Source organism: Stakelama flava, assembly GCF_019351405.1.
Classification (GTDB): Bacteria; Pseudomonadota; Alphaproteobacteria; order Sphingomonadales; family Sphingomonadaceae; genus Sphingomonas; species Sphingomonas flava_A.
The window spans coordinates 114,749-158,326 of sequence record NZ_JAHWZX010000009.1 but is presented as its reverse complement, the minus strand read 5'-3'; the positions used below and the strand labels follow the sequence as shown (position 1 = coordinate 158,326).

The 43,578-nt window shown below is 60.9% G+C and carries 29 protein-coding genes, 5 tRNA genes and 3 rRNA genes (1 of these 37 running past the window's edge); 9 read left to right on the top strand and 28 right to left on the bottom strand.

Going from position 1 to position 43,578, the window contains the following annotated elements:
- Window positions 1-205: 205 nt before the first annotated feature.
- The 6 genes from KY084_RS11050 to KY084_RS11025 all read right to left on the bottom strand — a co-directional run bounded on the left by KY084_RS11050 (window position 206) and on the right by KY084_RS11025 (window position 5,710).
- Window positions 206-282: transfer RNA gene (locus KY084_RS11050), tRNA-Met, on the bottom strand.
- 70 nt (window positions 283-352) lie between these two features.
- Window positions 353-467: ribosomal RNA gene (rrf, locus tag KY084_RS11045) — 5S ribosomal RNA — on the bottom strand.
- A gap of 135 nt (window positions 468-602) precedes the next feature.
- Window positions 603-3,426, bottom strand: a 23S ribosomal RNA gene (locus KY084_RS11040).
- A gap of 431 nt (window positions 3,427-3,857) precedes the next feature.
- Window positions 3,858-3,933: transfer RNA gene (locus KY084_RS11035), tRNA-Ala, on the bottom strand.
- A gap of 39 nt (window positions 3,934-3,972) precedes the next feature.
- A tRNA-Ile gene (locus tag KY084_RS11030) sits at window positions 3,973-4,049 on the bottom strand.
- 172 nt (window positions 4,050-4,221) lie between these two features.
- Window positions 4,222-5,710: ribosomal RNA gene (locus tag KY084_RS11025) — 16S ribosomal RNA — on the bottom strand.
- The 16S, 23S and 5S rRNA genes sit together here with 3 tRNA genes alongside, the layout of an rRNA operon.
- A 502-nt stretch (window positions 5,711-6,212) precedes the next feature.
- Between KY084_RS11025 and KY084_RS11020 the strand changes: the two genes are divergently transcribed.
- Window positions 6,213-7,682 (top strand): lipopolysaccharide biosynthesis protein, encoded by a 1,470-nt coding sequence (locus KY084_RS11020; protein WP_219238510.1) that lies wholly within the window; start codon window positions 6,213-6,215, stop codon window positions 7,680-7,682.
- Window positions 7,683-7,689: 7 nt separating this feature from the next.
- On the opposite strand, the gene KY084_RS11015 is transcribed toward KY084_RS11020, so the two are convergent.
- Window positions 7,690-8,118: a CBS domain-containing protein gene (locus tag KY084_RS11015; protein WP_219238509.1), complete on the bottom strand. Its 429-nt coding sequence runs from the start codon at window positions 8,116-8,118 to the stop codon at window positions 7,690-7,692.
- A gap of 65 nt (window positions 8,119-8,183) precedes the next feature.
- On the opposite strand from KY084_RS11015, the gene KY084_RS11010 reads away from it, so the two are divergent.
- Window positions 8,184-8,510 carry a hypothetical protein gene (locus KY084_RS11010; protein ID WP_219238508.1) on the top strand — a complete coding sequence of 109 codons (327 nt, stop codon included), beginning with the start codon at window positions 8,184-8,186 and terminating at the stop codon, window positions 8,508-8,510.
- 58 nt (window positions 8,511-8,568) lie between these two features.
- Here KY084_RS11010 and KY084_RS11005 read toward each other — a convergent pair whose 3' ends face one another.
- The 4 genes from KY084_RS11005 to hisS form a co-directional block, all read right to left on the bottom strand.
- A complete protein-coding gene (locus KY084_RS11005; protein WP_343228001.1) occupies window positions 8,569-9,264 on the bottom strand; it encodes a DUF4167 domain-containing protein in 696 nt (231 codons plus the stop codon).
- Window positions 9,265-9,528: 264 nt separating this feature from the next.
- The gene (gene prmC, locus KY084_RS11000; RefSeq protein ID WP_343228000.1) at window positions 9,529-10,335 is read right to left on the bottom strand and encodes a peptide chain release factor N(5)-glutamine methyltransferase; all 807 of its coding nucleotides are present in this window, start codon (window positions 10,333-10,335) and stop codon (window positions 9,529-9,531) included.
- Window positions 10,336-10,428: 93 nt separating this feature from the next.
- Entirely contained in the window at window positions 10,429-11,508 is a 1,080-nt protein-coding gene (gene prfA / locus KY084_RS10995) for a peptide chain release factor 1 (RefSeq protein ID WP_219238505.1), read from the bottom strand.
- Between the two features lie 130 nt (window positions 11,509-11,638).
- Complete coding sequence (hisS, locus tag KY084_RS10990; protein WP_219238504.1) at window positions 11,639-12,865, bottom strand: histidine--tRNA ligase; 1,227 nt, start codon at window positions 12,863-12,865, stop codon at window positions 11,639-11,641.
- Between the two features lie 119 nt (window positions 12,866-12,984).
- Here hisS and KY084_RS10985 point away from each other — a divergent pair.
- A tRNA-Gly gene (locus KY084_RS10985) sits at window positions 12,985-13,058 on the top strand.
- A gap of 193 nt (window positions 13,059-13,251) precedes the next feature.
- Here KY084_RS10985 and KY084_RS10980 read toward each other — a convergent pair.
- Window positions 13,252-14,040, bottom strand: a complete 789-nt coding sequence (locus KY084_RS10980; RefSeq protein ID WP_219238503.1) for a hypothetical protein — start codon at window positions 14,038-14,040, stop codon at window positions 13,252-13,254.
- Between KY084_RS10980 and KY084_RS10975 the strand changes: the two genes are divergently transcribed.
- Complete coding sequence (locus tag KY084_RS10975; RefSeq protein WP_219238502.1) at window positions 14,026-15,270, top strand: site-specific integrase; 1,245 nt, start codon at window positions 14,026-14,028, stop codon at window positions 15,268-15,270. The genes KY084_RS10980 and KY084_RS10975 overlap by 15 nt on opposite strands.
- 13 nt (window positions 15,271-15,283) lie before the next feature.
- Here the strand turns inward: KY084_RS10975 and KY084_RS10970 are convergent, their stop codons facing one another.
- The gene (locus KY084_RS10970; protein ID WP_219238501.1) at window positions 15,284-18,703 is read right to left on the bottom strand and encodes a MobA/MobL family protein; all 3,420 of its coding nucleotides are present in this window, start codon (window positions 18,701-18,703) and stop codon (window positions 15,284-15,286) included.
- Window positions 18,704-19,140: 437 nt separating this feature from the next.
- Between KY084_RS10970 and KY084_RS10965 the strand changes: the two genes are divergently transcribed.
- Window positions 19,141-20,127 carry a hypothetical protein gene (locus KY084_RS10965; RefSeq protein ID WP_219238500.1) on the top strand — a complete coding sequence of 329 codons (987 nt, stop codon included), beginning with the start codon at window positions 19,141-19,143 and terminating at the stop codon, window positions 20,125-20,127.
- Here KY084_RS10965 and KY084_RS10960 read toward each other — a convergent pair.
- From KY084_RS10960 to KY084_RS16365, 12 genes are all read right to left on the bottom strand, one after another.
- Window positions 20,124-21,341 carry a GIY-YIG nuclease family protein gene (locus KY084_RS10960; protein WP_219238499.1) on the bottom strand — a complete coding sequence of 406 codons (1,218 nt, stop codon included), beginning with the start codon at window positions 21,339-21,341 and terminating at the stop codon, window positions 20,124-20,126. The genes KY084_RS10965 and KY084_RS10960 overlap by 4 nt on opposite strands.
- A complete protein-coding gene (locus KY084_RS10955) occupies window positions 21,334-23,406 on the bottom strand; it encodes a DEAD/DEAH box helicase (protein WP_219238498.1) in 2,073 nt (690 codons plus the stop codon). Before KY084_RS10955 ends, KY084_RS10960 begins: the two co-directional genes overlap by 8 nt.
- Window positions 23,403-24,572 carry a hypothetical protein gene (locus tag KY084_RS10950; RefSeq protein ID WP_219238497.1) on the bottom strand — a complete coding sequence of 390 codons (1,170 nt, stop codon included), beginning with the start codon at window positions 24,570-24,572 and terminating at the stop codon, window positions 23,403-23,405. The genes KY084_RS10955 and KY084_RS10950 overlap by 4 nt, the downstream gene beginning before the upstream one ends.
- The gene (locus KY084_RS10945; protein ID WP_219238496.1) at window positions 24,569-27,406 is read right to left on the bottom strand and encodes a class I SAM-dependent DNA methyltransferase; all 2,838 of its coding nucleotides are present in this window, start codon (window positions 27,404-27,406) and stop codon (window positions 24,569-24,571) included. The genes KY084_RS10950 and KY084_RS10945 overlap by 4 nt, the downstream gene beginning before the upstream one ends.
- 84 nt (window positions 27,407-27,490) lie before the next feature.
- Window positions 27,491-27,952: a hypothetical protein gene (locus KY084_RS10940; protein WP_219238494.1), complete on the bottom strand. Its 462-nt coding sequence runs from the start codon at window positions 27,950-27,952 to the stop codon at window positions 27,491-27,493.
- 19 nt (window positions 27,953-27,971) lie between these two features.
- Window positions 27,972-28,529 (bottom strand): hypothetical protein, encoded by a 558-nt coding sequence (locus KY084_RS10935; protein ID WP_219238493.1) that lies wholly within the window; start codon window positions 28,527-28,529, stop codon window positions 27,972-27,974.
- 190 nt (window positions 28,530-28,719) lie between these two features.
- The gene (locus tag KY084_RS10930; protein WP_219238492.1) at window positions 28,720-29,598 is read right to left on the bottom strand and encodes a 3'-5' exonuclease family protein; all 879 of its coding nucleotides are present in this window, start codon (window positions 29,596-29,598) and stop codon (window positions 28,720-28,722) included.
- A 50-nt stretch (window positions 29,599-29,648) separates the two neighbouring features.
- Window positions 29,649-30,194 carry a hypothetical protein gene (locus tag KY084_RS10925; protein WP_219238491.1) on the bottom strand — a complete coding sequence of 182 codons (546 nt, stop codon included), beginning with the start codon at window positions 30,192-30,194 and terminating at the stop codon, window positions 29,649-29,651.
- Window positions 30,195-30,306: 112 nt separating this feature from the next.
- Window positions 30,307-31,191, bottom strand: coding sequence for a 3'-5' exonuclease (locus tag KY084_RS10920; protein WP_219238490.1), 885 nt, complete (start codon window positions 31,189-31,191; stop codon window positions 30,307-30,309).
- A 122-nt stretch (window positions 31,192-31,313) separates the two neighbouring features.
- Window positions 31,314-31,934 (bottom strand): SOS response-associated peptidase family protein, encoded by a 621-nt coding sequence (locus KY084_RS10915; protein ID WP_219238531.1) that lies wholly within the window; start codon window positions 31,932-31,934, stop codon window positions 31,314-31,316.
- A gap of 82 nt (window positions 31,935-32,016) precedes the next feature.
- Complete coding sequence (locus tag KY084_RS10910; protein WP_343228002.1) at window positions 32,017-32,295, bottom strand: DUF6961 family protein; 279 nt, start codon at window positions 32,293-32,295, stop codon at window positions 32,017-32,019.
- A complete protein-coding gene (locus KY084_RS16365) occupies window positions 32,199-32,612 on the bottom strand; it encodes a hypothetical protein (RefSeq protein ID WP_246587060.1) in 414 nt (137 codons plus the stop codon). The genes KY084_RS10910 and KY084_RS16365 overlap by 97 nt, the downstream gene beginning before the upstream one ends.
- 188 nt (window positions 32,613-32,800) lie before the next feature.
- On the opposite strand from KY084_RS16365, the gene KY084_RS10905 reads away from it, so the two are divergent.
- The 3 genes from KY084_RS10905 to KY084_RS10895 all read left to right on the top strand — a co-directional run bounded on the left by KY084_RS10905 (window position 32,801) and on the right by KY084_RS10895 (window position 38,195).
- Entirely contained in the window at window positions 32,801-33,004 is a 204-nt protein-coding gene (locus KY084_RS10905; protein ID WP_219238529.1) for a hypothetical protein, read from the top strand.
- A complete protein-coding gene (locus KY084_RS10900) occupies window positions 33,001-33,300 on the top strand; it encodes a helix-turn-helix domain-containing protein (RefSeq protein ID WP_219238489.1) in 300 nt (99 codons plus the stop codon). Before KY084_RS10905 ends, KY084_RS10900 begins: the two co-directional genes overlap by 4 nt.
- 356 nt (window positions 33,301-33,656) lie before the next feature.
- Window positions 33,657-38,195 (top strand): NACHT domain-containing protein, encoded by a 4,539-nt coding sequence (locus tag KY084_RS10895; protein ID WP_219238488.1) that lies wholly within the window; start codon window positions 33,657-33,659, stop codon window positions 38,193-38,195.
- A 30-nt stretch (window positions 38,196-38,225) separates the two neighbouring features.
- Here the strand turns inward: KY084_RS10895 and KY084_RS10890 are convergent, their stop codons facing one another.
- From KY084_RS10890 to KY084_RS10880, 3 genes are all read right to left on the bottom strand, one after another.
- Window positions 38,226-40,316 carry a hypothetical protein gene (locus KY084_RS10890; RefSeq protein WP_219238486.1) on the bottom strand — a complete coding sequence of 697 codons (2,091 nt, stop codon included), beginning with the start codon at window positions 40,314-40,316 and terminating at the stop codon, window positions 38,226-38,228.
- Window positions 40,317-40,848: 532 nt separating this feature from the next.
- Entirely contained in the window at window positions 40,849-42,417 is a 1,569-nt protein-coding gene (locus tag KY084_RS10885) for a BCCT family transporter (protein ID WP_219238485.1), read from the bottom strand.
- 221 nt (window positions 42,418-42,638) lie between these two features.
- Window positions 42,639-42,724, bottom strand: a tRNA-Tyr gene (locus KY084_RS10880).
- A 126-nt stretch (window positions 42,725-42,850) separates the two neighbouring features.
- Between KY084_RS10880 and KY084_RS10875 the strand changes: the two genes are divergently transcribed.
- A protein-coding gene (locus KY084_RS10875) for a TrmH family RNA methyltransferase (protein ID WP_219238484.1) crosses the window boundary here: on the top strand, window positions 42,851-43,578 show its 5' portion. 19 nt of this gene lie beyond the right edge of the window; only the first 728 of its 747 coding nucleotides appear in the window; the start codon lies at window positions 42,851-42,853; its stop codon lies off the right edge, out of view.

Here is a 43,578-nt window from a genome sequence, read left to right as displayed (position 1 = left end):
CAGGATCAATCGGCAAACCGTATTGGGGGCATACCCCCAATACGGTTGTTGCCATCACGCCCAGCGATGGGCATCAAACTGGCCCGAGGCTCTCCTCATAGGTGGTAGAAACCTTGGGCTCAGACCAGCGATTTTGCTGGGATGCTTACGCTTTCGGTGCATACGAAAAACCCCGCCGGAGGGGCGGGGTTTTCGCAAGTAAAGATGGTTGCGGGGGTTGGATTTGAACCAACGACCTTCAGGTTATGAGCCTGACGAGCTACCGGACTGCTCCACCCCGCGGCAAGTTGGCTGCCCCCGGGGAGGGGGCGACATGTGAATGGGTTTTGTTTTGAACGACACCGGCTGCAATGCCTGGCGACGACCTACTCTTCCGTTGCTTGAGCAACAGTACCATCGGCGCAGTCCGGTTTCACGTACGAGTTCGGGATGGGATCGGGTGGGTCACGGACGCTATGGCCACCAAGCAATGAAGCCGGTGTTTGTTCAAAAGGGTTCAAATCGATGCACCAAAGGGTGGGACAATCATCCATCGACATGCGCTTGGTTATATCCAGGGCTGTCATTGATGGTGGGACTCTCAGGTTCGCAAAGGAACCTGTTTCAAGCGCGAATAGGACAATTAGTATCGGTTAGCTCCACATGTTACCATGCTTCCACACCCGATCTATCAAGGTCGTGGTCTTCGACCGTCCTGAGAAATCTTATCTTGAGGGAGGCTTCCCGCTTAGATGCTTTCAGCGGTTATCCCGTCCATACATAGCTACCCTGCTGCACCGCTGGCGCGATGACAGGTACACCAGAGGTATGTTCAACCCGGTCCTCTCGTACTAGGGTCAACTCCTCTCAAATTTCGACGCCCACGGCAGATAGGGACCAAACTGTCTCGCGACGTTCTGAACCCAGCTCACGTACCACTTTAATTGGCGAACAGCCAAACCCTTGGGACCTGCTCCAGCCCCAGGATGTGATGAGCCGACATCGAGGTGCCAAACGATTCCGTCGATATGAGCTCTTGGGAATCATCAGCCTGTTATCCCCGGCGTACCTTTTATCCGTTGAGCGATGGCCCTTCCACGAGGGACCACCGGATCACTATGACCGACTTTCGTCTCTGCTCGACTTGTCAGTCTCGCAGTCAGGCTGGCTTATGCCATTGCACTCTAACGGTCGGTTTCCAACCGACCTGAGCCAACCTTCGCACGCCTCCGTTACTCTTTAGGAGGCGACCGCCCCAGTCAAACTACCCGCCACAGAGGGTCCCTGATCCGGTTTCACGGATCGAGGTTAGACATCAGAACACAACAGGGTGGTATTTCACCTATGGCTCCACACCAGCTGGCGCCGGTGCTTCAAAGCCTCCCACCTATGCTACACAGTTCTATCCTAATGCCACTCTGAAGCTGCAGTAAAGGTGCACGGGGTCTTTCCGTCTAACCGCGGGTACTCCGCATCTTCACGGAGAATTCAATTTCGCTGAGCATGTCCTGGAGACAGTGGGGAAGTCGTTACGCCATTCGTGCAGGTCGGAACTTACCCGACAAGGAATTTCGCTACCTTAGGACCGTTATAGTTACGGCCGCCGTTTACCGGGGCTTCAATTCGGAGCTTGCACCCCTCCTCTTAACCTTCCGGCACCGGGCAGGCGTCAGACCCTATACGTCGTCTTGAAGCCGACTTAGCAGAGCCCTGTGTTTTTGCTAAACAGTCGCTACCCCCTGGCCTGTGCCCCCCGCCACTGGTTGCCCAATGACGGGGCCTCCTTCTTCCGAAGGTACGGAGGCAATTTGCCGAGTTCCTTCAGGACACTTCTCTCAAGCGCCTTGGTATACTCTACCAGACCACCTGTGTCGGTTTCGGGTACGGTCTATACGGTGGGGCTATTTCCCGGGACTTCTTCGAAGCCCTCTCAATCCAGTAAGAGAGGACAACACACGAAATCCGTCACACACCACCAGGCCCACGAATATTAACGTGGTTCCCATCGACTACCCCCTTCGGGCTCGTCTTAGGGGCCGGCTCACCCTGCGCCGATTAGCGTTGCGCAGGAACCCTTGGTCTTTCGGCGAGAGGGCATCTCACCCTCTTTATCGCTACTCATGTCTGCATTCGCACTTCCGATACCTCCACGGTCGGTTACCCTTCCGCTTCGCAGGCTTACGGAACGCTCCGCTACCGCGTGCAGTAAACTGCACACCCTAAGCTTCGGTGCACGTCTTTAGCCCCGTTACATCTTCGCCGCAGGATCTCTTGTTTAGACCAGTGAGCTGTTACGCTTTCTTTAAAGGATGGCTGCTTCTAAGCCAACCTCCTGGTTGTTTTGGAAATCCCACATGCTTTCCCACTTAGACGTGACTTGGGGACCTTAGCTGTAGGTCAGGGCTGTTTCCCTTTTGACGACGGACCTTAGCACCCGCCGTCTGTCTCCTGGATAGTACTCTTGGGTATTCGGAGTTTGGTTAGAATTGGTACAACTCGCGTCGCCCGCATCCATCCAGTGCTCTACCCCCCAAGGTATTCATCCAAGGCTCTACCTCAATAGATTTCGCGGAGAACCAGCTATTTCCCGGCTTGATTGGCCTTTCACCCCTAAACACAACTCATCCAACAATTTTTCAACATTGATTGGTTCGGCCCTCCAGTGCGTGTTACCGCACCTTCAGCCTGGTCATGCCTAGATCGCCGGGTTTCGGGTCTAATGCATCAAACTAAAGTCGCCCTATTCAGACTCGCTTTCGCTGCGCCTACACCTATCGGCTTAAGCTTGCTTGATACATTAAGTCACAGACCCATTATGCAAGAGGTACGCTGTCACCATTCAAGATGGCTCCAACTGCTTGTAGGCATTCGGTTTCAGGTACTGTTTCACTCCCCTCATCGGGGTGCTTTTCACCTTTCCCTCACGGTACTTGTTCGCTATCGGTCATGTACGAGTATTTAGGCTTGGAGGGTGGTCCCCCCATGTTCAGACAGGGTTTCACGTGCCCCGCCCTACTCAAGTCCTGTTGCTTCGCTTTCGCATACGGGACTGTCACCCGCTATGGTCAAACTTTCCAGATTGTTCTGCTAACTAAACAACAGGCACTGGCCTGGTCCGCGTTCGCTCGCCACTACTAACGGAATCTCGGTTGATGTCTTTTCCTCCGGGTACTGAGATGTTTCAGTTCTCCGGGTTCGCTTCACCAAAGCTATGTATTCACTAAGGTGATACCTTTAACCAATTATCCAAAACAAGCCGATCCCCGACACGCATGAAGCGTGCCGCCGAGCGGCTCAGCTCGGATAATTGGTGAAGGTGGGTTTCCCCATTCGGAAATCGTCGGATCAAAGTATGCTCACAACTCCCCGACGCTTATCGCAGCGTGCCACGTCCTTCTTCGCCTGTACATGCCAAGGCATCCACCAAATGCCCTTACCTCACGCTTGAGAGTCCACACCACCAACGACAACACTGGATCGGCCCGAAAGCCGACACGAAACTCGGCAAGAGCAGTGTTACGCAGTATCTTGGCGTGGATGATTATCTCAGCCTTTGTTCGAGCGATCATCAAAGCGGTCACAATGATGACGCCCGTTAAGTAACGACATTCAAATCAGGCCCGCAAAGACCGTCATCAAATGTCGCCACGGCATCGATTTGAAAAACCCATTCACAATGTCAAAAAGCTTGCAGGTATGCTCCCGCAATACCGCCAAAGGCGGATCTCATTATCTTCATCCCTGGATATGTTGGCTTGGCGCGCTTTCCACCGCGCGCCGTCAGTCGCAGCAAAGCTGCGCCTTATGGCGCGCTTCGCAGCGCTGGCCGCGCTTTGCGTGATCGCGAAATAGCTTCCGCTATTTCGCTCGCAAAGCGTTGGTGGAGCCTGTCGGGATCGAACCGACGACCTCAAGCTTGCAAAGCTAGCGCTCTCCCAACTGAGCTAAGGCCCCATTGGCGTCGCAAACCCTGTCAGCCGCGCCGCCGGTCGATGGTGGGCCGAGTAGGAGTTGAACCTACGACCTCACGCTTATCAGGCGTGCGCTCTAACCACCTGAGCTACCGGCCCCAACCGTTACCCGAACCAGCCAAAAGGCCGCGGGCGGCGTGAGCCAGCTCAGGCTTCCAGCCCAAAGGGCTGGTATCCAGTGATGAAGGGACATGAGGACGGCGGCTATGTTCTTTGGAAAAGACGAAGCTCTTTCGATCATGAAGATCGACGCTTTCGGCCCTATCCTTAGAAAGGAGGTGATCCAGCCGCAGGTTCCCCTACGGCTACCTTGTTACGACTTCACCCCAGTCGCTAAACCCACCGTGGTTGGCTGCCTCCCTTACGGGTTAGCGCACCACCTTCGGGTGAATCCAACTCCCATGGTGTGACGGGCGGTGTGTACAAGGCCTGGGAACGTATTCACCGCGGCATGCTGATCCGCGATTACTAGCGATTCCGCCTTCATGCTCTCGAGTTGCAGAGAACAATCCGAACTGAGACGGTTTTTGGAGATTAGCTCACCCTCGCGGGATTGCTGCCCACTGTCACCGCCATTGTAGCACGTGTGTAGCCCAGCGCGTAAGGGCCATGAGGACTTGACGTCATCCCCACCTTCCTCCGGCTTATCACCGGCGGTTCCTTTAGAGTACCCAACCAAATGATGGTAACTAAAGGCGAGGGTTGCGCTCGTTGCGGGACTTAACCCAACATCTCACGACACGAGCTGACGACAGCCATGCAGCACCTGTGCACGGTCCAGCCGAACTGAAGGAAAGTGTCTCCACTATCCGCGACCGGCATGTCAAACGCTGGTAAGGTTCTGCGCGTTGCTTCGAATTAAACCACATGCTCCACCGCTTGTGCAGGCCCCCGTCAATTCCTTTGAGTTTTAATCTTGCGACCGTACTCCCCAGGCGGATAACTTAATGCGTTAGCTGCGCCACCCAAGTGCCATGCACCCGGACAGCTAGTTATCATCGTTTACGGTGTGGACTACCAGGGTATCTAATCCTGTTTGCTCCCCACACTTTCGCACCTCAGCGTCAATACCAGTCCAGTGAGCCGCCTTCGCCACTGGTGTTCTTCCGAATATCTACGAATTTCACCTCTACACTCGGAATTCCACTCACCTCTCCTGGATTCAAGCGATGCAGTTTTAAAGGCAGTTCCGGGGTTGAGCCCCGGGCTTTCACCTCTAACTTGCAAAGCCGCCTACGCGCGCTTTACGCCCAGTAATTCCGAACAACGCTAGCTCCCTCCGTATTACCGCGGCTGCTGGCACGGAGTTAGCCGGAGCTTATTCTCCCGGTACTGTCATTATCATCCCGGGTAAAAGAGCTTTACAACCCTAAGGCCTTCATCACTCACGCGGCATTGCTGGATCAGGGTTTCCCCCATTGTCCAATATTCCCCACTGCTGCCTCCCGTAGGAGTCTGGGCCGTGTCTCAGTCCCAGTGTGGCTGATCATCCTCTCAGACCAGCTATGGATCGTCGCCTTGGTAGGCCTTTACCCCACCAACTAGCTAATCCAACGCGGGCTCATCCTTGGGCGATAAATCTTTGGTCCGTAGACATCATACGGTATTAGCTCAAATTTCTCTGAGTTATTCCGTACCCAAGGGCAGATTCCCACGCGTTACGCACCCGTGCGCCACTAAGTCCGAAGACTTCGTTCGACTTGCATGTGTTAAGCATGCCGCCAGCGTTCGTTCTGAGCCAGGATCAAACTCTCAAGTTTGATGTTCCACTCCCTCGCCGGTGGAATAACCAACGAAAAAGCAGCTCATTTCAAGGAGCCGTTCCTGCACAAATCTTACGATACCAAGTCAGGGCAAAAACCCCGCTTGCCATCGTCACGTAATGGAAACGTGTAAGGACATGTTCAAGCTCCCGCCAAAAGCGAAAGCCCCGGAACGACTTGACTTTACCGAGTACCCGACACCTTGAATGCCGGACCCGGGGCCGCCGCCCACATGTCCCTTCATCTAAATCACTATGTCAAAGAGCGCAAAAGACCGACGCTCCGCCCTGCCCCTCTTTTCATCGGGGCGGCTAAAGCGCCTGCTTTTCGGTGACCAACAAAACGTGCCAATCGGCCCGCCGCGTCGGTGAAAGGCCTTCTATGCCCCACACCACAAACCGTCAATCAGTTTTTTGCAATTTTATGTCGTTTTAATCGCCACCTCAGGAAAACTGAGCTTTACGGCATGGTAAGCATGATGGTCGCATGACGGTTCGCGATGGAAAGTACGGCAAATCAAACCAAAAAGGGCGGCGAATCGCTCAAGAATCAGGTTCGCAGCGCCGTGATCTGGCGGTCGGGCACGCAGATTGTCGGGCAACTCATCACCTGGGCGGCCACCTTCCTGGTGATTCGAATCCTCAATCCGGCCGATTACGGCCTGTTCGCAATGACCCAGGTCGTGCTCGTGCTGCTCAACATGCTCAACGGCTATGGGCTGGCGAGCGGGCTTATCCAGCGCGAATCGATCAGTGCGCGCGAAAAGCGGCAGCTGTTCGGGATGCTGATTCTGCTCAACCTGGTGCTGGCCGCGATCCAGATTGCCGGCGCCCCGCTGGCCGCAGCCTATTTTCGTCAGCCGATGGTCGCCGATCTGCTTCGTGTGCAGGCGCTGCTGTATCTGACGACACCGTTCATCGCCTTTCCCTTCGCATTGCTGTCGCGCGAGATGGAGTTTCGCCGTCAGGCACAGGTCAATTTCGCCTCCGCCATCGCGGGCGCGGCGGCTGCGCTGGGGGGCGCTTTTTCGGGACTTGGCGTATGGACGCTTGTGCTGGCGCCGGTCGTGCTCTTTTCGGTGCGCGCGATCGGCATGATGTGGGCGGCGCGCGCCTGGATGTGGCCCAGCTTCAATTTTCGCGGCGCCGGGGGACTGGCGCGCTATGGCGGGCTGATGGCGACGGGCCAGCTTTTTTGGTTCGTGCAGAGCGAAGCCGATGTGTTCATCGGCGGCCGCTATTTCGATCCGCACCTGCTGGGCATTTATACCACCAGCCTGTTTTTGACGCAGATTTTCGTGTCCAAATTCGTCCCGCCGGTGAACGAAGTGGCGTTCTCCGCCTATTCGCGAATCCAGAACGACCGTTCGGCGGTCGGCTATGCCTTTGTAAAGTCAGTGCGGGTCATCATGGTCGCGGCGATGCCCTTCTATCTGGGGCTCGCGGTGACCGCCCAACCGCTGGTCGCGGTGGTACTGGGCGATAAATGGGTGGAGGCGGGCGATGTCGTCCGCCTGCTCGCACTCGCCATGCCGTTCATGACAGTGCAGATATTATTCGCGCCCGCCAGCGACGCGATGGGACGCCCCGGAATCAGCGCGCGCAATTCGGCTACTGGCGCGGTGGTGCTTTCGCTTGGCTTTCTGATCGGCGTGCATTGGGGGGTAAGCGGCCTCGCTTTGTCGTGGATCCTGGCCTATCCGATCTACCTGTATATCTGCGGCCGACGCACGCTGCCCGTGATCGGGACCGACTGGCGCGCCATCGGATCGGCAGCCGCACCGCCAGTGATCGCGGCGAGCGCGATGGCGGCGCTGGTGCTGCTGGTGTCGCACGCGCTTCCCCCCGGCATGGCCGCCTTGCCCGAACTGGCCATTCTCGTCGCCACGGGCGCGGCAAGCTATGCCGCGTGGATGCTGCTCTTCGCTCGCGCGACCGTGCGCGAAGTCTGGGCGCTGGTGCGCCGTTAAGCGCGACTCAGCCCTGGCGGATATAATCGCGCATCGCGTCGGCTTCCTTTTCGATCCGGTCGATCCGGTACTTCACCAGATCGCCGATCGAAACCAGCCCGGCAAGCCGACCGTTCCGGACGACCGGCAGATGCCGGATCCGCCGCATCGTCATCAGCGCGAGCGCGTCGAGCACCTTATGGTCGGGTTCGACCGTAACCGCCGGGGCCGTCATCAATTCGCGAACCGGCCGCGAAAGCGCGTCCGCCCCCTCCTTGCCGAGACAGTAGACGATGTCGCGTTCCGAAAAGATGCCGACAACCGCATCGCCGTGCATCACCGGCATCGCACCAATGCGCCGCTCAGCCAACAACGCCAGTGCATCGGTCGCGCTCGCGCCGCCATCAATGGTGATTACATCCGTGCCCTTGCCGCTCAGGATCGCCGCTATGGTCATTGCCCGAGTCTCCTCTCCTTACCGAAGCGGTTGAGGATTTCACGTTTAACGCCCAATTGAAAGCCATGGACCCGGACCAGTTCTCTCCGCTGGAAGACAGCCGCTATGCCAACCTGGCATGGGCGCGATACCGGCGCATCCTGAAATGGATGGCGCTGTTTTCTCTTGTCGTCGCTGCTGGGTCGGTGGCGGTATTGTGGTGGTGGCTGGGCGCGATGCGCCTGCATCTTGCCATCGCGACCGGGCTTGGCGTGGGATTGTCGATCATGCTGGCCGCCGCGCTGATGGGGCTGATGTTCCTCAGTTCCGGGTCGGGCCATGACGAGGTGGTTGATCGGTTCAACCGCGATGAGGATATCGAAACGCGCTGGAACCCCGGCCCGCGACGATAAAAGGGCCGCCGCCGCATCGAACGGCACCGGCCCTTTTTATCCGTGCGCAGCAATCCGATCAGGCGGCGTTGGACGCGGCCTCTTCATCGTCGGCACTTTTGCGCGTGCGGCGACGACGGGGTTTTTCCTCGTCATTCGCGTTTTCGCCGGAAAGCTTGGGGGGAAGGCGATCCGCCTCGATTCCCGCAGCGTCGCTCGATTCCTCAGCGGTTTCGCGACGCGGGCGGCCACGGCGGCGCGGCTTTGCCTCGCCCTCATCCTGTGCGCCATCGTCGCGCCTCACCTCACCCTCGACCGACTCTTCCGGCTTGCGGGTGCGCGGCCTGCCGCGGGGGCGGGGTTTCGCATCCTCCCCATCCGTATCGCGGTTTCTGTCTTCGCCGCCAGCAGGCTGCGACCGGTTTGAACGACCGTTGCGGCGATCATCGCGGCGCGAATCCTCGCGATCGTCCGTATCGTACTCCTGATCGTCATCGTCGTCGGAATTGTCGTTGCGCTGGCGCAACTTGTTTTCTTCCTGACGCTGGCGATTGTCATTGAGCACGCGGAAATAATGATCGGCGAACTGCAGATAATATTCCGTGTTCACGCGATCGCCCGACATCTGGGCATCGCGCGCCAGATTCTTGTACTTCTCCAGAAGTTGCGCTGCATTTCCGCGATTGCGGCTATCGATACGATTGCCGCTGTCGCGATTGTTCGGCGAACGCTGTCCGCCGCGGCCGCGACGGCGGCCGGCCTGACGATTGGTCATCAAGATATCAAAGTCCTGTTGTCAAAAACGATGTCCCTCGATCCATCCGCTTTTCCGGATGCGAGTCATACTCGCGAGCAGGCCGCGCTAGCGACCATGCTTCGCCTGCCATGGCTGCCGGACTGCAGCAGCACACATGACCTTGGAGTGGGGTCGGGCACGTTTGATGAACCGTTTAAGGCCCCCCGGTGCTTTTCCCTGACCCAGCCTTAGCGGGTGCACACCCATTATCCAAGGGAAAATATGTTACACCTCGCTTAACTTTCAAGACAGGATCAGTGCGCGCGGCCGCCCGCCAAGGTCATGACGGCACGCAACGGCAAAGCCCGCTTCCGCCATCAATGTGCTGACCGCTTGCTCCTGCGCTGCGCCGATCTCAATGATCGCGATCCCGCCCGGCGCAATCAGCCGGGAAAGCTGTGGTGCGAGCCGGCGATATTCGTTCAGCCCCTGCGCCCCGGCGAACAATGCCTCGGCGGGTTCGTGCCGCGCGACCTGCGGTGCGAGCGCAGCGCCGTTTTCGACATAAGGTGGATTGCACAGCACTAGATCGAACCGCCCGGCGACCCCCTGCCCCCAGTCGCCATCGCGAATTTCCGCCCGGCCCGGCGCGATGCGCGCGGCGTTGCCCACCGCATAGTCGCGCGCGGTCTGCGATCGTTCTATGCCAAGGCCCCGCGCCTGCGGCCACTGGTCAAGCGCGGCGAGGAGCAGCGTCCCCGGCCCCGTGCCGAGGTCCAGAATGCTCGCCGGCCCCACCGCCCCGAAATGGTCGATCGCCGCCTCGATCAGCGTTTCGCTGTCGGCGCGCGGGATCAGTACGCCGGGGCCGACGGCAAGTGTAATCGTCCAGAAATCGCGTGTCCCGATGATATAGGCGAGCGGTTCGTGCGCCTGCCGCCGGGCGAGCAATACCGCGAAACCGGCCGGAACGGGCGCATCCAGCCGCGACAGGATCATCGTATCGCGAGTGCAATCCAGCGCGTGCGCCATCAGCAGTTCGGCATCGAGCCGGGGCGTATCGGAAATGGGACCTAGCGTGCGGGCGGCTTCTGCCAGAGCGCGGCGCACCGCTCCCCCTTCCGCTTGCGTGAGGGGGTCGGGGGGTGGGCGCCCGATCAAAACGACACGCATCGCTGGGTAAAAGCGGGAGGGGCGAAGGGCTTAAGCAGCATCTTCAAGCGTGGCGAGGCGTTCCGCCTCATCCTCCGCAACCAGCGCGCCGATCAATTCTTCCATTTCGCCCTGTAGGATTTCGGGCAGCCGGTGAAGCGTCAGGTTGATCCGGTGATCGGTCACCCGGCCTTGCGGGAAATTATAGGTGCGAATTCGCTCGGACCGGTCGCCCGATCCGACCATCGATTTGCGCGCGCCCGCCCGGTCGCTTGCCATCCGCTCGCGCTCGGCCTCGTACAGCCGTGTGCGAAGCACCTTCATCGCCTTGGCGCGGTTCTTGTGCTGCGATTTCTCATCCTGCTGGGTGACGACGATACCGGTCGGGATATGGGTGATTCGCACCGCCGAATCGGTGGTATTCACATGCTGCCCGCCCGCGCCCGAAGAGCGGTACACATCAATGCGAAGGTCCTTGTCCTCGATATGGACATCAACCTCTTCCGCTTCGGGCAGCACGGCGACAGTCGCGGCGGAAGTGTGGATGCGCCCGCCGCTTTCAGTCACCGGCACGCGCTGCACCCGATGAACGCCGCTTTCGAACTTCATCGCGGCGAATACGCCCGTACCCGATACGCTGGCGATCACTTCCTTGTATCCGCCCGCTTCGGACGCGCTGGCCGAGATCAGCTCGACGCGCCAGCCGCGATGATCGGCATAGCGCTGATACATGCGCAGCAGGTCGCCCGCGAACAGCGCGGCTTCGTCGCCGCCGGTGCCCGCGCGGATTTCCAACATCGCGGAGCGTTCGTCGGCGGCATCGCGCGGCAGCAGCGCCAGCGCCAGCGCGCGCTCGGCTTTTTCCAGCGCTTCGCGGTTGGCCTCCAGTTCCTCGGCCGCCATTTCGCGCAGTTCGGCATCGCCTTCGCGCGTCATTTCGGCAAGGCTGACGCCCTCCGCGCGCAGGCGGCGGACCTCGGCGGCGGCATTCGCCACCGGTTCGATCTCGGCATATTCCTTCGACACCGCGACGAATTTTTCAGACGGCAGGTCACCCGTCGCCATCATCGCCTGCAATTCGTCGCGCCGCGCCTCGATCGCGGCGATGCGGTCTGCGGGAATGCGGGTCATCGAACAGCGCTTCCGATTGTCGGTACTCCCGCGAAAGCGGTAGCCCAGAGTGATTGAGCGAAGCGCCTGCCGCCCTGGGCTCCCGCCTTCGCGGGAGCACTGGAAATGATCGAATATGAGGTCATCTGATCTATAGAGGCAACAAGTCTTTGAGCCGATCCAGCGTCACTTGATCGCCACGAAGGCCGCGTTGAATCAAACCATCGCGAACACTTAAACTCAGTATCACCTTGGCGTCGACCTTAGTTGCTTTGTCGAACCGCTTTTTAGGCGAACCGGTAGCAATCATATCGGCAGAGATGCCATTTGAACGCAGCAGCTTCAAAATGTGCTGGGCTTCCCTAATCGCAAGGTCGTCTTCTACAGCAATGATGACGTCGATCGGCGACTTGGGAAGCTCATCAATCAACATTCCCAGCCGTTCGACCCCCGCCGCCCAGCCGACGCCGGGCGTGGAGTTGCCGCCCAGATTCTCGATCAGCCCGTCGTAACGACCGCCCGCGAGCACGGTCCCTTGCGCGCCCAACCGGTCGGTGACGAATTCGAACGCGGTGTGGCGATAATAATCGAGCCCGCGCACCAGCCGGCTGTTGCGCGTCCAGGCAACACCCGCCGCGTCCAGCCCGGCGGTAACCGCGTCGAAAAAGGCGCGCGCCTCATCGGTCAGATACGCATCGATATCGGGCGCGCTATCGGCGATCGGGCGATCGGCCGGGTCCTTGCTGTCGAGGATGCGCAGCGGGTTGCGTTCGAGACGCAGCTTGCTGTCCTCCGACAACGAATCCCTGTGCGCCGAAAAATGCGCGACCAGCGCCTCGCGCCACGCCTCGCGCGTTTCGGCATCGCCCAGCGTGTTGAGCTGAAGCGTCACGCCGTCGGCGATGCCCAGTTCGTTCAACAACTGGTCGGCGAGTACCAGCAGTTCGACATCCGCCGCAGGTTCGGCCGCGCCGATAATTTCGGCATCGATCTGGTGAAACTGGCGATAGCGGCCCTTTTGCGGGCGTTCGTAGCGGAAAACGGGGCCGTGCGTCGCCAGCTTCATCGGCGCGTGCTGCTGCCACCCACCAGTAATAAAGGCGCGCGCGATTCCCGCGGTGAATTCGGGACGCAGCGTGATCGAATCGCCGCCCTTGTCCTCGAAACTGTACATTTCCTTCGACACGACATCGCTGGTTTCGCCCATCGAGCGGGCAAACACGCCGGTCGCCTCGAAAATCGGAATCTCGACCCGCTGGAAACAATAAAGCGTTCGGATGCGGTCGAACGCATCGATTACGCGGGCGAAGCGCCGTTGGTCCTCGCCGACAATGTCCTGCGTGCCGCGGATGCGGTTGGGAGTATCGATTTTTGCCATTTGGGGGCGCTGTTTAAGCGAGCCTTTGCGTCAAGGCCAGTGCGAAGCGCATTTTGCGAACGCTTACCATCTTGAACCCGACCCAAGAGACGGGTAGAGGCTCCGGCTTGCACGAGCGGGCGGGTATAGCACAATGGTAGTGCAGCAGCCTTCCAAGCTGAATATACGGGTTCGATTCCCGTTACCCGCTCCATTTCAGCCCCGCAGCCGCAGAAAACCGCCACTTAGAGGCGGCCATGCGAACCAACGCTCACTCCACGGGACACAAAGCCGTTCACCGGTACGCCCGGCTCTGCCCTCCCCTCGCCAGCCGGGCCTGAGCGATGCAGCGACAGACCTATTTGCTGCGCAAGGGCGCTCGCTATCACTTCCGTCGGCGAATCTGCTTAGATGGCGGCCGTCGCCACCCTATAACTGTCCCTCTGGCAACCGCGGAGCCGGTCGAGGCACGACATCTCGTCCGCCGCCTCGCCGTCAAATGGGACGAAGTGACAATGTTGATCGCGCAGAATTTCGAGCGTGGAACGCTCACCATCGACGAACAACGCAGCCTCATGCGCCAGGCGCTCGAGGATGAACTCGCCCATGCAACGCGCCATCTTACGATCCCCGGCGCGCGCGAAGCGGACGACCCCGCCTATCGCAAGATTCTGATCGCGGCCTACACGATCGTGGCCGACGTCCCGCACGATACGGCGGCGCTGACCCGCGAGCAGATAGAACGCCATTTCGACGACAGCTGGTCCGACGCCGAGCGCCAGCTGCTCCTCAAGACGCTGACGCTCTATATCACGCCGACGATCGTCAGCCGGTCTGATGCAAAAGACGCCCTCGCGGCGCTCGAGGCACCGGTCAACGAGGGCACGCTCGCCGAAGCCCGCCGGATGCTGCTCAGCGGTCGGATCGAAGCACAGCGGCGCGCCAGTCTTGCCGATCACCCGCTGTTCGTCGATCGCGACGTGCCGGCGCACTATCTTCTCGACGATGCGCTGGTCGAACAGGCGCGGCGGGTCGAACCGATCCGCCCTAGCCTTGCGCCGGTTCCCACGCCCGTCGCCACCAGCCCCGCCGTCGCCGCGCAGCCGCACGACAGCGGAAATTGTCTGTTCGCGAAGATCAGCACCGTCCGCTTCAGCGAGCAGATCGACGAACTGCTCGAAATGGTCGTCGACCAATTCAACTATGCGCCCGACAATGGCCAGCGCCGTGCCGTGTTCGAGCGGTTCGCATGGATCACCGGCGACAAGCTGCTCCACCACTATGAGCCGGCGGACATCCAGAATTATGTGCGGAAGATGGCTGCCATTCCAGCGACCTATCGGTTCGGCCAACTTGGCAAAACGGGATTGATGGCCAAAACGTTCAACGAGGCAATGTTCGATGTGCCGACCGATGAGACACGGCGAAGCAAGCGGACGATCAACCGCGACCTCAGCATTCTCGACAAGGCCTCGCAAGTCCTCGCCAAGGATGCATGGCTACCGCGCTACGGCACCGGCATGGTGATGAATTTCCTCGCTGAATGGCGCAAAGTTCCGAATGATCCGGCCGATCCCAAGCGCATGCCCTGGACGCCGTCCCACCTGAAGGCGTTGTATTCGCTGGCGGTTTGGCAGGGTGGCGGTGGATCGACCCGCCGTCTCAAGCCCGATTCGCGACCCCGCATCTATCAGGACGCGGCTTACTGGCTCCCGCTTTTCGGCACCTATATGGGCGTATCGCGCGAAGAAGGCGCAGGGTTCGACGTCGTCGATTTCAACTTCGAGTGCGAAGTCCCCTACGTGCTGATCTGCGCTAACCTGACCCGGTCCAAGGACGGGAAAACGAAGGCAGGCCTTAAGCGGCCGTCCCGGCACCGCGTGATGCCAATCCATCCCGAGCTTCTCCGCCTCGGCGTCGAAGATTATGTCAAAGCGATCGCGGCTGAAGGCTACGACATGATTTTCCCGGAGCTTTACGTGGATGCTGCGGTTTCCCGTGAACGGGGAAAAAAGGCACCAGCGAAGGGCGGCCGCAGGTTCTACGCGATTGCCTGGTGTTATCTCATGGACGCGACCCATGGCCTGCGTCCGCTTCCGGCAACGCGTTGTGGGAAGAAGGCCGATTTTCACAGCCAGAGGACGTATAGCAATTCGGTGCTCGCCGACCCGGACGTGAGCGAGAGCATCATCGCAGACCATATGGGACACGCGCGATCGGGCACTGGCAACCGCAACTATCTCCGCCGGGCGCTTACGCTAGGCGAAGTGCAGGAGCTCAAGGAGCGCCTCGAGGTGATGGTCCGACACATGCCGATCGTGACCGCTCACGTCGAACGGACGCCGGTCAAACTCCTCCATATCAACAAGCGTTCGCGCGTGGGATCGGCGCCAGGTCGGAACGCCAAACTGAAATTCTGCCAATAAACGCCTCGGCCGGCTACATTCCGCGGCCGCGCCACGCTTCGAAGGCTGCCTTTTTGGCAGCGTCGTCCCGCTTGTCCTCGTCTGACCGCTCCGGTGAGGCCGATTTTCTCTGCTTTTCGGCCTCCGCCTTTTCCTCCGCTTCGATCTCTGACTCGAGCGCGGCCCTTCGCCGCCGGTCGGCCTCGGCCTGGATCATGGCTTGCCGGCGCATTTCGTAATCCGGAGTGAGTGCCACCAGCTTGGGCGCCGGCTTCTTGGTAGAACTGGCAGACGGACCCGGCTCGCCGGGCCGGTCGCCGATCCGCGGTTCGACCGGCTGGCGGGGACCCGGAATTTCCTGCGGAAGTCGTGCCGGCGCCGATTGCATTTTGCGCTCGGTTGGGTTCGGCTGCGAGGGCGGCAGTGTAGCGGCGCGCTTCGTCTTCTTGCGCTTGTTCAGACCGGCAAGGGCCTCGGCGAGTTTGGCGGTCACCTCAGCCGATGCGGTGCGAGCTTTCGCCGGGTCACCGCCCGATTGGGTATCGGACGCGGTCGTCGGGGCCGGCCGGTTGTTGCCGCGCTGATGCTCGCGGACAGCTGGGAGGGAATCCGGTTGAGAATCGCGACGGGCCACGTTGGCCGGAGCGGAATCCGAGCGATCGGTCAAAGACGCGGACTGCGCGGGTTCGGTGGGCCCGGTTTGCCGGACTTGCAAAGCGGCGTCCGTCGCGAGCGGCGGCGGCGGGGAACCGGGCGCATGCATCGGGACGGTCGGCGCTGCTTTGGCGCTGGTCGGCTCGGGGAGCGGTCGCCCAGACCCCGCCGACGCGGGACTGGCCATGCGGCGAGTCGCAGCAGACGGATTGACCATGCGTTCGATTGCCTGTCGAACCTTGGGATGCTCGCGCAGGCGCATGAACTCAGCGCGACCCGGACGATCAACGCCGGCATATTCCCAGCCATTTTTCTGCCGAACGAAACTCCTGCGGTTGCGGTTAACCCAGCCCGCTACCGCGACCGCTTCCTCCTCCTGCGCTGTGTAGCGCGCCGCGATTGCCTGTTCGATCCTTGGGTCGCTCGCCGGAAGGTCGCGTGCAAAAGTACGATCGGCGATCCGATAGCCATTCTCGCGTTTCTCAATGCGCGGGCACGTCTTATCGAGACGCGCGATGAATTGGTCGACCGCGTCGCCATTGGGTTGAGCCGGCGTCGTCGGCATGGACGCAACGGGCACGACGGTGCGCGCAGGATCGGCCGCGTGCAGTCGTGCAGACTCGACTTCCATCTCGTGATCATCGAGTTCACCATGCAGGAACAGGACCGCCGTGCGCGACGCCATCCGCTTCTGTTCGGCGTCTTTTCGACAGGCATCGACGACGGCCTGGCCCTCGGCCAAGAACGGCGCCATCGCCGAAAGATAGGCGTGCGCATCGTCGCTCAGCACCGTTCGCCTCGTGCGCTCGCGATCGCTCAATTGGCAATCGCCACGCAAATCGGCTTCGAGCCAGGAATCGTTTATTTCCTTCAGTTGCGTCGACCGTGACGCAAGGCGGGCGATCAGTTGGTGGGTGCGTTCGGCCTCGGCATCGCGTTCGTTGGCAATGCGCGCAGCTTCTTCCGCCTGATCGATCCGGCGGGCGAAGTTCTTCGAATCATCGCCCGCGGGCAAGCGGGCTACGCGATTGCGCAGCGGCTTGAATTCTTCGGCGACGCGCGCGTGATCGGAGGCCAGCTTTTTGTCAATCTGCGCCTCGATCGCCTGCCACTGGCGCGCTTCGTTGCGCGTGCCCTTGTCGGTCGCCTCACCAAGGCTTTCCTTCCTGCTCAAACCAGGGTCCAGCTTCTCGCCGGGGAGCACTTCGATGCCCATCGTGGCGTACGTTCTCGGATCGTATCGCCGATCGATCTCCGCGCGCTTCAGCTCCTCATTAGCCAGCCACGCAAACCTGCGGCGAAGCTTCGGTATCCAGTTCCGGTGCGACACCTCACGAACCTTATTCTGTTTGAAAGGCACCTGCCGCTTGCTCTTCCTGCGCGGCTTCGCCGCGAAATCCCATTCGCCCGCCTTCAGGCTCGATACGTCAAAGCCACGTTCGCGCGCCAACGCGATGTCCGCGTCGGTAATGCGCCGGCACGGGCGATCATAATAGATGAGGTGGAAGTGCCAGTTCTTCTGATTGTTGGCGTGGTCCGGTGCATGCATGACTGCGACGAACGGTAGGCCTCGGCGCTCGAAGTCGGCTGCGAAACGCTTGAGCAAGCGAACCCGGCCGGGATGATCTAACTCGTGGGGAAGTTCCCCGATAATCCGGTCCTGAATCCGCCCGCCTCGGCCGTCGTGAAAGGTTGCGAGCAAAGTTCGTTTGAAGGCATTATATCGAGTGTCGGTTTCGTCGTCCTTTTGCTTTCGGATTTTGACCCAGCCCGGCTGGCGCTCAAGCCAGCCGCGCATCGCTTCGCCGGATTCGATTTCGAAGCGATTGGTGCTGGATTTGTCGGTCGATGAGAGCGCGTTTTTGAGCGGTTCAGGACAATCCGGCGCTTCGAACACGCGAGCCCAGAACTCAGGACTACGCTCGCGATGAACGGTCATTTTATCCGGGCTTGGCTTGGCTTCCTCTTGTTCCACGAGAGACCAGAATTCGGCCCGTTTGACCGGGTCCGAATCGATATTGGTGAAGAGTACGCGCGCTCCGTCCGGTTGAACCGCCACTGCCGATTCGCGGGCGACATAAGCGTCGTGGTCGGACGCATTCTGGTGCTTCAGTCCTGCTTTTTCTGGTTCTGCACCTCGTGGATCGCGAAGTCCCGCGCCCGACAGATTTCGCGGACCGGCACGCCCGGTCGAACTGCCCAGAAATGCATCATCCGACACCAGACGTTCAGGTCTCCAGCGTTCTGCCCCCACCATGCCGCCGGGCATCGGGCACATATCGGCGTCGGCTCCGGAACCTCGATGGTCGGATCCGAAAAAATCGGATCCAGGGAATCGAAATTCGATGCGCTCGAGCGCTGCGCGAGTGGCTTCCTGGAATCGTTGGACATCATCATTCTCCTTTTTTGATGGGGTATGAGCGGTGGCGAAATCGACGTACTCCGCCTCGGCGGATCGAGACGGCGCAAGGCCGGTCGCGATACCTTCGCCGATGTTGGGAGCAGCCTGCGCGACGGCCGTATCGCGCTCGATATATTCGCCATGTGCTGCTGCCGAGCCGGGGCGGATCCGCAGGCCATCGGCCTCCTTGGGCTCGAGAACCTTCGAGATCGACACGTGCGAAAAATGAAACGAGGTGCGCCCGTCTGCCGTCGTCGGCCGGATCGGTCGACGCATCGGAAGATGGAACGGTGCGCACCAGCGCTTCTGCGGCTCAACGCTCGCCTGCATCGGCCGCTTCTGCGGCGCCGGACGCCAGAAGCGGATGAAAAGCACGTCCTCCGGCTCCTCGCCCTCCATCAGGCGATCGATCGCCAGCTTGAACCGCTTGGCTCGTTCCGCGACGACCAGCTTTTCCTCACCTTCGAAAATCGAAAGTCTCCACGTTCAGCCGCGACGGATGTCGGGCTAGCGTGGTTTTGGGAGAGAATTTGTCGGTTCGAAAATCACGCCAAAAACGAGATTATTGGTTATAAATTGGCTTTTTTGGTAGTCGAGCGCCTTGGCACACAGGCATTCCACCTAATTGGCATTTTTCGCCTTTGATGCCCTTCCCTGGCACAGCAGATTGGCGTCTCGCCGATCTGCGGTAGTGCGCTTCAAAACTTCTTCTTCACTTCTGTTGCCCCTTCTTTCGCGCGCGCTCTTCCCTATTTTCCTCGCATCACCAAAAAATTAGGCGTTCCCTTCCTATTGGAATATTTGGTGACTGGACGACTCTACAGGAGGAACACGCCATGAATTCCGGAACCGGTGGCACTGGCCCCGTTCGTGGTCGCCCGGACAAATCGCAGGCCGCGAAGCGGCGTTGGCGAGACATGCAGAAGCTCGAGCGAGACGAGTCCGTTTGGGATTGGTTCATGCAAGCTGTCCGGCATGGCGAACTCGATGACCCGGCGGAAATCGAGAAAGAGCTTACCGAGCTGCTCGATGAGATCGCCGAAGCCGCCAATCCGGTACAAGTACCGCGACACGATCAGCCCACCCAGGAGAACGACAAAAAAAGTAACCCGGAAGGTTCCCTCCTTCAAGCGCTTGAAAGAGGGCGCTGGGTGCTGTCGATTCGCCGCGATCTCGACCGACTGAATGACCGCATTCAGCAGCTGCGTCACGCGACGGAAACCGCGGAGGCGGAGGTCCGTTGGCAAATATGCGAGGCGCTTGCACAACGCGAACCTGCGATCGATCGCGAGGTCCTCAGACGCGCGCGGCAGCTTGAAGCTGCGGGCGTCAACCGCGCCTTGGTTTCGAAAATTCGTCAAGACGCAGAGCGGGCCTGGAAAAACCCCGCTTCCTGGTCCGATCTACCACCTCGCATTGGCCGAGTTCGCTTCGAAGAGTGTGAGCCTAATCCGGGCCAGATCGAGGTAATTAAGGAGCCGCTGCCGCCGCTGCGCCATTTGTCATCGTACGGAGTGGACGAAAATCTCATCGAGCAACGATTGCGTAAGCAGTCGGCAGACCGAGCGTTCGCCTACGTTTACGATGGCATTACCTCCTGGATGACCAGATATTATTCGCGACACTCGTCGCGAGATATCAAGACGATCGCGCGCGGCTGGTCTGTCCTTTTGTCGATCGGCACAATCGACTTCAATCAGCTGACCTCGTTCCCGGATCTGGTGCTCCCCAGCCCCCGGAAAGCCGAAAAGATTTTGAAAATTTCGCGCGAGCCGTCGATTGCCACTCCTAGCGCCAGCTCCAACGAAATTTCGTCGCCTTAGCCTGAGGCGGAGACCAGCGCGGCTTGCCGCGGATCATAGACGAGATCGGCCAAGGATCCGTCGCCGATCCGTTCGATAATTTCATCGATAACCGACACCGGCACCAGGAACCATTCGCGGGGCCGCACCGGCTTCCCGAACCGGTCCTTGATCTCGATGTCGCAGCGAACCCGAGCAAGCACCCTGTGGATCAGTTGCTCGAGCTTCAAACGGTTCACACCGTGTAGCGTGTAGGTCGCGACGACATCGACATCGGCGAGCAAATAGGTTGCGTCATCGCGCGCACCAGCAATGCGCGCCTCAATGTCCCCGCCGGTGATGCCGATTTTATGGATCAGATCGCGATTGTCGGCGATCGTCTGGTGGTCCGATCTGCTTCGCAAAACGTATAGCGTCCCGGTGCGAAGATAATCAGGTTCCTCGACCGCGGAAGACGATTGCGATTCGAACAATGGCCCGGCGGTTGGTTCGGAAATTCGCCGTCCGCCTTCATCCTTGTAAAGCGCGCGCTGAAGCGAGCGCAGGAGCAGGTGATTCTCGGTCCCGTTCGAGTAGATCACGCGCAACCGCGCATCCGTTTCGCCGTTGGGCGCTTTGATCGGGTCGCCACGTTCGGCCACATAGGCCATCTGGCCGCCGACGATGAAGAATTCGCCCGGCAAAATCTCCGCCTTCGACATACCCAGATCGCGGACAAAGGGACGCGTCGTACGAGTACCCGCCTCGAGATCGGCCTGGACCTGCTCGAATAGCGGCTTGAAGTCGGCGAAGTTCTCGCAACGCTGAGCGTTGGCGATTTCTTCCGCCGCCTTGCGCTCGCTATGCGACCGCACGTTGCGGAGCTGCGTGATATCGACGTCGGACGTTGCTTCCGCGCCCAGTTCGGCGAGAAGCGCATCGTCGTCGAGCTCGTCCGCAACAGGTCCGGCATCCTTGGGACCACGCTCCAGAAGGCCGTGCGGATCCATATCGGCGAGCAACTCTCGACATTCGGGGAGTGCGCGCAAGCGGTCCAGCCTGACGGCATACAGCCGTTCGAAGATATCCCGGTCCTCACCATGCTGCGGGGGGCGGCCGTGCTCCTCGCGGAACTTCACTATGTCTTCAAAGCCGGCAATGATCCGCTCTTCTCGCGGCGTACGGGCGCGAACCTTTTTGGGCGTAAGGTCGACGCCGAGCTCGGCGAGGATGTCGTCGTCGCTCAGATCAGCCATCAGCAGTAGCCTTCTGCCGGAACCGGGCGAAAGCCGCGACGCCCTCGGCGAGCTGGCGTTCCCACGGATCCTGCGACGTGATTGCGGGCGCACGCCCGCGCTCGCGTTTCCATTCAACGGCACGCACTGCATAGGCGCGTGCCTCGTCCTCGGTCAGTGTCGTTTTACGGGCGGCGATCACCGCTTGCACCTGCCGCAAGGTGTCGGGGTTCATCGCTTTGGCGAGGATCGCGTAAGCGGCGTCGAACGGATTGATGTTGTCGATCAGATCAATGTCGAGTTCCTTGACGTTCATAAATTTGCGTACGCCGTCGACGAATGCCGTGTTCGCCTTCAATTCGCCGATGGCATCGGCGGTCGCCGTCTTGGCGACCTCCTTTGTCACCTGTTGCGTGATGTTGAGTGCAGCGATCGCGTGCTGCCGGATCGCCTCGTGATCCGTATCGTCTAGGTCGGGATAGCGATCGCGGACAATCTTGCCCATGCGCACCTGGGTCAGCTCTTCCGGCACGACCTCGGGGTCGAACATACCGCGTTCCATCGCCTGCTTATCCTGAATGAAGCTGGTGATGACCTCGTTCAAATCTTCCTGGCAGATGCGGCGCGCCTCTGGCGTGCTCGGCTCGACCAGATCCTTGAGCTCGATAAGGAATTGGCCCCGCTCCTCGTTGAAGCCGACATTCTGCTTGCCTTCTTCGTAACCACCCGGCCCATAATCGTAGCCGTACTTGGGGCCGACGTCCTTCGGCGTGAATTCGAATTTCGGCGTCAGCACCTGCTCCATGAGCAGGCTCGCGGCGATCGCTTTCAGCGTATCGTTGACGGCGTCCGCGACGACGTCATCGGCGGCGGCCGGCTCGGCGATCAGATTGGTGAAGCGGGCCACGGTTTTGCCCGGCGCATCGCGGGTGGCACGGCCGATGATCTGGATGATCTCTGTCAGGCTGGAGCGATAACCGACGGTCAGCGCATGCTCGCACCAGATCCAGTCAAATCCTTCCTTCGCCATGCCAAGTGCAATGATGACGTCGACATGGTCGCGATCGGTTCGCGCCTCCGGGCTGCGCAGCGCCGTAATGACGCGGTCACGCCGGGCGCCATCGTCGTCGACCAGGTCGGCGACCTTGATCGTCCGCCGATCCTGCGTCTCGATCAGATGGAAACCGGTCGTCGGATCGGTGCCCTTCCAGGTGCCGAGATGATCCATGATCTCCTCGACCTCGCGGTGCTTGTCCTTGGTGCTTTCGCGGCTGTTGACGCTAGGGATATGAACGATCGTCTTCACCGCCGGGTCGAGCAGGTCGTTGATCTTGTCGACATAGCGACCGGTGTAGAAGCTGTAGGCGATGTCGAGCGTCTTCAGGTACTGATAACCGTTGAGCTGCTCGTAATAGGTGTAGGTGACGGTGGTGAACTTTGCCTCGTCCTCCGGCGTGAGGACCGCAACGGCATCGCCGCGAAAATAACTGCCCGTCATCGCGACGACGTGCGCCTTATCGCGCGTGATCAGCTGGCCGAGCTGCGCACCCAGCCGATTGTCCGGGTTGGCCGAGACGTGGTGGAACTCGTCGATCGCGACCAGACGATCATCGAACGCCTCGATTCCCAGCTCGTCGACCGCGAAACGGAAGGTGGCGTGGGTGCAGACCAGCACATGGTCGGCGCCCGCCAGGAATTCGCCGACTGCCTTCACCTTGGACTTGGCGACCTTCGCGTCGTCCACGCCGGGCGCGTTGCACAAGTTCCAGTGCGGTTTCACCGTCCAGTCGGCCCAGAAGCCGTATTTGCTGAGCGGCTCATCGGCGAAACTGCCGCCGATCGAGCGCTCCGGCACGACGATGATCGCCTGCTTAATGCCCTGATTGTGGAGCTTGTCGAGCGCGATAAACATCAGCGCGCGGGACTTGCCCGATGCCGGGGGCGATTTGATCAGCAGATATTGCTCGCCGCGATGGCCATAGGCACGCGCCTGCATCGGCCGCATGCCGAGTTCATTGGCGCTGGCCGAAGCACCCGTGTGGGCGGTGACAAGGCGGACGGCGGGGATCGGACGGTTCTCGGTCATTCGCTCTTCCATGTTTCAGCCGCAGCCAGCGCCATGTTCCACGCATTTTCGATGTGATTATCGGAAGCGAGAAAGAACTCTCGACCGAGGGACGATCCGTGTTGATCCAGGAGGTTCTTCATTACCTTCTCGCCTGCAAGAGCATGGCTGGATGACGGGAATGGTGATCTGTCTTTGGCGCTGGAGCGCAACACCGACCATCGAAACGCTCCGGCCGGCAAGGCGCAGTTGTGGCTATAGCAGCGGGTATCAGGGCTGCGCGAGAAACCGACCTTCACGATCCGATTGCCTTCGGCGGAATGCCCTAGGAAGTGGTCAGCATTGCCCTCCAACGCCAGAATATAAAGGTGCTTCGGACCCTCGGACTCCCTAGTCATAAATGCAGCCTGCGAAACCGGTCCAGCTTTGCTGGGCCGCAAAATCTCACGTGCCGGGCCAGACACATGGAAGTCGACAGACGCGCCGCCAAATACGGTGACCTCCGTCAGATCAAGATCCAGCAGACCTCGCGCTTCGGAAACGGTCAGGCGGCGTCCTCGTGCGCCAATCAGCGTGGCGCTACTAGGCGAGTAGGTCTCCGGCGCGAATTCCTGCACGCGAGGCCGGGTTTCGGCGCTCACACGCCAAGCCCGAACAGCCTTCAGGGCGTAATTCCATTTGTCTCGCCGCCCCTCATCGCGCTGTTCATCCGCCCATCGATTGGCGGGCACAAAATCGCGCTTGTGCCCGCGGATATGCGATTGCTGCTGCACACCGAGGATACGTCCCCGCTCGAGTGGATTTTCCGCGCCACCCGCGCCGTATATGACGACAAGGGCACCCGGGCGGCTGTTGTCGAGGAAGTCCCGCCGCATCCACTCCTGCGTGAAGCCGAGCAGCCCCCAGCTTTCCGGGGCGAAACCGTAGTAGCTGGTGAGCCATACGTCTGGCTGATCCTGGTCGATCACATCGACGGGATCCGGCCATTCCGCTGGATGCGCCGCCTCGAACGCGGCAACGCTACCATAGATCTCGACAACCCGCGATGGTGCAATCTGGCCGTAAAGCCGACCGCCCGCATCCCAGTCATGCGCCTCGAACATCCGTTCAAGGCCGCCATAGTCGCGTGCTGCGATCGAATTGATGGCCTGCTTGTCCCAACCCGGCGCTCGATCCTGGGCAGTCATCGTGCGGCCTTGCCCTTCTTCGCGCCCTTGCCCCTGGGCACGGCGTTGGCGGTCATTTTGGTGTAGAGGTCGAACAGGTTTTCAAGCCGTTCGGTATCGTTGCGGAAACGGCGGCCGATGTAGATGCGCTCCAGCACCTCGTCATTTTCCTCATGCGCGCGGCGCAGGTCGTCGGGCATCGCTTCGGGATCGTAGAGATCGGCGATGGTCGCGGGAAAATGCGCCTCGCGCGCGAGCAGGATATTCTCGGCAGTGCGGGTGAGGTCGGCCTTATCCTGCTCGGTGAGTTTGGGGGCGGGAAAGGTGTGATAAGATATTGAAGCAGAGTAACGCAGACCCGACCCCAAGCCGCCGGACACCGTTTTTGCCCAGACCTCATGAAGCTTGCTACACAAGATCGCCATCAACCAAGGCTCTGCCCCATAGATGACGAACGCGAGATCCGTCACGATTTCCGATGAACTGACAAACGTCGGGGTGATGTGAGTTCTGTTAGGTGGCGTATTTTTTGGAACGGCTATCGCCATCGTGGCCCGATGGCATCGCTGCGCAAACTTATGCGGTATTCTGGCGTAAGCCTGCGTGGTCAACGCCTTTGAAGCGCTGCGGAAAGCTGCAACGCGTTCGATCCGCGCCCGCACCTCGGGAATAGAATTCGCGACCGACAGTTGATCGTCGTCGATCCACAGGCACCATCGGTTCGACCCCTGAACGAGCTCTCTGGTCCCGAGCAGCCGGCGGACTAATGGTCGCGCACGCCCGTCTGCGGACACTAACTCTTCTTTCTCTGCATCATCTAAAATTAATTGTCCGTCGTCACGCGCCATGTTCCCTGAAATCATTTTGGGTAAGTCGACGGCGAGGGGCATGTTGGACGACGTCACGTAGGTTTCGGCACCGGGTAAGAGGTAAGGCGATATACTTTCGACGACCCGCTTTTCCTCGTCGCTAAATATGGTTCGTTTGCTACTATTCCCTGAGTTGACACCGACGATAACACAATGAACCCCGGCGTTATGTAGCGCACTATTTGCCCAAGGAAACGACGTATGGGCGAAGGCGATTGACTTGCCAGCGGCATATAGCCTCGACCATAGGATCGACACCTGGTCGCCTTGGGCAATGGAATTGGTTGAGACGAAGGCAAAATCAGATGGAACCGCAATACTGAATTTATTGGCCTTTAAATACCACCCAATGACATAGTCAGCATCCTTGTACTCATTGCCGCCACCAAATATTCCGCGAAGGTCTTCTTTCTGTTGGGCGCTCTGTTTCCGCGCTCCCTTGAAAGGTGGATTTCCGCAAATATACGTCTCCACCGCCGCGCCTTCACCTGTCCCATTCTCCTCCAGCACCATCCGCCCGGTCGGCCCGGCAAGGTCCTGCTCCTCGACCACTTGCGCCACCACCGGCGGGCACACTTGCAACCAATCCAGCCGCAACGCATTGCCCACCGTAATCTGCCCTGTCTTGTGCAGCGGCAGCACCATCGCGCGCGCCTCCTGCTGGCTGAGATATAGGCAATCCGCCTGAAATTCGGCGATCAGCAGTGCGAGGCGGGCGATCTCGGCGGCGAAACCCTTGATCTCGATGCCGTAGAAATTGCTGAGGGGAATGACGCTGCGGCGCTCGGCTAGCTTCAGGTTCGCTTCGCCGCCCAATCGCTCGACGATCTGCGCCTCGATCGCGCGCATCTCCTTATAGGCGATGACGAGGAAATTGCCCGATCCGCAGGCCGGATCGAAGACGCGGATATTGCCCAGCCGCTTGCGCAGGTTGCGCAGCTTTTGCTTGCTGTCGCCCGCCGCCTCCAGCTGCTCGCGCAAATCATCGAGGAAGAGCGGGTTCAGCACCTTCAGGATGTTGGGCACGCTGGTATAGTGCATCCCCAGCTCACCGCGCTCATCGTCCTCGGCCACCGCCTGGATCATCGATCCGAAGATGTCCGGATTGATCTCCCGCCAGTCGAGCTCGCCCGCGCGCAGCAAATAGGCGCGCGCGGTGCGGCTGAAGCGCGGGGCATCGAACGCGCCAGTGAACAAACCACCGTTCACATAAGGAAAGACATCGGCATAGGGCCGGATGTTCGCCGCCTGGCGATAACGGGGATCGAGGTTGCCCTCATGCGTGACGGGCGTGTCCATCGCGCGGAACAGCTCGGTCAGCACCTCGTGCGTGTTGCCCCATTGCCCCTCGCCGCTGCCATGGCCGGCGTGGCTCATCTGGGTGATGGTGGCGGTGAACTGGTTCTCGCGGAAGATGCCGGTATCCTCGGCGAAGAAGCAGAAGATCAGCCGCGCCATGAACTGGTTTAGCTCGCGGCGCTTGTCCTCGGTCGCCCAGCCCGGATTGTCCTTCAACAGCTCGACATAGAGCTTGTTGAGCCGCCCCGTCGCTTTGACGTCGATGGGGTTGTTCTTGATCTCCTTGACCGTGGAGATGCCCGCGAGCGGCAGGAACATCGCGAAATTCTGCGGAAGTTCGGCATAGTCGCAGGCGATAACATCACCGCCGACCAGATCCTCGGCCTCGACCGTTTCGCCATCGGTGGCGAGGAGGAATTTAGCCTTGGCGCTGGCGGTCTTGGGGCTGGCGCGAAGGGCGGCGAGGGTTTCGCCGACCTCACCGGCGGGCGCGACGGCGATGTGGATGTTGTTGCGCTGGAGAACGCCGCCGTCGACGTCGGACTGATTTGTCGATCCGCTACGCAGCCGCTTTATCGTGGTGGCTTTATTTCCGAAGGCGGCGAGAAACTGGAAGGGAAATTCAGCGGCGTCAAACGGCTGCAGCACCAGATCGGATACGGCTTCTTCAATTTCTACAGCATTCATCGGCAACGGTTTTCCTGGTGGGCCCGGCGATAGCGCGGGTGCCGGATAGTTCATAATTTGTAGCGCGGAAGATCGCGTCGGTCACTAGGTCGACGCGATGGCGCTGGGCGGCGGCGAGAAGGTATGCCAGTCGATCACTATTTTGATGAATACCCGAGGCCCGCAATTTTCGACTTTCGCGATTTTGGCTCGGCATTGGTCGAAAATAGAACCATCGGTGGCTGCGATAATGTCGTTCAACACTCGAGCGCCGCGGTTCAGCTCGGCGATCACAGTTTCTGGAAGTGAGCAATCCAGCAGCAACAACCTACCTGTCCCGTCAGGTTGCTCAAGATATTCGACACCGCGTTCAGAATAACTAAGCAGCCAGACCCCTCGCCAAAAGCGCAACCGGTCTGGGTGCCTCGTTTTTCCATTGGCAATCTTTTCGACTAACGGAAAAATTGCAGATGACGGAGTTTTCCAGCTCGCTTCGGTGTAGAGTTGATCGACGTGGCGACTACGCTTTGCGAGCCAGGCTATTCCCAGCTGCGAAATAGAATGCATTGCAGGAACCATCGAACGATCAGCGGTCGAGCTCGCTCTGCACATCTGGCCACAGCCGCGCCGCATGACGTTTTAACGCCTTGCGCATCGTCGCCAGCTCAGAGGTCGATACCCCTAAAAAAGTTGCGAGGTCACGACCTCGAAGGTCGAACCCTATGCCCTCGATGAGGGCGGCGTGTCTCGGGTTTTCGCGCGCCAGTTGTTCGAGCGCATCCGCGCATACCGTGCGCACACGCTCTATTTCGGCAATCTCCTCCGCGGTCCGGACCACGAAATTCCCGATCGCCAGCCGGTCGATCACCTCTTCGACCGGCAGGCTGATTTCCTGATTTCCTCGTCGCTCGCGCGAGCGTAGCGCGGTCGACGCCATGCTGCGCATAATGCTGGCGAGCACCTGCTCGACCGACACGTCCGACGGGCACGAACGCGACGTGAGCGCTTTGCGAACGGCTTCATGCAACAGATCGCCGGCATCGCCGTTCAGCCTGCTCGCAAACCAGCGAGAAGCTCGCCGCACATCACCGGCGTTCGAGAAATCGACCTTGGCAAGCTCGGCGCGAACCTCGTCCGCCGTCAAAGGACGGGCATTTTGCCGATCGAAGGAGGGAGCCGACACAGGTGCGGGCTTACCTACTCATGCGCCGAGCTAAAAATTCTCGGACAGGCTGTCCGAAAAAATCCCGTTCGGCGCATGAATGGGTAAGCCCTGAGCTTCGTGCGGTGCAATGCATGGGCGGGACCGTAGCCCCGCCCCGTTAACGAGCGGTCTACGCCGCCTCGCGGTCCAGCCACGGCGCCAGACGCTCCGCGTCGCGAGCCGCCTCCTGAAGAAGCGCCTTAAATTTCGCTTCACGGTAGGCGCGCAAGGCTTCCGTATAGCCGCGGCCTTCCCGCAGTGCTTCGACACTGCGAAGGATCCGGTCGCGGACGACGTCGATCTCGGCGCGTGGATCGTGCAGCCGGCGCCAATGCGCGAGCAGCAGGACCGTGCTGATGACATCGCATTCGCAAGCCTCTTTGACCTCGTCCCAGCGCCCGGCTTCGATCAGTCCAGCGACCGCGAAGGCCGGGACGGTAATCTTGGCCGGGATATCGCATGCGGCGAGAATTTCGGCCATGTGGACCGGCTTCATCTTGAAATTGCCGGTCAGGACACGCGCAAGGTCAAGATGGCGCACGGGATCGCCGGCACCGAAGGCGAGCCAGCGCCAGCCCGCTGGGTAGGTCAGCCCATGCCGAAGCATGGCCGCGGTCAGCAATGGGCAATCGTGCATCATTCCGGCCCACGTCACCAGTTCGGCGTTGCTCGGTGCCTTATCGAAGACCTTGAGCACCTTTTCGATCACCTCACGCTCATTATTGTCTGGCGCGCTGAAGGTATCGAACCTGTTGACCTCGATATTCCCAGCGACGCTCTCGACCAGCACCATGACGGCGGCCGTCGTGATTGTCTGGAACGGCCAGCGCGGCGTCGTCAGTGGATCTTCGCTCCGCCGATAGCCGCGCCGAACGGGGCGGTCGTCCGACGGCACCCAGCGCTCCATCGCCTGATAGCGCTTATGGCTGGCGTCATCGAGGACAGCGGATTCGAGGTCGAGCACGACCCAGCACCGCGGCTCGCGCGGCGTGATCTTTTCAATATTCATGAAAATCTCCTGAGAGCGGCGGGCGCGTTCGACGCGCCCGCCTAATTGGTTCAATTGAAGCGGACGACGGTTTCGACGGACCGCTCCGGTTCCACCCAGTCGGCCCCCGCCGGCAGCCAGACATTATTCTCGGCGAGCCGACCGCCCATCGCTTGCGCGGCGGCGCGGATACGGCGCTCGGCGATTTCCCGGCCTTTGGCCAGGCTCTTGGGCTTTCCGGCCACGCATTCGAGCAGGCCGCGCGCACCGATGGCGAACATCTCGTCGCGGCGTGTCGAAATGAGGATGACGGGCGATGTTTCGCTGGCGGCCCATGCCACGCAACGATCGGTGACGTTGATCGTCAGCAGGTCGCGCAGCACGACCGCATAGCTGCTCGGTTCCGCCACGGCGGCGTCCGTCCAGCTCGAGTAGACGACGTCCTTGCGCATCGCGACCGCGACACGGCCGATCTCCATCGCGATTTCGGCGTCCATTTTGCGGCCTGCGCTGAATGACAGACAGTCATTGGCTGGTTTGAACAATGGCCAGCCCATTTCCTGACGGAGTGCCCACATCCAGTTCTGGTGCTTCAGCGTCATCGTAGTGTGTTCCATGGTATTTCCTTGTTGCTGATCGACGGCCGGATCGGCCGGAGCATTTTTTCCGCTCACCTGCGGTGCTCATGATTGTTCTGATGGGAGAGAGGCGCGCCGAAGCGCGCCCGGCTCAGCGATGGCGCTGATGCCAGCTGATCTTCATCATCCGCGGCACGGGGCCATGCGCGCAGATATTCTGTCGAAACCAGCGCTCTTCCTCAGCGCATTGCTGTTCGTCGATCTCGCTCCACCACACGCGGTGGCGTTGGTCCCAGCGGTAGCCTCGAGCCTTCAACAGGCCGCGCTTGTCATATGGTGCACCCGTAGCCTCGAACCGCACGGTCGACCTCTCGGCATTCGCGAGCAGCGTGCCGAGTACGGTGCCGCCGTCCGGCAGCCGATGGGCCAGCAGATGGATCAAGCTGATCACATCGGCCATCGCGCGGTGTGCGCCGTTGAAATATCCGGCCTGCATGAGCAGGTGGCCCAGTTTGCAGCCGTCGAAACCTGCCTCGACCCAATCGAAATCCGATGCCGAGCAAGCCCATGCTGCGCCAGCCAAGCCGGGCAGAAGATTTTCTACGAATCCGATGTCGAAGCGCGCATTGTGCGCGATACGCACATCCGCGGCGGCAAGCCGTCGCTCGAGCCTGTCGAGATCGATGCTCTTTCCGGCCACATCGTCATCGGTAATGCCGGTCAAACGATGGATGTGCGCTGGTATGGGCATGTGTGGATCGCGTAATGCCTGACCGGCGCTGACGATCGAAATGATCTGGCCAGCCTGGTCCACCTCCAGTGTCACGACCGCGATGTCGATGATTTCATCGATCAGCGGATCGGTGCCAGTCGTCTCGGTGTCTACAATCGCGACGAAGCGGGTCGGTCCTTCCACGCGCTTCGCAAGCGGGAAGTCCTGAAGCGACGAGACGCGGCGCAGTATCCTGACGTCCGGATCATTTGCGCATAGTGAAAGCGCAGCCTCTACCGAGGCTGCGCGATTGATGGTGGTCATGGTCGATTTCTCCTGTGAATTCGACCGAGCGGGAGCGAGGGACTTTTTCCCTCTTCCTTATCTCGATCACAGGAAGCCCTCGAGGGCGGGTCGAATCGCGCCGGGTTTGCCGGGGCCTATCGCTACCGCTGGCGGGTTGGGAATACCGGCCCGCGGACTGTCATTCGGTCCGCCGGAAATGGCTGTTGCAGGGCCACGATCTCGTCATAGGATCCCTGAAGCCACCGGTCATAGTCACCCCGATGCAGGATGGTGATCATGGCCTTGGGATGGATGGGACGCACCAGTTCGTTCGCGTCGCAGGTTACCATAGCAAACGACGCGCCCTTTCCAGTCTGCTGCCAGAACCCGGCTACCGCGAAGACGGGCTGATCGCGCACCGCGAACCACATCTCGCCCTTGATGCCCTGCTCCGGATCCTTTTCCGGCGTCCACTCGCAAAATTCGGTGAGCGGTATGAGGCACCGATTGTCAGGTTTTTCAGCAAGCCGTCGCCATTGCGGAAGATCGAGCCGGCGGACATTGGTCATCGGCCATTTCGCACCGCCGCCCAAGACATCCCATTGCATCACATCGAGACCGAAGCCAGTCTCTCGATCGTTGCGGAATACGTAGGCGCGCGACTTTGGATAGAGTTCTACCGGATTGAACCGATTGTCGCGCGGGCGTTCGGTCAGCCAGTCGCCGCCGAAATGCTCGAATAGCGTTTCTGGCTCGCCGCGGTTACGTGCCCGGTTGCACATCAGAGATATCCCGCGAACAGGGCGACAAGCGTGAGGGCCAGAAGCACGGCGAACTCGATTTCCAGCAGGCGAATGCGGCGCTTCATTGCAGCGTCCCTCGACCCAGCTGGTCGAACCGTTGCGCGATTTCCTTCCAGCGAGCGACGCCAGCTTCATCGCCCTCGAGCGCGAGCGCGCCGATGCGCTCTGCGATGAAGGCGGGTCCACTCTCACCGTGAATCCGCTGGGTGGCGAGCGCTTCGGCCCAGCGTTCCTCGTCCGGCGTCAGCACTGGTGGTTTCGCCAGTAGCAATCCCACCGAAGCACCGTGCCGGTGCGGAGCATCGCGCAGGATATGTCGCCGCTCTTCGGCGACACGCACCAGGCTGCGGTTCGGCTGCCGCCTGCGCTGCCATCCGAACGGCATCGCATCGTAGGTCCCGCAACCCGGATATGGCCGTCGCTGGTTCGGCCAAGCCGCCGACCGACGGTGTTTACAAGTGCGTCACGGGCGGCAATCCATCCGGCCTTCGGGCAGGGCTGGTTCGACCGGCACGTGCCGTCGGTTTCGCGTGCTGCGATACCGGCAAGCCGAACGCGCGGTCCTTCCTTGCACCATACCGGCCCATCGCCGTCCCAGACGCGGATCGGGGTGCACGCGAACGTCGTTCCTGCAGGGACGATCGCCTGGGCGAGCATTAGCGCGAATATGAAGATACCAACCCCCTTCCGATGCCGAACCCTGCCCTGAATTCCATCGTGCGATCAAGTCCGGTTCCATTCGCGAACGCCTCCCGGTTGAGCCGGTGCCTTGTCCAATGTTCGTGTTATGTTCTATAGTTCGGCTTCGCCCTTATGGAGGCGATTCGACGGACTGGAGCTTGGTGATGCAGCGCGATCTGCAGCTACGCGCTTCTGCGCGCGAGATTTATGACGCATGCTATCCCGGCGACGAATGGTCGCCCCTGGCCTTCGACGAGGCGGAGCGGTTCGGAACCGTTCATTATCGGCAGGCGGTCGGCGCTGCACTGCGCGCGCGAGGGGCCTTTGCCTGTCGTAATACCCAGCGCGAACTGTTCGACCGGGCATGAGCCGGCGAAAAGGCGAACGACCGGTGGCGCTGGAACTCGACCGGTATGGCGAAGATCATCCGGTGGCACAGATGATTGCGGACGGCGACAACTGGTTTCAGGCATGGACGGCACAGACGGCAACGCCGCTGACGACGCTGGCGAAGCGGACGGGTATTCCGCGCACGCGACTGCTCACCATCGAGCGGGACGATCGGATATCGCGAGCAGAGCTCGATGCGCTTGCGAGGGCATGGTGCGTTTCGGCAGGTGATCTCGAGAGCTCGATCGATAAGCGGGTCCAGATTATCCCGTGACGACGGGATCAGTGCGAGCTGATGGGCCGGTAGCGGTCAGTCCGGCTTTGACGGGCAAGGCGCAGATAGCGGCCACTCGGCTTTCGCGAACAAAAGCGACATTCACGACGCCTCGCTTGGCAGTCGAAACCGGTCATTCATTCACGAGGCCAATTATGGGCCGGAAGCGGACTAGCAGATCTCGGGCGGCCTGATCTGCAAAGCAGACGCTCGTCATGCGATGTCGTCGCCGGCAACGGCCCTTCAGTGTGGACGAGATCCACTGATTGTCCTGACAAATGTCACGCTTCCACCTTGTCGGAGGAAATCCTGCTCTATTGCGGCAGCACAACCTCAGCTAGTACGACATCCGCCTGATGCTGGACTTTACCAAGATTATCGCTGGCGTTGCCGGGCAGCGCGAGACCTTCGAGGAACTAGTCTGCCAGGTCGCCCGGCGCATCCCGCCCACGGGGTCTGTCGAATTTCGCAGGATTCATGGTGCGGGTGGAGATGGCGGGATCGAGGCCGTGTGGCAGCTCGCCGACAGCAGCGAGCATGGGTATCAGGCCAAATTCTACACAAAATCCGGCGATGTCGATTGGGGCGCGGTCGACAAATCGGTAGCCACGGCGCTGGCTACCCACCCCAAGTTGAGCATGATGACGATCGCGATCGCGTGTGTGCTGACGGGGCGCACGCAACGGACAACGAAAGGCGGCAAGCCACAGGCGAATGGCTGGGATGCTTGGGACCAGCACAAGGTGAAGTGGGAGGCTGCCGCTTCGGCGCTGGGCAGAACCGTTCTGTTCGAACCTTGGACCGCATCGGACCTTGAAGAGCTGCTCACCCGCCCCGAAACAATCGGCTTGATCGATTATTGGTTCGGCGGGATCGAGTTGTCGCCGTCATGGCTCGCAGCCCAGTGCCAGCGGACCGTCGCCGCGCTCGAAGAGCGATATCATCCCGAAGACAATGTCGATGTATCAACCGCGGCGGTATTTGACGGTTTGCTTCGCAATACCCGGTTTCGCACCCTGCTCGAAGCTGTCCGCGCCGCTGTGCTCGAGAAGGCGCAACTCGGCTCGGCGCCGCAGACGCTGCCACCCACGGACAAGCGCAAACTTAGCGAGATCGCCGGCAAAGTCCGCCAGTTCGACGCGGCCACGTTTATCCTCGTGTCGTCGAGCGATGCGCCGTTCGACTATCCGGCATGGCGCGATCAGGCGCTTGATCTGCGCAAGCGGGTCTTCGATGCGATTCAGTCGATCGGCGAGTTCTCGCGAGAGGCAAAGGCCAAGCGGCCCAAGACGGCCGGCCCGCGGACACCGGCGGAGGATCGCGAGCGAACCGGCCTGGATTATCTGGTGGATACGCTGCGCGACCTGCAATCGGCTCTGGGCGATTTTCTCGAAGCCATCGACTCCATCGGAAGCCTGAGCGACCAGCGACGGTTTGCGCTGCTCGATGGACGGGCAGGATCGGGCAAATCCCACCTCATTGCCTCGCAGGTCGAGCGTGCGCTCGCCGACGGCGCGCCGGCCCTTTTTCTGCTCGGCACCGATTTCACGCTGCATGGCACAATCGGCAATCAGATGATCGCGCATTTCGAGCTTGGCGCGAGCAAGTTCGATCAATTGCTGGGCGCCTTGAACGCACGCGCCGAGGCAGTCGGCAAGCGGGCGCTGATCGCCATCGACGCCGTCAATGAGGGGGCCGGCGTCCAGCTCTGGCGGGGTGCGCTTCACGGGATCGCGCAACGCATCCTCGCCTACCCCCAGCTCTCCTTATGCATCTCGTGCCGTCGGGAGTATGTCGATCACCTCATCACGCCGGCGGTGGAGGCGATGGCCACGCGGGCCGAGGTCGCCGGGTTCGAGTCTCCGGAGGAGATCGAGGCGGCTGCCAAGGTCTATATGGATCGCCGCGGAATCGTGCGGCCGGCCACGCCCTGGCTCAACCCGGAATTCTCCAATCCGCTGTTCCTGCGCACGGCATGCCTTGCAATCGAGCGCGATGGACGAACAACCTTTCCACGCGGCATGCGCGGGACCAGCGAGGTCCTGAGTTTCTTCCTCGACGCCACCGGACGCCATCTGGGGACGACCTATGACGGCGCCGACACGCTCATCGGACCGGTGCGGCGAGCGCTGCTGAGCCTCGCCGCAGCGATGGCGAAGCACCGGCAGGACTATGCAAGCCGGGCTGAGGCGCACGCGATCGTCGAACAAGCCTTTCAGGGCTTCGCGCCACCGCCGGGGAAGACATGGCTCGAGCTACTGCGTTTCCGCGGCCTGCTACGGTACGACCCCAATCCTGCGCACGATCCCAACGACCCTCTCTCGGATCAGGACGACGTCGTCCGCTTCTCGTTCCAGCGGTTCCAGGACCACCTAGTCGCAAATTCGCTGCTGCAGAACATCTCCGATCCAACCGGCCTGTTCGATTCGGCAGGATCCCTCGCCTTCGTTCTGAGAAAGCACGGCGTTCAGTGGGAATGGCGTGGCCTCTTCTACGCGCTGACACTGCACTTCGCCGATCGCTACAAGGTCGAGATCGTCGACGCTCTTCCCGGCGGCTTCAATGCCTGGTGGGACCAGTGGCCTGTCCAGGATGCGTTTGTCGACAGCGTGCGCTGGCGCGCCGTGGGCGCATTCACAGATCGGACACGCGAGCTGCTCAACCGGCTCGACCGCGATGACGAGGAAATCGTCGCGTTGCTGATCGAATTGGCCGTGGTCGAGCAGCATCCATGGAATGCAGACCTTCTCGATCGCAACCTTCAGCCGCGCCAGCTTGCTGACCGAGATGCGTTCTGGACCCGCCGCATCAATGCGGCGCATCACGATGCCGGGCACCCGCTGTCGAAGTTGATCAATTGGTGCCTGAGCCTAGGGACAGCACGCGCCGAAGATGAGACGCTGAGGCTGGCGCTCGTGATATTGGCATGGGCCTTTACCTCGACCAGCGCGAACATTCGCGATACCGCAACGAAGGCGATGATCCGCGTCTTCATGGAACGGCCATCGCTGGTCGAGCCGCTGTTCATTCGCTTTGCCGGGTGTGACGATCCGTATGTCATCGAGCGGATGTTCGGCGCGCTCTACGGGGCGAGCCTCCGGACACTCGATCCCGCCCGTCTCCAGGCGCATGCCCTGACCGCCTGGACGCACGCCTTCGCTGGTGGTCAGGTCCCGGTCCATATCGTCACGCGCGATTATGCTCGTGGCGTCGTCGAATTGGCGAATACCGCTGGCACACCCGACGCCAGGATCGATCTCGTTCGATGCCGCCCGCCCTATGGCGCCACGGCACCTGTCTTCAACTTCACGGAGGCGCGCGTGGAGGCGCGCGCGAAGCGGATCGGCGCCGACTCGATCCTTCGCTCCTGCTACAAGGGTTTGGCCGACTTCGGCCGCTATACGCTCCAGTATCGGGTCGAACGCTTTGCGGCCGCACCCCTCGCTGGACCTCGACCGCTGATGTCTTCCGAAACCGGCAGAGCCTTTCTCGACGACGTATCGCAAGGGCGTCCTGACATCGCTGCCGCGTTCGAGGCCCTTCGGGACGCCCATCGACGAAAGCGCATGTCGTTCGATGCCGACACCTTCAAGATGACGATCCCAGCTGCGGACCGCAGGCGCGTGCGAGCCGCCGAAGCTGCACTGGTGGCCTTGCTGACACCGGCGCAGGCACGGCGGTTTGCGACCAACGCAAAACGCTGGGCGGCAAACGAATCGGACAATGTCTGGATCGTCCCCGGCAAGGGCGCCGGCAAGGAAGTGAACGCACATCGCGCCAAGCTTTGGGTCGCCAATCGCGCCATGGCTCTGGGCTGGACCGAGACGGCGTTCCCGCGAGACCACACGGTCGGCGAGCGGCAGGGAGATCGGGGCCGCGTAGAACGGATCGGAAAGAAGTATCAGCGCATCGCGATGATGGAGTTGCTGGCGAGGCTCGCGGACAATAATTGGCTGAAGCCCGACTGGGGCGAGCCCGCGAAGGTCTATGATGATCCGCTCGATGTCGAGTTCGTTCGCGACATCGAGCCTTCGGTTCTACCGGCCGACAAGGAAGCGGCCGCTATCTCGGGCGTGCCGAGCGTCCCGCTCCTGCGCTGCCCCGATCTTCCGCCCGCTGAACGCAAGGCGTGGGTATTCGATACCGATCTTCCAGCACAGCGCCTGTCAATGGGACTGGGGTCTGATCTAGGAAGCGACGAATGGCTCGCGCTCTACCGCTATGCCTCGCACGACATTGATGGCCCACGCGGGAAAGGGGTGTGGGATGTCCCCTGGGAACAGAGCGATTTCCACTTCATTGCCATGCTGCTGATGCCGCCCGCCACGCGCGAGCGGTTCATCGAGGAAACCGAGCGCCACATGGACGATTTTCACGAATGGCTGCCCGGAAATCTCACGGATGGCCCCTTTATCGGCGAGCTTGGCCGGCGATCGACATGGCCGGACAAGCCATGGTCCACGCTGCGGGCACGCGGACCGGACGACGATCGATGCTACCGGGTGATCAAGCCGACAATCGGGTTTCAATGGGAAAGTCATCTCGACGAGAGCCTCGCTGACGGCTTCTCCAGGCAGGTCCCGATCGGATGGCTGATCCGAGCGCTCGGCTTGCGTCCCGACATTGAAAATGCCGGCGTCTTTGTGAATGGCGACGGCCTGCCGGTGATCGTCAGCGGCAGCGATAATCACCATAGCCACGTTCTGGTCCGCCGCGACGCCCTGTTGGAGATGGCGCGCAAGCACGAGGTCGAACCTGTCTGGACCGTGATTGGCGAACGCATCGGACGGACAGGCAGCGGGAAGCGCAGACCCGACGTTCGCGTGCGATACAACGGGGTTCTCTGGCTACGGGAGCGATCGCCACAGATACGGCATTGGTCGCGCTCGGACTGAGAGTACCCTTAGCAGGTCTGACACCAGCAACTACCCTGTTGTGCCGGCAAACGGACCCGCAGCGTAATACGCCGTCTCGTCGACGATCGGATAGGCGATCTGCAGGCTGCCGCTTCCGTCACCGAGCGGAATCACATTGGTCGTCCAGCGCACGGCGTCGCGGTATCGTTGAACGCCAAGATGCTCCGCGAAAATACGCGTCAGGCGCTCCTCGGCCTCCTTCACCGTGGCGTAGAGCGTCTCGACGTTGAACTCGATCGGTTCGTCGTTCTCGAATTTGGCGCCGCGATGATAGTCGCCGTCGCCCAACACGATCTGCAAGAAGTGCGCGTCCGTAACTTGGCAACCGTCCAGGACCAGTCCGACGCCATTGCTCTGATTGACGATCACCAGCGGCACGATCTCGAGAGCCCCGGAGCCACCGAGCAGTGCGTCGAGAAGCGCGGGCTGGGTTGCGAGCCAGTCTGACTTGCGGCGCGCCTGGTCGGCGGCTTTTTCGAGCTTGCGAACATAGTTGTAGCATTCGCTCGGCTCGGATGGGCCGAGGAAGCACTTGATCTCGCCGACAAGTACGCGATTTCCGATGCGTACGAGGAGATCGACTTCCTCCTTGGCCTTGCCCTTTGGCAGGTGGCTGACGCACCAGTCGGTCGAGGCAAACAGCGTATTCTCGCGCAACGCCTGCTCGGCCAGCGTGCGAACCTGCGCTTCGTAGATCAGGCCGTTCGGGGTTTTCGAAAGATCGTCCCCGCCCGTCGCTTGCAGCCAGCGCTCGGTACGCCGGATCGGCGATCCCCATATCAATGCGCCCGCTGCGATCAGGACATGCTCGCCGTCGGCCATCGCCACCAGCGGCTTGTGCCACAATCCGATGCGAAACAACTCGCCCAGGTCCGCCGCCGGATCGACGGTCAGAAACGCGATGCAGGCTTCGGCGAGCGCCAAACCGATCCCGAGCGTATCTCGCAGCGCTTCAATCAGCGTCGCCCGCGGCAGCTTACACGCCAACCGCTCCATGATGGTCCAATCGGGGGCGACCGGATCATATTCTTCCGGCAAGGCGGCGACAGCTAGATCCTGCAGCACGAGCACGGCTTCCGAAAGCAGCGCGACCGTCACTCCCGGCGCGCCGACGACCTGGTCGGCAAAAACGAATGTGTACGCATCGCTGACCGCATCGATCGACATGCGATGCGCTGCGGCCTGCTGCTCGGAAGGCGCCGCGACAGTGAGGGTCGGGGGCACGGCATCAAGGTCGATCGCCGTCACGGTCCGTGCAAGCGAGCGGGTCAGATACGCGTTGGGGATTCGCTTCTCGAGCTGGCGGTTGAGCATCGCGCCCTGCAAATGCAGCGACTGCTCGCGCAAGTCCCAAACCCGCCAACCGGCCATCCAGTCGGTATCGTCCGGGACCATCACATAACCGTCGGCACCCTGCCCGAACCGCCAGGGCTCCCACAGCGCTTCTTGCCAAATTGACCGAAACGCATGCTCTAGCGAGAGACACGCGCCCGCACGCTGGGCGATCCCTCCCAGGTCCTCGCCGGGCGCCCGCGACCCTTCGGTAATGTCGCGCGCAAGCGCGAACCAATGCGGAAGGGTGTCGACGAAAGAGTTGTTGAGGTCGTCCGCCGTCGCCGGGGACTGGCCTGGAGCCGGCTCGATGAGCAGCTGGGATATCGCCCCGAAATCCAATGGCCGGCCGCCGGCCGCCTCGAAGGCTGCCGCAGCCGCTACATCGGCCTTGAACTTGATCACCAGATAGCCGCGATTGGCATTTGCCAGCGCCAGCGTCAGGACCTGGTCCGGCGCGAAGCCAGCGAAGAGCTTGCTCGTGTAGCGATGGCGCAAAATCGCATTCTGAACGCCGATCAGCATCGCGACCTGCATCAGCAGCATATCGCGCGGCGACAGCGGCTCATCGCCGATGGCATCGACCACCGCCTTCCAGCCCGCGGGGTCAAAGGCGGTGTTCGTGGGGTGAATCAGGGCCGGCTTGGCCTTGCCGGTCAGATGCCGGAAAATCGTGGAATCAAGATCTGAAGTTCTCAACATGCCGCCGAGATGGTCGCGGCTCTCGAACGCTGCAAGCAGGATCGGCCATTCTACGAAGCCCTGCACCTAGGCCCTCTCCTCCGCTTAAGGTCGAATGAACGAGCGGCTGCTTTCGAGATCCCCAACATCTTTCTTGAATGACCGAAATGGGGCGCGAAGCTGACGGGCCGGCTTGCCGTCCAGAATGTCCGCCACCCCAATCTGCGCGCCCAAAAGCAGACTAACCGGACTGTCCAACATTTCGGTCAGATTGAGTCCGCTGATCCGATGTCCGCTTTCAGTTTAGCCCCGGCGATACCTCTTTGTCCGATCCTGCGGCGCTGCGATGAGCGGCCGGTCCGCCAGCAGAAAGATCGCTATCACAGTCCTCGGCGTTTTGGATCCTCCGACGTCGCCGGCGGCGCCAAGATTCCGAACCGATGACGGCTAACCGAACCGCTCGCCGATCTCGCAATTTAGGTGCTTGACCTTCTCACACGCCGGGATACAACCCGAAGATCATTTGCGAAAACCCTAGGTTTTCTGCGGCATACCAGCTCGCGCAAATGTGGAGCAAAATCCCGTTACCCGCTCCACTTCTCCCCTGACATCGCGACGTTCAATCCTCAGCTGTCGTCCGCCCGACGACGCGCATGCCCGCCGGGAATTCGGCATGCAGCATCTTGTACAGCCCCGCCGCCATCAGCAGCAGCACGATCGCGAAGGGCAGCCCGGTGACGATCGCCGCGGTCTGCAGCGCCGACAGCCCACCCGCCCAGAGCAACGCAGCGGCGAGCAGCCCCATAGCCGCCGCCCAGGTAAGGCGAGAGGCAAGGCCCGCTTCGTGATTCCCGCCCGATGCGATCATCGCGGTCACCAGCGCACCCGAATCGGCGCTCGTTACAAAGAAGGTGGTGATGATCAGGATCGCCAGACCCGAAACGATTGGCGTGAGCGGGAAATGGCCCAGAAACGCGAACAGCGCGTCAGGCATGGAATTATTCACCGCCTCGGCCAGTCCTCCTGCGCCGAACAGTTCGATGTGCAACGCGGTATCACCGAAGATGGTGAACCACAGGAACGTCACCAGCGACGGCACGAGCAACACGCCCGCGATGAATTCGCGCACCGTGCGGCCATAGGAAATGCGCGCGATGAAAACGCCGACAAATGGCGACCAGCTGATCCACCACGCATAGTAGAAGATCGTCCAGTCACCCTGCCAATGGCCGCCGGTATAGGTTTCGGTCCAGCTCGACAGATAGATGAAGTGCTGAAGGTAGTAGCCGATATTCTGAATGAAGCCGTTTAGGATGAACACGGTCGGCCCCGCCACGAGCACGAATAGCGCAAGCAGCGCGGCAAGCCCCATATTGATTTCCGACAGCCATTTTATCCCGGTATTCAGCCCAAGCCCCACCGAAATGCTGGCAAGACAGGTGATTACGAAAATGATCACGAATTTAACAAGCGATGTGTCGGGAACGCCGGCGATGATCGAAAGCCCGGCATTGACCTGCGACGCGCCGATGCCGAGCGAGGTGGCAACACCGCACACCGTAGCGGTAATGGCAAGCACGTCGATCAGGTCGATGACGATCGTCGGAATTTTCGGGAATGCGATTTCGAGGAACGCCCCGATGCTTAAGGGAAGCCGCTTGTTGAACGAGGCATAGGCAAGCCCCAGCGCGATAACCGCATAGATCGCCCAGGCGTGCAGCCCCCAATGGAGGAATGTCACACCCATCGACATCTGGGCATTGTCGGCAAGACCGCGCGCCGTCGTCGCGCCGGGATTGGACAGCGCGCTGACTGGCGGATTGGCGAAGTGGAGCACTGGCTCCGCCACGCCATAGAACATGAGGCCGATGCCCATACCGGCCGAAAACAACATTGCGAACCACGCGCCCGTGTCGAATTCCGGCGCGGCGTCATCGCCGCCCAGCCTGATCCTGCCCAGCTTTGAAAAGGCAAGGATTCCGCAAAAGACCAGCAGCACGTTGACGGTAAGAATAAGCAGCCAGCCGAAGGTACTGGTCGCGCCTGCCTGAATCGCGCCGAACACCTTATCGGCATTGCTGGCGTTGAGTACTGCATAGACGATGAGGATGCCGATCAGCCCGATCGATCCGAAGAAAACACTTGGTTTGAAGCGTGGGGTGATTTCCGATTCCGACAGTTCAGCCATGGGCGGCGCTCAAAAGGCAGCGGGCTTCGATGCGGATAGGAATCGGTTTGTCCCCCAAATGTTTCGGATACAAAGATGGCAAGGCGCGCGACAGCGGCGCGAAAAGACCATGCGAGCGCATTTGCGTTCAGGTAAACGGGGATACCGGCGGCGACTGGCCTTTGCAACCGCACCGTCCGGCGCAGCAAAGGCGACCGGCCGAAGAAGCACCCGAAACGGGATGGTGGACAGGGCTGGATTCGAACCAGCGTACGCTTGCGCGGGCAGATTTACAGTCTGCTGCCTTTAACCACTCGGCCACCTGTCCATCGGGCCGCCTGAACAGCGAGGGCGGACCCATGCCGATGCTGAGCGGGCATGTCAACGCCTTGCGAACCGCTTTTCCCGCGCATAGCGTCGCGCTCGTGCAAAATAATGACAGGGGCTGCCGCTAATGGCCCGCCGCCCGCGCCGACAATCCGGTTCCAGCAACCAGCGCCCGCGCTTTTGGGGCCGCCATCCCGTGAGCGCCGCGCTCGCCAATCCGAACCGAACCATCCGCCGCATCTGGGGCACGCGAGAGGCGCTGTCGGCCCTCGACCTGCCGCAGGGCCTTCCGATCGAATATGCCGAAGCAGCCGATCTTGCCCGGCTGGTTCCCGGCGACGCGCCGCATCAGGGCATGGTGGCGGAGGTTGATCCGCTTGACGATATCTGGCTGGAGGACGTTCTGGAGGCAGGCGCGAACGACCGCCGCCCGCTGCTGATCCTCGATCAGGTGACCGACCCGCATAATGTCGGCGCGGTGCTGCGTTCGGCCGCGGCGTTCGATGCGCTCGCCATCGTCACGCAGGACCGGCACGCACCACCCGAATCGGGGGCGCTGGCGCGCGCCGCATCTGGTGCACTGGAAATCGTACCCTGGGTGCGGGTGGTGAACCTTGCCCGTGCGCTCGACGATATCGGCGCGGCCGGATTCTGGCGGATCGGGCTGACCGGCCATACCGATCGCTTGCTGGGCGAAGCGCTGGGCGATGCACGGCCCGCGCTGGTGCTGGGCGCGGAAGGCGAAGGAATGCGCCACAATACGGAAACGCATTGTGATGAACTCGCACGCCTGCCGATCAGCGACAAGGTGGAGAGCCTGAACGTTTCGAACGCCGCGGCGATTTCGCTGTACGC

Bases quoted from the DNA above. Each gene is read 5' to 3' on its own strand.
- KY084_RS11020 (WP_219238510.1), top strand. From the start codon at position 6,213: ATGGAAAGTACGGCAAATCAAACCAAAAAGGGCGGCGAATCGCTCAAG.
- KY084_RS11015 (WP_219238509.1), bottom strand. From the start codon at position 8,118: ATGACCATAGCGGCGATCCTGAGCGGCAAGGGCACGGATGTAATCACC.
- KY084_RS11010 (WP_219238508.1), top strand. From the start codon at position 8,184: ATGGACCCGGACCAGTTCTCTCCGCTGGAAGACAGCCGCTATGCCAAC.
- KY084_RS11005 (WP_343228001.1), bottom strand. From the start codon at position 9,264: ATGACCAATCGTCAGGCCGGCCGCCGTCGCGGCCGCGGCGGACAGCGT.
- prfA (WP_219238505.1), bottom strand. From the start codon at position 11,508: ATGACCCGCATTCCCGCAGACCGCATCGCCGCGATCGAGGCGCGGCGC.
- hisS (WP_219238504.1), bottom strand. From the start codon at position 12,865: ATGGCAAAAATCGATACTCCCAACCGCATCCGCGGCACGCAGGACATT.
- KY084_RS10975 (WP_219238502.1), top strand. From the start codon at position 14,026: ATGGTCGTCGACCAATTCAACTATGCGCCCGACAATGGCCAGCGCCGT.
- KY084_RS10970 (WP_219238501.1), bottom strand. From the start codon at position 18,703: ATGGAGGGCGAGGAGCCGGAGGACGTGCTTTTCATCCGCTTCTGGCGT.
- KY084_RS10965 (WP_219238500.1), top strand. From the start codon at position 19,141: ATGAATTCCGGAACCGGTGGCACTGGCCCCGTTCGTGGTCGCCCGGAC.
- KY084_RS10960 (WP_219238499.1), bottom strand. From the start codon at position 21,341: ATGGCTGATCTGAGCGACGACGACATCCTCGCCGAGCTCGGCGTCGAC.
- KY084_RS10955 (WP_219238498.1), bottom strand. From the start codon at position 23,406: ATGACCGAGAACCGTCCGATCCCCGCCGTCCGCCTTGTCACCGCCCAC.
- KY084_RS10950 (WP_219238497.1), bottom strand. From the start codon at position 24,572: ATGACTGCCCAGGATCGAGCGCCGGGTTGGGACAAGCAGGCCATCAAT.
- KY084_RS10945 (WP_219238496.1), bottom strand. From the start codon at position 27,406: ATGAATGCTGTAGAAATTGAAGAAGCCGTATCCGATCTGGTGCTGCAG.
- KY084_RS10940 (WP_219238494.1), bottom strand. From the start codon at position 27,952: ATGCATTCTATTTCGCAGCTGGGAATAGCCTGGCTCGCAAAGCGTAGT.
- KY084_RS10930 (WP_219238492.1), bottom strand. From the start codon at position 29,598: ATGAATATTGAAAAGATCACGCCGCGCGAGCCGCGGTGCTGGGTCGTG.
- KY084_RS10925 (WP_219238491.1), bottom strand. From the start codon at position 30,194: ATGGAACACACTACGATGACGCTGAAGCACCAGAACTGGATGTGGGCA.
- KY084_RS10920 (WP_219238490.1), bottom strand. From the start codon at position 31,191: ATGACCACCATCAATCGCGCAGCCTCGGTAGAGGCTGCGCTTTCACTA.
- KY084_RS10915 (WP_219238531.1), bottom strand. From the start codon at position 31,934: ATGTGCAACCGGGCACGTAACCGCGGCGAGCCAGAAACGCTATTCGAG.
- KY084_RS16365 (WP_246587060.1), bottom strand. From the start codon at position 32,612: ATGCTCGCCCAGGCGATCGTCCCTGCAGGAACGACGTTCGCGTGCACC.
- KY084_RS10905 (WP_219238529.1), top strand. From the start codon at position 32,801: ATGCAGCGCGATCTGCAGCTACGCGCTTCTGCGCGCGAGATTTATGAC.
- KY084_RS10900 (WP_219238489.1), top strand. From the start codon at position 33,001: ATGAGCCGGCGAAAAGGCGAACGACCGGTGGCGCTGGAACTCGACCGG.
- KY084_RS10895 (WP_219238488.1), top strand. From the start codon at position 33,657: ATGCTGGACTTTACCAAGATTATCGCTGGCGTTGCCGGGCAGCGCGAG.
- KY084_RS10885 (WP_219238485.1), bottom strand. From the start codon at position 42,417: ATGGCTGAACTGTCGGAATCGGAAATCACCCCACGCTTCAAACCAAGT.